Origin of the sequence: Streptomyces sp. NPDC005496 (genome assembly GCF_042872045.1) — a bacterium.
Classification (GTDB): domain Bacteria; phylum Actinomycetota; class Actinomycetes; order Streptomycetales; family Streptomycetaceae; genus Streptomyces.
Genome location: NZ_JBIAJQ010000002.1, coordinates 845,476 through 902,557, shown reverse-complemented (window position 1 = coordinate 902,557; position 57,082 = coordinate 845,476). Strand labels below are relative to the sequence as shown.

Annotated in this window: 49 protein-coding genes, 1 tRNA gene and 1 other RNA gene (2 of these 51 running past the window's edge); 38 read left to right on the top strand and 13 right to left on the bottom strand. The window is 72.1% G+C overall.

What is annotated here, in order from left to right; all coding sequences use genetic code 11:
* Both prfB and ACFYQQ_RS08500 read left to right on the top strand, forming a co-directional pair.
* Positions 1-340, top strand: the end of a protein-coding gene (gene prfB / locus ACFYQQ_RS08505) for a peptide chain release factor 2 (protein ID WP_355784351.1). Its footprint begins 767 nt before the window's first position; the window shows 340 of its 1,107 coding nt (coding positions 768-1,107); the start codon falls outside the window, past its left edge; its stop codon occupies positions 338-340.
* A 304-nt stretch (positions 341-644) separates the two neighbouring features.
* The gene (locus ACFYQQ_RS08500) at positions 645-1,310 is read left to right on the top strand and encodes a hypothetical protein (RefSeq protein ID WP_355784354.1); all 666 of its coding nucleotides are present in this window, start codon (positions 645-647) and stop codon (positions 1,308-1,310) included.
* Between the two features lie 124 nt (positions 1,311-1,434).
* Here ACFYQQ_RS08500 and ACFYQQ_RS08495 read toward each other — a convergent pair whose 3' ends face one another.
* Complete coding sequence (locus ACFYQQ_RS08495; protein ID WP_121402609.1) at positions 1,435-1,617, bottom strand: hypothetical protein; 183 nt, start codon at positions 1,615-1,617, stop codon at positions 1,435-1,437.
* Positions 1,618-1,900: 283 nt separating this feature from the next.
* Between ACFYQQ_RS08495 and ftsE the strand changes: the two genes are divergently transcribed.
* The 7 genes from ftsE to ACFYQQ_RS08460 all read left to right on the top strand — a co-directional run bounded on the left by ftsE (position 1,901) and on the right by ACFYQQ_RS08460 (position 8,440).
* Positions 1,901-2,590 carry a cell division ATP-binding protein FtsE gene (gene ftsE, locus ACFYQQ_RS08490; RefSeq protein WP_355784357.1) on the top strand — a complete coding sequence of 230 codons (690 nt, stop codon included), beginning with the start codon at positions 1,901-1,903 and terminating at the stop codon, positions 2,588-2,590.
* A 29-nt stretch (positions 2,591-2,619) separates the two neighbouring features.
* Positions 2,620-3,537, top strand: a complete 918-nt coding sequence (gene ftsX / locus ACFYQQ_RS08485) for a permease-like cell division protein FtsX (RefSeq protein ID WP_355784359.1) — start codon at positions 2,620-2,622, stop codon at positions 3,535-3,537.
* Between the two features lie 68 nt (positions 3,538-3,605).
* A complete protein-coding gene (locus ACFYQQ_RS08480) occupies positions 3,606-4,772 on the top strand; it encodes a S41 family peptidase (protein ID WP_355784362.1) in 1,167 nt (388 codons plus the stop codon).
* An 80-nt stretch (positions 4,773-4,852) separates the two neighbouring features.
* On the top strand, positions 4,853-5,389 hold the full coding sequence (smpB, locus tag ACFYQQ_RS08475; protein WP_355784365.1) for an SsrA-binding protein SmpB: 537 nt from the start codon (positions 4,853-4,855) through the stop codon (positions 5,387-5,389).
* A 133-nt stretch (positions 5,390-5,522) separates the two neighbouring features.
* Positions 5,523-5,911: a transfer-messenger RNA gene (ssrA, locus tag ACFYQQ_RS08470) on the top strand.
* Between the two features lie 227 nt (positions 5,912-6,138).
* Complete coding sequence (locus ACFYQQ_RS08465; RefSeq protein ID WP_356172878.1) at positions 6,139-7,290, top strand: hypothetical protein; 1,152 nt, start codon at positions 6,139-6,141, stop codon at positions 7,288-7,290.
* A gap of 169 nt (positions 7,291-7,459) precedes the next feature.
* A complete protein-coding gene (locus ACFYQQ_RS08460) occupies positions 7,460-8,440 on the top strand; it encodes a PHB depolymerase family esterase (RefSeq protein WP_388903939.1) in 981 nt (326 codons plus the stop codon).
* A 98-nt stretch (positions 8,441-8,538) separates the two neighbouring features.
* Here the strand turns inward: ACFYQQ_RS08460 and ACFYQQ_RS08455 are convergent, their stop codons facing one another.
* Together ACFYQQ_RS08455 and ACFYQQ_RS08450 are read right to left on the bottom strand one after the other, a co-directional pair.
* A complete protein-coding gene (locus tag ACFYQQ_RS08455) occupies positions 8,539-9,549 on the bottom strand; it encodes a LacI family DNA-binding transcriptional regulator (RefSeq protein ID WP_355793879.1) in 1,011 nt (336 codons plus the stop codon).
* 188 nt (positions 9,550-9,737) lie between these two features.
* Entirely contained in the window at positions 9,738-11,105 is a 1,368-nt protein-coding gene (locus ACFYQQ_RS08450) for an MFS transporter (RefSeq protein WP_356172870.1), read from the bottom strand.
* 84 nt (positions 11,106-11,189) lie between these two features.
* Here ACFYQQ_RS08450 and ACFYQQ_RS08445 point away from each other — a divergent pair, with 84 nt between their 5' ends.
* From ACFYQQ_RS08445 to ACFYQQ_RS08420, 6 genes are all read left to right on the top strand, one after another.
* Positions 11,190-12,173 carry a LysR family transcriptional regulator gene (locus ACFYQQ_RS08445; RefSeq protein WP_355795715.1) on the top strand — a complete coding sequence of 328 codons (984 nt, stop codon included), beginning with the start codon at positions 11,190-11,192 and terminating at the stop codon, positions 12,171-12,173.
* Between the two features lie 317 nt (positions 12,174-12,490).
* Positions 12,491-13,486 carry a hypothetical protein gene (locus ACFYQQ_RS08440; RefSeq protein ID WP_356172864.1) on the top strand — a complete coding sequence of 332 codons (996 nt, stop codon included), beginning with the start codon at positions 12,491-12,493 and terminating at the stop codon, positions 13,484-13,486.
* On the top strand, positions 13,486-15,738 hold the full coding sequence (locus ACFYQQ_RS08435) for a glycosyltransferase (RefSeq protein ID WP_356172862.1): 2,253 nt from the start codon (positions 13,486-13,488) through the stop codon (positions 15,736-15,738). The genes ACFYQQ_RS08440 and ACFYQQ_RS08435 overlap by 1 nt, the downstream gene beginning before the upstream one ends.
* Positions 15,735-17,033 carry an acyltransferase gene (locus ACFYQQ_RS08430; RefSeq protein ID WP_355782137.1) on the top strand — a complete coding sequence of 433 codons (1,299 nt, stop codon included), beginning with the start codon at positions 15,735-15,737 and terminating at the stop codon, positions 17,031-17,033. The genes ACFYQQ_RS08435 and ACFYQQ_RS08430 overlap by 4 nt, the downstream gene beginning before the upstream one ends.
* 243 nt (positions 17,034-17,276) lie before the next feature.
* Positions 17,277-18,659 (top strand): nitrate/nitrite transporter, encoded by a 1,383-nt coding sequence (locus ACFYQQ_RS08425; RefSeq protein WP_355782140.1) that lies wholly within the window; start codon positions 17,277-17,279, stop codon positions 18,657-18,659.
* A 113-nt stretch (positions 18,660-18,772) separates the two neighbouring features.
* Positions 18,773-19,924, top strand: a complete 1,152-nt coding sequence (locus tag ACFYQQ_RS08420; protein WP_355782143.1) for a uroporphyrinogen-III synthase — start codon at positions 18,773-18,775, stop codon at positions 19,922-19,924.
* Here ACFYQQ_RS08420 and ACFYQQ_RS08415 read toward each other — a convergent pair.
* Positions 19,873-20,439 carry an anthrone oxygenase family protein gene (locus ACFYQQ_RS08415; RefSeq protein ID WP_355782146.1) on the bottom strand — a complete coding sequence of 189 codons (567 nt, stop codon included), beginning with the start codon at positions 20,437-20,439 and terminating at the stop codon, positions 19,873-19,875. The genes ACFYQQ_RS08420 and ACFYQQ_RS08415 overlap by 52 nt on opposite strands.
* A 169-nt stretch (positions 20,440-20,608) precedes the next feature.
* Here ACFYQQ_RS08415 and ACFYQQ_RS08410 point away from each other — a divergent pair, with 169 nt between their 5' ends.
* From ACFYQQ_RS08410 to ACFYQQ_RS08385, 6 genes are all read left to right on the top strand, one after another.
* Entirely contained in the window at positions 20,609-21,196 is a 588-nt protein-coding gene (locus ACFYQQ_RS08410; protein WP_355782149.1) for a CGNR zinc finger domain-containing protein, read from the top strand.
* A gap of 131 nt (positions 21,197-21,327) precedes the next feature.
* Positions 21,328-21,903 (top strand): sigma-70 family RNA polymerase sigma factor, encoded by a 576-nt coding sequence (locus ACFYQQ_RS08405; protein WP_121402637.1) that lies wholly within the window; start codon positions 21,328-21,330, stop codon positions 21,901-21,903.
* 38 nt (positions 21,904-21,941) lie between these two features.
* Positions 21,942-22,709: an anti-sigma factor family protein gene (locus tag ACFYQQ_RS08400; RefSeq protein WP_388903933.1), complete on the top strand. Its 768-nt coding sequence runs from the start codon at positions 21,942-21,944 to the stop codon at positions 22,707-22,709.
* A 106-nt stretch (positions 22,710-22,815) separates the two neighbouring features.
* A complete protein-coding gene (locus ACFYQQ_RS08395) occupies positions 22,816-25,245 on the top strand; it encodes a UvrD-helicase domain-containing protein (RefSeq protein ID WP_356172855.1) in 2,430 nt (809 codons plus the stop codon).
* A gap of 454 nt (positions 25,246-25,699) precedes the next feature.
* Positions 25,700-27,145: an NAD-dependent malic enzyme gene (locus ACFYQQ_RS08390; protein WP_356172853.1), complete on the top strand. Its 1,446-nt coding sequence runs from the start codon at positions 25,700-25,702 to the stop codon at positions 27,143-27,145.
* Between the two features lie 381 nt (positions 27,146-27,526).
* A complete protein-coding gene (locus tag ACFYQQ_RS08385) occupies positions 27,527-27,808 on the top strand; it encodes an HU family DNA-binding protein (RefSeq protein WP_007382399.1) in 282 nt (93 codons plus the stop codon).
* Positions 27,809-27,946: 138 nt separating this feature from the next.
* On the opposite strand, the gene murA is transcribed toward ACFYQQ_RS08385, so the two are convergent.
* The gene (gene murA / locus ACFYQQ_RS08380) at positions 27,947-29,293 is read right to left on the bottom strand and encodes a UDP-N-acetylglucosamine 1-carboxyvinyltransferase (protein ID WP_355794412.1); all 1,347 of its coding nucleotides are present in this window, start codon (positions 29,291-29,293) and stop codon (positions 27,947-27,949) included.
* A gap of 252 nt (positions 29,294-29,545) precedes the next feature.
* Here murA and ACFYQQ_RS08375 point away from each other — a divergent pair, with 252 nt between their 5' ends.
* The 11 genes from ACFYQQ_RS08375 to ACFYQQ_RS08325 all read left to right on the top strand — a co-directional run bounded on the left by ACFYQQ_RS08375 (position 29,546) and on the right by ACFYQQ_RS08325 (position 42,529).
* Positions 29,546-30,118 (top strand): YqgE/AlgH family protein, encoded by a 573-nt coding sequence (locus ACFYQQ_RS08375; protein ID WP_356172850.1) that lies wholly within the window; start codon positions 29,546-29,548, stop codon positions 30,116-30,118.
* A gap of 29 nt (positions 30,119-30,147) precedes the next feature.
* Positions 30,148-30,450 carry a DUF3039 domain-containing protein gene (locus ACFYQQ_RS08370; protein WP_356172847.1) on the top strand — a complete coding sequence of 101 codons (303 nt, stop codon included), beginning with the start codon at positions 30,148-30,150 and terminating at the stop codon, positions 30,448-30,450.
* 330 nt (positions 30,451-30,780) lie between these two features.
* Positions 30,781-32,088, top strand: coding sequence for an extracellular solute-binding protein (locus ACFYQQ_RS08365; protein WP_355785732.1), 1,308 nt, complete (start codon positions 30,781-30,783; stop codon positions 32,086-32,088).
* A 4-nt stretch (positions 32,089-32,092) separates the two neighbouring features.
* Positions 32,093-33,091 carry a sugar ABC transporter permease gene (locus ACFYQQ_RS08360; RefSeq protein WP_355785735.1) on the top strand — a complete coding sequence of 333 codons (999 nt, stop codon included), beginning with the start codon at positions 32,093-32,095 and terminating at the stop codon, positions 33,089-33,091.
* Positions 33,088-33,948 (top strand): carbohydrate ABC transporter permease, encoded by an 861-nt coding sequence (locus tag ACFYQQ_RS08355; protein WP_388903929.1) that lies wholly within the window; start codon positions 33,088-33,090, stop codon positions 33,946-33,948. The genes ACFYQQ_RS08360 and ACFYQQ_RS08355 overlap by 4 nt, the downstream gene beginning before the upstream one ends.
* A gap of 4 nt (positions 33,949-33,952) precedes the next feature.
* Entirely contained in the window at positions 33,953-35,581 is a 1,629-nt protein-coding gene (locus tag ACFYQQ_RS08350; RefSeq protein WP_356237600.1) for a beta-N-acetylhexosaminidase, read from the top strand.
* A gap of 279 nt (positions 35,582-35,860) precedes the next feature.
* Positions 35,861-36,757, top strand: a complete 897-nt coding sequence (locus tag ACFYQQ_RS08345) for an FAD binding domain-containing protein (protein WP_355793981.1) — start codon at positions 35,861-35,863, stop codon at positions 36,755-36,757.
* A complete protein-coding gene (locus ACFYQQ_RS08340) occupies positions 36,754-38,625 on the top strand; it encodes a 2Fe-2S iron-sulfur cluster-binding protein (RefSeq protein WP_388903927.1) in 1,872 nt (623 codons plus the stop codon). Before ACFYQQ_RS08345 ends, ACFYQQ_RS08340 begins: the two co-directional genes overlap by 4 nt.
* Positions 38,622-40,925, top strand: a complete 2,304-nt coding sequence (locus ACFYQQ_RS08335) for a molybdopterin cofactor-binding domain-containing protein (RefSeq protein ID WP_355781658.1) — start codon at positions 38,622-38,624, stop codon at positions 40,923-40,925. Before ACFYQQ_RS08340 ends, ACFYQQ_RS08335 begins: the two co-directional genes overlap by 4 nt.
* Positions 40,922-41,044: a hypothetical protein gene (locus ACFYQQ_RS08330; RefSeq protein WP_355781661.1), complete on the top strand. Its 123-nt coding sequence runs from the start codon at positions 40,922-40,924 to the stop codon at positions 41,042-41,044. The genes ACFYQQ_RS08335 and ACFYQQ_RS08330 overlap by 4 nt, the downstream gene beginning before the upstream one ends.
* Before the next feature lie 183 nt (positions 41,045-41,227).
* Positions 41,228-42,529, top strand: coding sequence for an SUKH-4 family immunity protein (locus tag ACFYQQ_RS08325; RefSeq protein WP_355781664.1), 1,302 nt, complete (start codon positions 41,228-41,230; stop codon positions 42,527-42,529).
* A 170-nt stretch (positions 42,530-42,699) separates the two neighbouring features.
* Here the strand turns inward: ACFYQQ_RS08325 and ACFYQQ_RS08320 are convergent, their stop codons facing one another.
* A complete protein-coding gene (locus tag ACFYQQ_RS08320) occupies positions 42,700-43,299 on the bottom strand; it encodes a TetR family transcriptional regulator (protein ID WP_355781666.1) in 600 nt (199 codons plus the stop codon).
* A gap of 198 nt (positions 43,300-43,497) precedes the next feature.
* Here ACFYQQ_RS08320 and ACFYQQ_RS08315 point away from each other — a divergent pair, with 198 nt between their 5' ends.
* The gene (locus tag ACFYQQ_RS08315; RefSeq protein WP_355781669.1) at positions 43,498-44,943 is read left to right on the top strand and encodes an FAD-dependent monooxygenase; all 1,446 of its coding nucleotides are present in this window, start codon (positions 43,498-43,500) and stop codon (positions 44,941-44,943) included.
* 190 nt (positions 44,944-45,133) lie between these two features.
* Here the strand turns inward: ACFYQQ_RS08315 and ACFYQQ_RS08310 are convergent.
* A tRNA-Cys gene (locus ACFYQQ_RS08310) sits at positions 45,134-45,208 on the bottom strand.
* Positions 45,209-45,539: 331 nt separating this feature from the next.
* On the opposite strand from ACFYQQ_RS08310, the gene ACFYQQ_RS08305 reads away from it, so the two are divergent.
* The 4 genes from ACFYQQ_RS08305 (at position 45,540) to ACFYQQ_RS08290 (ending at position 51,396) form a co-directional block, all read left to right on the top strand.
* Positions 45,540-47,069, top strand: coding sequence for an MFS transporter (locus ACFYQQ_RS08305; protein WP_388903924.1), 1,530 nt, complete (start codon positions 45,540-45,542; stop codon positions 47,067-47,069).
* 198 nt (positions 47,070-47,267) lie between these two features.
* Positions 47,268-49,067 (top strand): DEAD/DEAH box helicase, encoded by a 1,800-nt coding sequence (locus tag ACFYQQ_RS08300; protein ID WP_355794005.1) that lies wholly within the window; start codon positions 47,268-47,270, stop codon positions 49,065-49,067.
* Between the two features lie 570 nt (positions 49,068-49,637).
* Entirely contained in the window at positions 49,638-50,276 is a 639-nt protein-coding gene (locus tag ACFYQQ_RS08295; protein WP_355792139.1) for a helix-turn-helix domain-containing protein, read from the top strand.
* Between the two features lie 334 nt (positions 50,277-50,610).
* The gene (locus ACFYQQ_RS08290) at positions 50,611-51,396 is read left to right on the top strand and encodes a S16 family serine protease (RefSeq protein WP_355792142.1); all 786 of its coding nucleotides are present in this window, start codon (positions 50,611-50,613) and stop codon (positions 51,394-51,396) included.
* 40 nt (positions 51,397-51,436) lie between these two features.
* On the opposite strand, the gene ACFYQQ_RS08285 is transcribed toward ACFYQQ_RS08290, so the two are convergent.
* From ACFYQQ_RS08285 to ACFYQQ_RS08265, 5 genes are read right to left on the bottom strand one after another with little or no spacing between them, the layout of a single operon-like run.
* A complete protein-coding gene (locus ACFYQQ_RS08285; RefSeq protein WP_355792145.1) occupies positions 51,437-52,399 on the bottom strand; it encodes a glycine betaine ABC transporter substrate-binding protein in 963 nt (320 codons plus the stop codon).
* On the bottom strand, positions 52,396-53,289 hold the full coding sequence (locus ACFYQQ_RS08280; RefSeq protein WP_356172823.1) for an ABC transporter permease: 894 nt from the start codon (positions 53,287-53,289) through the stop codon (positions 52,396-52,398). Before ACFYQQ_RS08280 ends, ACFYQQ_RS08285 begins: the two co-directional genes overlap by 4 nt.
* On the bottom strand, positions 53,286-54,572 hold the full coding sequence (locus tag ACFYQQ_RS08275; protein WP_355791335.1) for a betaine/proline/choline family ABC transporter ATP-binding protein: 1,287 nt from the start codon (positions 54,570-54,572) through the stop codon (positions 53,286-53,288). Before ACFYQQ_RS08275 ends, ACFYQQ_RS08280 begins: the two co-directional genes overlap by 4 nt.
* Positions 54,565-55,212, bottom strand: a complete 648-nt coding sequence (locus ACFYQQ_RS08270; RefSeq protein WP_355791332.1) for an ABC transporter permease — start codon at positions 55,210-55,212, stop codon at positions 54,565-54,567. The genes ACFYQQ_RS08275 and ACFYQQ_RS08270 overlap by 8 nt, the downstream gene beginning before the upstream one ends.
* 45 nt (positions 55,213-55,257) lie before the next feature.
* The gene (locus ACFYQQ_RS08265) at positions 55,258-55,728 is read right to left on the bottom strand and encodes an Lrp/AsnC family transcriptional regulator (RefSeq protein ID WP_355791329.1); all 471 of its coding nucleotides are present in this window, start codon (positions 55,726-55,728) and stop codon (positions 55,258-55,260) included.
* A 122-nt stretch (positions 55,729-55,850) separates the two neighbouring features.
* Here ACFYQQ_RS08265 and hppD point away from each other — a divergent pair, with 122 nt between their 5' ends.
* Complete coding sequence (gene hppD / locus ACFYQQ_RS08260; protein WP_356172817.1) at positions 55,851-56,996, top strand: 4-hydroxyphenylpyruvate dioxygenase; 1,146 nt, start codon at positions 55,851-55,853, stop codon at positions 56,994-56,996.
* 15 nt (positions 56,997-57,011) lie between these two features.
* Here the strand turns inward: hppD and ACFYQQ_RS08255 are convergent, their stop codons facing one another.
* A protein-coding gene (locus ACFYQQ_RS08255; protein WP_355790561.1) for a tetratricopeptide repeat protein crosses the window boundary here: on the bottom strand, positions 57,012-57,082 show its 3' end. 1,471 nt of this gene lie beyond the right edge of the window; 71 of the gene's 1,542 nt are visible here — the last part of the coding sequence; its start codon lies beyond the right edge, outside the window — the gene reads right to left on this strand; the stop codon is at positions 57,012-57,014.

Below are 57,082 nucleotides of genomic sequence, written 5' to 3'. Positions count from 1 at the left end.
CGACTCCGCGGTCCGCCTGACCCACCTCCCCACCGGGATCGTGGTCTCCTGCCAGAACGAGCGCTCGCAGATCCAGAACAAGGCGTCCGCGATGAACGTCCTGCAGGCCAAGCTCCTGGAGCGGCGCCGCCAGGAGGAGCAGGCCAAGATGGACGCCCTCAAGGGCGACGGCGGCAACTCCTGGGGCAACCAGATGCGTTCGTACGTCCTGCACCCGTACCAGATGGTCAAGGACCTGCGCACCGAGTTCGAAGTCGGCAACCCCGAGGCCGTGTTCAACGGTGAGATCGACGGCTTCCTGGAGGCCGGAATTCGCTGGCGCAAGCAGCAGGAGAAGTAACCGGGTCCCATTCCCGCCGCTTTGTCGACAAGGCAACTGCCGTTCTCCGGACGGCAGTTGCCTTTCGTGTGTGGGTTGTCTGGGTTTTACATCACAGTCACATGTCCTCACGGCAGGCAAATGGCACCCATCAGGACATCGCGTGCGCAACGACCTTGACGTTGCTTTGAAAAGTGGGAAGGGTGACGCGTGGCATGCGTATCTCTGGGGCGCATGTGAACCGGGGGGCTTCGCAACGCCGCCTGTGACGCCGTGGCCCCGGGCGCTGCTCCACTGACGATGAGCTACTGGGGGTAGCAGGCAGATGACCAAGAAGACGCGGATCCGCGCGGCGCGCATAGCCGCCGGCGCGGTGATCGCAGCCGGTGCGTCCCTGACCGCCGCGGGTGCCGCTTCGGCGCTGGACGTCGGCGTGAACGTGGGCGGCCTGAGCGTCGGCGCCAGTGCCGACGAGGACGGTATCGGCGTGAAGGTCGCCGGTCCCGACGACCCGTCGACGCCGCCGGCGCCGACCCCGTCCAACACGGGCCTTCCGACCGACCCGGACCCGACCCCGTCGGCCACTCCTCCGTCGGAGGACCCGCCGGAGCCGTCCGCCGAGCCCTCCGAGCCGGGTGACCCGACCGAGCCGGGCAACGGCAACGGCGGCGGGAACGGCAACGGCGGTGGCAACGGCAACGGCGGCGGTAACGGCAACGGCGGCGGCGACGGCTCCGGCGGCAACGACACCGACCCGGACGGCGGCTCCCAGCCCGTCGAGCAGGGCGAGGGCTCCTCGGCTCTGACCGACACCGGCGCGGACACCGGCTCCGACACCACGGCCCAGGGCGACAACGACGGCGAGCTGGCCGAGACGGGTGCCGGCCAGACCGCGTTCCTGCTGGTCGGCGCGGCCACCATGATCGCCGGCGGTATCGGCTTCCGCCTGCTGCCCCGCCTCGCGGGCGGCCGCGGCGGCGCCGCCGCCTGACGCACGGCCGTGTGACACACCACACGCGAGAAAGGGCCCGGAGCGAGACGCTCCGGGCCCTTTCCCCGTGTCGGACGAGGACTGCCCCGCGGGTCGCGGGGCGGCGGAAAAGGTGGATGAGGCCCTAGCGGGCCAGCAGGGCCACCGCGGCGATCAGCACGGCGAGCAGTGCGATCAGCGCCATCGGGTTCAGTCCGGCGAAGGGGCTCTCCTGCTGGAGGCGCTCCCTGTTCGCGCGGCAGACGTGGCAGCGGCCCTCGCTCACGGGCGAAGCGCAGTTCGCGCACACCAATCGGTCGTACGTCATGCGCCGGCCCTCCTTGCGCTGTCTCTCCGCGTGTATAACGCCGCGGGGAACGAGACCGTTCCCCCTCCACTGTGCCAGGTTCCGCGGATTTCGGCGCGGCTCGCCCCATCCTGCCCGGTCCTGGCGGGAACGAGGCCCGTTCCCGGCCGGAAGACGTCTCTCCCACCCCTCAGATGCGGGACAAAACGCGCAAGCCTCGCGCAACCCCGTACGCCGACTGCGCTCCCGCACCCGGTTCGCGTATGGTCACGCACACCTACCCCCGGCGACCCGTGGTGCATCCGTGATCCGATTCGACAACGTCTCCAAGGTCTACCCCAAGCAGACCCGCCCCGCTCTCAGGGATGTCTCCCTGGAGGTCGAGCGCGGTGAGTTCGTGTTCCTCGTGGGGTCCTCCGGCTCCGGAAAGTCCACCTTCCTCAGGCTGGTCCTCCGTGAGGAACGGGCCAGCCACGGTCAGGTGCACGTCCTGGGCAAGGACCTCGCGCGCCTCTCCAACTGGAAGGTGCCGCAGATGCGCCGCCAGCTGGGGACCGTGTTCCAGGACTTCCGTCTCCTGCCGAACAAGACGGTCGCCGAGAACGTCGCCTTCGCGCAGGAGGTCATCGGCAAGTCGCGCGGCGAGATCCGCAAGTCCGTGCCCCAGGTGCTCGACCTCGTCGGGCTGGGCGGCAAGGAGGACCGGATGCCCGGCGAGCTCTCCGGCGGTGAACAGCAGCGCGTCGCCATCGCGCGCGCCTTCGTCAACCGGCCGAAGCTCCTCATCGCCGACGAGCCGACCGGAAACCTCGACCCGCAGACCTCCGTCGGCATCATGAAGCTGCTCGACCGCATCAACCGCACGGGCACGACCGTGGTGATGGCGACCCACGACCAGAACATCGTGGACCAGATGCGCAAGCGCGTCATCGAGCTGGAGCAGGGCCGTCTCGTCCGCGACCAGGCGCGCGGCGTCTACGGCTACCAGCACTGACGATCCACGGAAAGGCTTAAGCGAACGCCATGCGCGCCCAGTTCGTTCTGTCGGAGATCGGTGTCGGTCTCCGTCGCAATCTCACGATGACCTTCGCCGTCATCGTCTCGGTCGCCCTCTCGCTCGCCCTGTTCGGCGGTTCGCTCCTGATGAGCGACCAGGTGAACACGATGAAGGGCTACTGGTACGACAAGGTCAACGTCTCGATCTTCCTCTGCAACAAGAGCGACGCGGAGTCCGACCCCAACTGCGCCAAGGGGGCGGTCACCACTGAGCAGAAGGCCCAGATCAAGAGCGACCTGAGCAAGATGCCGGCCGTCGAGAAGGTCGAGTACGAGTCGGCGGACCAGGCGTACAAGCACTACAAGGAGCAGTTCGGCGACTCCCCGCTGGCCAGCTCCCTGACCCCGGACCAGATGCAGGAGTCGTACCGGATCAAGCTGGACGACCCGGAGAAGTACCAGGTCATCGCCACCGCCTTCGACGGCCGGGCCGGCGTGCAGTCCGTGCAGGACCAGAAGGGCATCCTGGACAACCTCTTCGGGCTGCTCAACGGCATGAACTGGGCCGCGCGCGCGGTGATGGCGATGATGCTGGTCGTCGCCCTGATGCTGATCGTCAACACGGTGCGCGTCTCCGCGTTCAGCCGCCGCCGCGAGACCGGCATCATGCGGCTGGTGGGCGCCTCCGGGTTCTACATCCAGGCGCCGTTCATCGCGGAGGCCGCGGTCGCCGGACTCATCGGCGGCGGTGTCGCGTGCGGCTTCCTCGTGGTCGCCCGGTACTTCATCATCGACCACGGCCTGGCCCTGTCGGAGAAGCTGAACCTGATCAACTTCATCGGCTGGGACGCCGTGTTGACCAAGCTGCCGCTCATCCTCGCGACGAGTCTGCTGATGCCGGCGCTGGCCGCGTTCTTCGCGTTGCGCAAGTACCTGAAGGTGTGACGCATGCCAAGAGGGCCGTACCGCCAACAGGCGGTGCGGCCCTCCCGCGTTGTCCTAGACTCACCGGCATGTCAGGCCGTGACCTGTTCTGTCAGCCCCGCCGCATCGGCCGCGGGGCCGCCCTGACATTGGTTTTCGCCGGTGTGCTCGCCGCCGGGGCCGCCACCGGTTCCCTTCCCGAGCACGGCCGGAATTCCCCGTCCGGCGCCCAGCGTCCGGTCCCGGCGAGCCACCGCGAGGACGTCACCCGCGCCGCCGCCGAGGCCATGGCCGACGGCAAGTCCCCCATGGAGGCCGCCGAACGGGCCGTCAGCCGCAGCGGAGACCGCTGGAGCGCCGTCTACTCCCAGGGCGAGTACGAGGAGTTCGAGGAGGCGCTCGACGGCGAGTACACCGGCGTCGGGCTGTGGGCCCGGCGCGAGCGGGACGGCCGTATCGAGGTGTCCCGCGTGCAGAGCGGCTCGCCCGCCGCGACCGCCGGGATCCGCAAGGGGGACCGGCTGCGCAGTGTGGACGGCCGGACGGTCGCCGGGCGGCCGGTGACGGAGGTCGTCTCGCTGCTGCGCGGCGACGCCGAGGACGCGTCCGCGGGCACGCGGGTCTCCGTCGGCCTGGAGCGCGGCACGCGCGCGTGGAGCGAGACGCTGCGCCGGGCCCGCCTGTCCACGGACCCCGTGACCGTGCACCGGCTCGCCGGCGGCGTCACCGTGATCAAGGTCGCCGCCTTCACCAAGGGTTCCGGCGAACGGGTGCGCTCCGCCGTCGCCGACGCGCCCCGGCGGGCCGGCGTCGTCCTGGACCTGCGCGGCAACTCCGGCGGGCTGGTCACCGAGGCCGTCACCGCAGCCTCCGCCTTCCTGGACGGCGGCCTGGTCGCCACCTACGACGTGCGCGGCGCCCAGCGCGCCCTGCACGCCGACCCCGGCGGCGACACGGACAGGGCCCTGGTGACCCTCGTCGACGGCGGCACGATGAGCGCCGCCGAACTCCTCACGGGTGCCCTCCAGGACCGCGGCCGGGCGGTCGTCGTCGGTTCCAGGACCTTCGGCAAGGGCTCGGTGCAGATGCCGAGCAGGCTCCCCGACGGCTCCGTCGCCGAGCTCACGGTCGGGCACTACCGGACCCCCGCGGGACGCACCGTCGACGGCCGGGGCATCACCCCCGACCTGGAGGCGGACGAGGAGGCCGTCCGCCGGGCGGTGACGGTACTGAGCGGTCTCGGCAACCCTGCGTAGCGTCCGGGGGCCGGTGCGGAAATCGGGTTCCCCCTCGACCCCCCTGTAGTGCGAAAATGGCCAGCACTATGGCCAAGGGAATGTACGTACCGAAAGAGTCCCAGCAGAAGCAGGGCAGCCAGGCCGCGTCCGGCAGGACCAAGGACGGCAAGAAGAAGATCGTCGCCCAGAACAAGAAGGCGCGGCACGACTACGCGATCATCGACACCTACGAGGCCGGGCTCGTGCTGACCGGCACCGAGGTGAAGTCGCTGCGCCAGGGCCGGGCCTCGCTCACCGACGGCTTCGTCCAGATCGACGGGAACGAGGCGTGGCTGCACAACGCCCACATCCCGGAGTACAGCCAGGGCACCTGGACGAACCACACGGTGCGCCGCAAGCGCAAGCTGCTTCTGCACCGCGAGGAGATCGACAAGCTGGAGGCGAAGTCCCAGGAGACGGGTCACACGATCGTGCCCCTCGCCCTGTACTTCAAGGACGGGCGCGCGAAGGCCGAGATCGCGCTGGCCCGCGGAAAGAAGGAGTACGACAAGCGTCAGACGCTGCGCGAGAAGCAGGACCGGCGCGAGTCGGACCGGGCGATCGCGGCCGTCAAGCGCAGGGAGCGGGCCCAGTAGCCCCGCCGTGCCGCCCCGTGGCGGGCGGGCCGCGGGGAATACGCTGGCATCGCGGCGCGTTGGTCACGTACGATGGCACTGCACCTCACAGCGGGTGCGTGGACCGCGAGGTCCGGCTTTGAAAAATCAACATGGGGATGATCGGTTTCGACAGCGGCTGTCGAAGCAGGGGAAGCGAGCCGAGGAAGCGGCAATGATCTCGTAAACCATATGTCGCAAAAAATAATCGCCAATACCAAGCGCGATTCCCAGTCCTTCGCCCTCGCTGCCTAATAAGCAGTGACTGAAGGACCCTAAATGGGTGTCAGCCCGGGAGTGTTCCCGACCCGGATCCTGGCATAATCTAGGGAACTAAACCATCGGGCCCGGTCACGGGGTCCGATGGGAAATCAAACAGTGACTGAGCCCGTCGGAGACTTGTTCGCGTGATCTCCGGGGCTGAGAAAATCGCAGCGAACTGCGCTCGGAGAAGCCCTGATTCTGCACCGTTGGACGCGGGTTCGATTCCCGCCATCTCCACTCATCCCATGTTTGTGATTCATAGTGACGAAGGCCCCGCAGCTCCGGCTGCGGGGCCTTCGTCCTGTGCGTGCGCGTTCGGGACGGACGCGTACGGCCCCGGTGCGGGTGCTGCCCGGCACCGGCGTACACGGCCCGCCGCGGGCACTCTTGCCGAGTTGGTCTGGACCTGACACGCTCGGCGCGCCGCCCCCCGTGTCCCGCAGGCCGCCCCCTCTCCGGAGGTCCGTATGCGCCACAGACCGTCCCGACCCTCCCTCCGCACGACCGGCGGCCGCCGGTCGTGCGGCATCGGCGGGCTGCGCACCAGCGTGCTCGCCGTCCTCGGGCTGCTCCTCGCCCTGCTGGTCCCGCAGGCCCCCGTGGCCTCGGCCGCCACCGTCACCCCGCCGCAGATCTACGGCGCCTGGCACTGCGGCGACGACGCCTGCACCTGGGGCACCGTGCGCGGCGTCAGCGCCTTCGACTCCATGAACCACTGGCTCGTCGACCGGGGCGACGGGCGCCCCTCCGTCAACCTCGTGGTGCTGAGCTTCGTGGAGCCGCAGCGGCTGCTGCACCGCGCGAACGACGCCACGACCGTCGACGGCGTGCCCCGGGGCATGACCCGGGACATCGTGCAGTACTTCACCTCCCGCGGAATCCGCGTGATGCTCTCCATCGGCGGGATCACCTACACCGACGAGTGGGACGCCGCCCTCGCCGAGGACGCGGCGCGGCTGGGACGGAACGCGGCGGCGGTCGCGAGCGACCTCGGCGTCGGCATCGAGATCGACTACGAGCAGAACACCGCCCCCGACCTCGCCGGACTGCAGTCCTTCATCGACGCCTACCGCGCGGTGCATCCCTACGACGCCTCGGGCGCCGATCCGGCCGCCCGGCTCACCATCGACACCGCGGCCGGCGACCGCTGGCTGATCGGCATCAACCGCAAGGCGACCGCCGACTGGCTGCGTACGGACCGGCCCGTGCTCGACTACGCGAACGCCATGGTGCCCGCGCGCCAGCCCTCCACGAGTTCCGCGATCGCCAACTGGCAGGAGCACGTGGACGGAAAGCCCACCTATTCACCGCCGGTGCCACCGCTCGCCCCCGCCAAGTTCACCGGCGCCGTCTACATCAGCGACCAGACGAAATCCCTGCCCGAATGCGTCGACTTCGCCAACTCGCTTCAGAAATCGACGGGTTCCTACGTGCAGAGCGTCGCCCCGAACGGGGCCGGGGTCAGCTCCGGCATGCTCGGCCACATGTTCTGGGCCGCCGAGCGTCCCTCCACGCGGGGCACGGGCACCCAGCCGCCGGGCACCTGCGAGGGCGGGGTCGGCGCGGGCGCCACCGCCTACGGCATCCCGCTGCCGATGCCCCCGCTGCGGCAGGGCTGAGGCCCCTCACCACCAAGTCACCGGTCCCCGTACGGGGGTTCGCTCCCGTACGGGGACCGGCCGGGCGCCGTCGGCCGCCGGGTACGGGTCGGCACACCAGAGCGGGGCGCGCCGTTGTGGTGTCCCCGGCCATATCGGGGAGTTGTTCAGCCTTCTACGGTCCCTCCCCATGACACCGACCAGAGCCGCGTCACGCCCCGTCGTCCTGGTGGCCCTGCTGGCCGCCCTCCTCTCCGTCCTGCTGGCCCCGGGACGGGCCTCGGCCGCCTCCCCGCAGGAGGTGACCGGATTCGGCACCAACCCCGGAGCGCTGAAGATGTACCGGTACGTGCCCGACGGGCTGCCCGCCGGGCGGCCCGTCGTCGTCGCGATGCACGGGTGCACGCAGAACGCCGCCGGGTACGGCACCGGCAGCGGCTGGCTCCAACTGGCCGACCGCTGGGGCTTCTCCGTCGTCCTGCCGCAGCAGCAGTCCGCCAACAACCTCAACTCCTGCTTCGACTGGTTCCAGAGCGGTGACATCGCGCGCGGCCAGGGCGAGGCCGCGTCCATCGCGCAGATGGTCGACCGGCAGCTCGCCGACGTCTCCGGCGACGCCTCGCGCGTGTACGTCACCGGACTGTCCGCGGGCGGCGGGATGACCACCGTGATGATGGCCGCGTACCCCGAGAAGTTCGCCGCGGGCGGGGTCGTCGCGGGACTGCCGTACGGGTGCGCGCAGGCCGCCGGGTCGCCGTACGTGTGCATGTACGTGGGGGCCACCCAGACCGCGAAGCAGTGGGGCGACCGGGTGCGGGCCGCGAACCCCGGACACACCGGGCCCTGGCCGACGCTGACCGTGTTCCAGGGGACGGCCGACTACACCGTCAAGCCCGTCAACATGACCGACCTGATGAAGCAGTGGACCGACGTGCACGGCGCCGACCAGACGGCGGACGCCGCCGACACCGTGGCCGGATACCCGCACCAGGTCTTCCGCGACGGCACCGGCCGCACGGTCATGGAGACGTACGGCATCACCGGCATGGGACACGGACAGCCCGTCGACCCGGGGACCGGGGCCACGCAGTGCGGGACGGCGGGGGCGTACGTCCTCGACGTGAACCTGTGCGCCGCCCACACGCTCGCTCACGCCTGGGGACTCGGCTGAGCCGGTACCGGTCCACCGCGCGGTCCCGTCCCGCGTCCGGTCGCCGGCCCCGTCCGCCGCGCGCCCGGGCCGGACCGTGAGGGACCCGGCCCGCGGGCTCAGCGTGCGGGCCCGGGAGCCGTGCTGGAACGTTCCGTCAGCCGGGGTTCCAGCACGGTCGCCTCCGGTACGGGCGTGCCGCGCAGCTTCCTCATCACCAGGTCCACGGCGCCCGCGCCCACCTCGGCCGAGGGCAGGGACACGGCGGTGACCGGCACCCGGGCCCGCTCCGCCGACTCGTCCGGGCAGATCGCGGTCACCGAGAGATCGCCGGGCACCCGCACCCCGAGCGCCTCGAAGGCGTCCACGAGGGGCGCCAGCACCGCCTCGTTGTGCACCACGACCCCGGTGAGGGCGGGCCGCTCCCGCAGCAGCCGTTCCGCGAGCGCACGCGCCGCGGCGGGCGTGGCCTCGCACGGGTGCACCGAGGAGGACATCCCGTGCCGGTCGGCCGCGGCGGTGAAGCCCCGCACGACGTGCTGGGCGAACGCCGTCCCGCGCACGTACACCTCGGGCGGCGACCCGACGAGCGCGACGACCCGGTGCCCGAGCCCCGCCAGGTGCCCGACGCACAGGTCCGCGGCCGCCCGGAAGTCCAGATCGACGCAGGTGAGCCCGCCGGGCGCGGCCGGGAACCCGATGAGCACCGAGGGCCGGTCCAGCGCCCGCAGCAGCGGCAGCCGCGGATCGCGGAGCTGGACGTCCATCACGATCAGCGCGTCCGCCAGGGCGGTGTCCGCGACCCGCCGCAGCCCCTCGTGGCCCTCCTCCTGCGTGAGGAGCAGGACGTCGTGGTCGTACCGGCGCGCGGCGGTCACCACCGACACCGCGAACCGCGTCACGACCGGCACGTCTACCCCCGTGCGCAGCGGCACCACGAGGGCCAGCACCTTGGACCTGCTGCCGGCGAGCGCCCGGGCACCGGCGTGCGGGCGGTAGCCGAGCAGGCGGATGGACGCCTCGATGCGCTGCCGGGTCTCCGCGGAGATGGGGCGCTTGCCGCTCAGGGCGTACGAGACGGTGCTCGCGGACACCCCCGCGTGCCGGGCCACATCGGTGATCCTGACCATCGGTCCGCCTCCCCGCTCCCGCTTCGGCTCCGGGACGGGAGGCCGGCCCGGCCCACGCCCGCGTCCACGCCCCGCACGATCGCGTCGAAGCGCTTCGACGGGCGAAGGTATGTGGGGTGCGTGGGCACGTCAATGGGGTGCGCGTGAATCAAGCCGCTCGTCCCAAGGGCCGGACGGCGCGGGGGAGTTCACTTCCCCCGGCCGCGTCGGGCCCGTACCGCTCCCGTCGCCGAGACCGCCAGCGCGAGCGCTCCCGCCGCCACCGGCACCGCGAAACCGGCCGCGGCCGACGCCCGTTCCACCATCCAGCCGCCCGCCGCCGAACCGCAGGCGATACCTCCGAGGAGCCCCGTCACGGCGAGCGTCATGCCTTCGTTCAGCCTCCCCTCGGGGGTGCGTTCCTGGACGACGGTCATGCCGGTGATCATCGTCGGCGCGGTCGCCATCCCGGCCACGAGCAGAGCGCCGGCGAGAACGGCGAGGGACCCGGTCAGGGACGCCGCGAGCAGCGGCAGCGTCATCAGCGCGGTCATGGCGGCCACGCACCAGGGGAACCGGCGCGCGGCCGGCCCGCCCGGCCGGAGCGCCCCGTACAGCAGGCCCGCCGCACAGGACCCGGCCGCCTGGAGGGCGAGGATCGCCCCGGCGGCAGGGCGGTGGCCGCGCGCGTCCGCGAACGCGATGGTGACGATCTCCATCGCCCCGAAGACGGCGCCGACCGCGAGGAAGGCGAGGAGCAGCGGGGCCATGCCCGGCGCGCGGAGCGGCGAGCCGCCGGCCGGCCCCCGGCCGCGCCGCACCGGCGGTTCCGTGGCGCGCTGGGCGGCGAAGACCAGCACCCCGGTGACCAGCAGGACGGCGCCGGTCAGTGTGCCGGCCTCCGGGAAGAGCGCCCCGCACAGGAAGGCGGCGAGCACCGGGCCGAGCATGAAGCACAGCTCGTCCACGGCCTGTTCGAAGGAGTTCGCGGTGTGCAGCGCCTCGGCGTCGCCGGCGAGGAGGTGGGCCCAGCGGGCGCGTGACAGGCCGCCGGTGTTGGGCGTCGTGGCCGTGGCGGCGTACGCGGCGAAGAGCGTCCAGGCCGGGGCGTCGTAGTGGACGCAGAGCAGCAGCGCGAGCGAGCCGAGCGCGGCGGTCACCGTCGCGGGCACGGCGACCCGGGCCTGCCCGTGGCGGTCGACGAGCCGGGCCGTCCACGGCGCGACGACGGCGGTCGCGGCCAGTCCGGTGGCGGTGACGGCACCGGCGAGCGCGTACGAGCCGCGCGACCCGGCGATCATGATGACCGCGCTGACGCTGAACATGCCCATGGGCAGGCGGGCCAGCAGGTTCCCCAGGGTGAAGGCGCGGGCGCCCGGCACGGCGAACAGACGGCGGTAGGGGGCGCGGACGGAGGGTCCGCGGCCGGCGCCGCGGGAGGTTCCGCGCCCGGGGCCGTCCTCGCGCGGCGGCCCGGCGGGGCGCCTGCGGCGGGGGCTGAGATCGGCGACGACCAGGGTGTCCCCGGTGACGGTGGCGAAGGTCGAGGGCGGTTCCCCGGACGGCTGCTGCGGCATGGCTCCACCGTCGCCCGCCCGGCCGCCGACGGTCCAACACCGAACTCGATGGCGATTGACGCACCTCGGTTGTAAGTTCGCCGGATGTCCGCCGACCCGCGCCTGCTGCGCGCCTTCCTCGCCGTCGCCGAGGAACTGCACTTCACCCGTGCCGCCGCCCGTCTCTACGTCGCCCAGCAGGCGCTCAGCCGCGACATCCGCCGCCTGGAGCGCGAGTTGGGGGCCGAGCTGTTCACGCGGACCACCCGGCAGGTGGCGCTGACCTCCGACGGCGTCCGGCTGCTCCCGTACGCGCGCCGGGTGACCGAGGCGCAGGACGCGCTGCTGGCCGCCTTCGGCCGGGCGGGCTCGGGAAGGCGGCACCCGTCCGCGGAGACGCCCCTGCTCGTCGACGTCAACTCCCCGGGGCTGATCTCCGGCCGGGTCCTGGACCGGGCACGCGAACTCGCCCCGGACAGTGAGCTGATGGCCCGTTTCGAGAGCGGACTGACCGGCGCCGCCCAGGCGATGCTCGCCGGCCGCCTGGACGCGTCCTTCGGCAGGTTCGGCGGCCTCGATCCCGCGGTCCGGTCCCGCCTGGAGCACCAGCCCGTGCGGTACGAGCCGATGGCCGTCCTCCTGCCCGAGGACCACCGGCTCGCCGCCCTGGACGCGGTGCCGCTGGACGCGCTCGCCGGGGAGACCGTCTACGCGGGGGCCGGGAACCCCGGCACGCTGGAGTGGACCGACCTCGCCCTGCGGCTCTTCGAGGGGCGCGGGATCGAACTGGCGTCGCCCGCACCCGTGGCCGTCGGGGCCGAGGAGTTCCGGCGCGTCATGGCGAAGACCCGGACCCCGGTCCTCGCCGTGGTGGATTTTCCGGCCATGCCGGAGACGGTGCTGCGTCCGCTCGTCGACCCGGTCCCGCTGTCGCCCGTGTCGCTCGTGTGGCGAAAGGGCCTGGTGCACTCGGGGCTCGACGCGCTGCGCCGGGCGGCCCTCGAACTGGCTGGCGAGAAACAGTGGTTGGAGCGCCCGGCCGACGGATGGATTCCGGCCACCGATGCACTCGTCATGATGAGTCTCTGATGACTTAGCGCAACGGGTGTCACCCGTGTGCGCTACATTCGTGGCCCGGGCGCAGTGTGACAAAAGGGGGCGCTCGGACCGGGTGGGGGCCTGGTCCGGCCGACAAGTACCGACAAAGTGCGTAGTGCCCGGGGTCGTCGCGTGCGCCTCGAACCTGTCCCTGGGGGATGTACGTGCGCGTAAAGAACTGGCGAAAAGACGCCCAACCCGATCAGCAAATTGCAGACTCGGACGGTGTCGGTCAAGCCACTCCTTCGACCCGAAGCCACACCCGGTCCCCGGCACCCGTGCCGGCGCCGGTGTCCATCCCCGAGCAGGTGACCTGGCCGGAAGCCGCCAAGACCTCCTCGTGGCCGACCACCGAGCGGGCGGCCGTCCCGACGGCCCTCCCGCCGAGCGACCTCTTCGCCGAGCCGACGGCCGAACCGGAGCCCGGCGGGCGCGGGTCCGCCGCGACGGCCGACGACCCGGCCCCGGCCGCTCCGTCCGCGGCCGACACGACCGCCGGACCCGCCGGCGAAACGGGCGATCCGGCCGCCGGGCAGGCGGACGACCCGGCCGCACCGCCCCCCTGGGAGCGGACCGGCGAGCCGACCCACACCCACGACCCGCACGAGGTGACGGTCCAACTCGACGGCGCCGGACGGGAGGTGGGCGCCTGGCCGGGCCGGCGCGCCCGGACCGCCCCGGGCGGTGCGGAGGGCTCGGACGGCCCGGTCTTCGTCGACGAGTCGGGCCGCCGCGGCCGCACCTTCCGCCGTCTCGGCGTCCTCGTCGGCCTGGCCTGCGCGGTGTACGCCGTCGTCATCGGCGTCACCCTCCTGTCGGGCAACTCCAACGCGCCCTGGCTGCCGGTGCCCGCACGGCAGGACGACCCTCCGGCCGGCCGGGTCGACACCCCGCCGCGGCCCATCGACGACGCGGACCCGCCGGGCGCGGGCAGCACCGCCCCGGACGCCGGTCCCTCGGCCGGTGGCACCGCGTCGGCGTCCCCCGGCGGCGGTCCGGCGGCCCGTCCCTCGGGCAGCGCCACCGCCCCCGGCGCGACCGCGAACCCGCGGCCCACGGCCGGCACCGCCCGCCCGAAGCCGAGCTCCACCAGCAAGGACCCCGGCCCCGAACCGTCGGCGACCGTGTCCGGCCCGCCGGCCCCGAGCACCTCGGTCGGCGGCCCGCCCAGCGGCTCGTCCTCGCAGCCCCCGGCCGACGAGGGACCCGGCACCACCACCGTGTCCGACACCACCGGGAGCAGGCACTCCGGCACCACCACCGTGGCCGCCGCCGGCACCCCGCGCGGGGAGAACGTCCTCTGATGGCACCCCGCACCCAGCGCGGCGGCCGGGCACCGCGTACCGGCCGCCGCGTCCCCACCCCGCGCACCCCGCGCACCGGGCGGGCCGCCCGGCGGGCGCCCGCGGCACGCGCCCGCCGCCGCCTGCCCATGCGCTACCTGCTGCCCTCGCTCCTGCTCGTCGCCCTGATGGCGATGCTGATGCTGCGCGGCTTCGTGCACAGCGAGATCCTCGCCGACCACCGCGTCCGGTCCGCCGCGCCCAGCGACAGCGTCCCCGAGAAGATCCTCGCGGGCGGCCCGGTCATCGACACCCGCGGCGGCCGCACCGCCACCCTGGACGTCCCGGACCACCGCCTCGTCCTCACCTTCGACGACGGACCGGACCCCACGTGGACGCCAAAGGTCCTCGACGTCCTCGCCAAGCACCGCGCGCACGCCGTCTTCTTCGTCACCGGCACCATGGCCTCGCGCCACCCCGAACTCGTCCGCCGGATGGTGCGGGAAGGCCACGAGATCGGCCTGCACACCTTCAACCACCCCGATCTCTCCTACCAGTCGAAGAAGCGCATCGACTGGGAGCTGTCCCAGAACCAGCTCGCGCTCGCCGGCGCCGCGGGCATCCGCACCTCCCTGTTCCGGCCCCCGTACTCCTCCGCCGCCGACGCGATGGACAACCGCTCCTGGCCGGTCACGCGTTACATCGGCACCCGCGGCTACATCACGGTCGTCAACGACCGCGACAGCGAGGACTGGCGCAAGCCCGGCGCCGCCGAGATCGTCCGCCGCTCCACCCCGCGGGACGGCGAGGGCGCCATCGTGCTGATGCACGACTCGGGCGGGGACCGCCACCAGACCGTCCAGGCGCTCGGCACCCTGCTGCCCGAACTCCGGGAGCGGGGCTACCGGTTCACGAACCTCACCGAGGCCCTCGCCGCGCCCAGCGCGCACACCCGCGTGAGCGGCCCCGACCGGTGGAAGGGCGAGGCCTGGGTCCTCGCGGTCCAGGCGTCCGAGCGGACCACCGGCGTGCTGGTCGCGGGCCTCGCCGTGATCGGTGTCCTCGTCTTCGCCCGCTTCGGCCTGATGCTGCTGCTGTCCGGCCTGCACACCCGCCGGGTCCGCCGCCGCGACTTCCGCTGGGGCCCGGCCCCGGTCACCGAACCGGTGTCGGTGCTGGTCCCCGCGTACAACGAGGCCAAGTGCATCGAGAGCACCGTCCGTTCCCTGATGGCGAGCGAGCACCCCATCGAGGTGGTCGTCGTCGACGACGGCTCCAGCGACGGCACCGCCCGGATCGTCGAGGGACTGCGGCTGCCCGACGTCCGCGTCGTGCGCCAGCTGAACGCGGGCAAGCCCGCCGCCCTCAACCGCGGCCTGGCCAACGCCCGTCACGACCTCGTCGTGATGATGGACGGCGACACGGTCTTCGAACCGGCCACCGTCCGCGAGCTGGTGCAGCCCTTCGCGGACCCGAGGGTCGGCGCCGTCGCGGGCAACGCCAAGGTCGGCAACCGCGATTCGCTGATCGGCGCGTGGCAGCACATCGAGTACGTGATGGGCTTCAACCTCGACCGCCGCATGTACGACATCCTGCGCTGCATGCCGACCATCCCGGGCGCGGTCGGCGCGTTCCGCCGCTCCGCCCTGGAGCGCGTCGGCGGCATGAGCGACGACACGCTCGCCGAGGACACCGACATCACGATGGCCCTGCACCGGGACGGCTGGCGGGTGGTGTACGCGGAGAACGCGCGCGCCTGGACCGAGGCCCCGGCCTCCGTGCAGCAGCTGTGGTCCCAGCGCTACCGCTGGTCCTACGGCACCATGCAGGCGATCTGGAAGCACCGCCGGGCGATCGTCGAGCGGGGCCCCTCGGGCCGGTTCGGACGCGTCGGCCTGCCGCTGGTGTCGCTGTTCATGGTCGTCGCCCCCCTCCTGGCCCCCCTGATCGACGTCTTCCTCCTGTACGGAGTGGTGTTCGGGCCGACCGAGAAGACCGTCCTCGCCTGGCTGGCCGTGGCGGCCGTGCAGGGCGTCTGCGCCGCCTACGCCTTCGCACTCGACCGGGAGAACATGAGCCCCCTCGTCTCACTGCCCCTCCAGCAGATCCTCTACCGCCAGCTCATGTACGTGGTGCTGCTGCAGTCCTGGATCACCGCCCTCACCGGCGGCCGGCTGCGCTGGCAGAAACTCCGGCGCACCGGAGACGTACGCCTGCCCGACGCGCTGCCCGAGGAACGGCAGCCCGCGATGGACGGGGGGCCGGTCGCATGAGCACCTCGTCACAGGGCGCCGCCCGGCCGGACGCGGACGCGGACACCGGCCCCGGCCGGGCGGCGGCACCGGAGGCGCCGTACCCGACGGCCACCGTCCCGCGGCAGGCCACCGGCCCGGAAACGGCCGCACCTCCCGGCGGCGCGTCCGCGGCGGCTCCGAGCTCCGGCAGGGACCGCTACTTCGACCTGCTGCGCGCCGTCGCGCTGTTCCGGGTCGTCTTCTACCACCTCATGGGGTGGGCCTGGCTCCCGCTGGTGTTCCCCTCCATGGGCGTGATGTTCGCCCTCGCCGGCAGCCTCATGGCCCGCTCGCTCAAACGCCCGGCACTCCAGGTCGTCAAGGGTCGGCTGCGCAGGCTGCTGCCCCCGATGTGGCTGCTCGGCGTCGTCGGCGTCTCCGGCATGGTCCTCCAGGGGTGGGGCCCGGACGCCGAGGGCCACCCCGGCTGGTGGTGGCTCCACCTGGGCTTCTGGATCCTCCCGCTGAGCGACCCGCCCTACGCCGAGGGCCTCCCCGGCTGGCACGGCTTCGTCGGCGAGGACTGGGCCACGGAGTTCGCCGGACCCCTGTGGTACCTGCGGGCGTACATCTGGTTCGTGCTGCTGTCGCCCTTCCTGCTGAAGGCGCTGCGCGCGCTCCCGTGGGCGACGATCCTGTCGCCGATCGCCCTGGCCCTGGCGCTCGACCTGGGCTGGATCACCCTCCCAGGCGAGCGCGTCCCCTCGACGCTCACGGACTTCAGCACCTTCGGCGCCTGCTGGATCCTCGGCATGGCCCACCAGGAGGGGATCCTCGCGCGCATCCCGCGCTACGTGGTCCCGTCCGTGGCGCCCGCGGTCGCCTGCCTCGGCCTCTGGTACGCGATGAGACACAACCTCACCGAGGGGCACGACCTCGACGACATCCCGGTCGGCCAGGCCCTCTGGTCGTTCGCGACGGTGCTGCTGCTCCTGCACTTCAGCCCCTCGTGGTCCGAGTGGCCCCGGCTGCTGCGCCGCTGGGACCGGCTGATCACGCTCTTCAACTCCCGCGCGGTGACGATCTACCTCTGGCACAACGTGTGCATCCTGGTCGCAGCCACGCTCTGGGACCGGCTGTGGGGCATCGACGTGATGTGGCGCCACTACGCCTGGCTGCTGGAGAGCCCCTGGCCGGTGCTGGCCGCCACCTGGCTGCTCGTCGGCGGCTGCGTCGTCTGCTTCGGATGGATGGAGGACCTCGCGGCCAAGCGCTCGCCCCGGCTGTGGCCGGACGGTTCCCGGCCGAAGCGGGCGGGCACCCACCGGGGCTGAACCACCGGAGACCCGCACACCGGCAGGCCCGGGCACACCGTACGCGGCGGGCCCGGGCCGTGTCGTACGCCCGCCGCCGACGATGACGGGCCGCCGTCCGGAGCCTCACCGCCGCCCCCGGCCGCACGTGAGAGCAACGTTCCCTTCCGGTCACCCACAGCCACAGGGCGGAAACGCGCTCTCCCTACCTTCAGGAGTCGTCACCCGTACGACACCTGAGCACCGGAGAACCGTGGAGGCGTCATGACAGCCCCGAACACAGCCCCCGCACAGAGCAGGGGAGGCCGCTGGATCGACGAGTGGGACCCCGAGGACGAGACCTTCTGGAAAGAGACGGGTGAGAAGGTCGCCCGGCGGAACCTGTTCTTCTCCGTGCTGTCCGAGCACATCGGGTTCTCGATCTGGACCCTGTGGTCCGTGCTCGTGCTGTTCATGGGACCGGAGTACGGCCTGACCCCGGCCGACAAGTTCATGCTCACCTCGATGGTGACGCTGGTCGGCGCCGTCGTGCGCGTGCCGTACACCTTCGCGGTGGCCGTCTTCGGCGGGCGGAACTGGACGATCGTCTCGGCGAGCCTGCTGCTCATCCCCTCGGTGGCCGCGTTCACCGTGATGGAGCCGGGGACCTCCTTCTCCACCTTCCTGCTGGTCGGCCTGCTCGCCGGCATCGGCGGCGGCAACTTCGCCTCCAGCATGACCAACATCAACGCGTTCTTCCCGCTGCGCAAGAAGGGCTGGGCGCTCGGACTCAACGCGGGCGGCGGCAACATCGGCGTGCCGGTGATCCAGCTCGTCGCCCTCGCGATCATCGGCGCGAGCGGCGGACCGCGGGTGCTGCTCGGCATCTACATCCCGCTCATCGTCGTCGCCGCCGTGCTCGCCGCCGTCTACATGGACAACATCTCGTCCGTGAAGAACGACACCGGCGCCGCCAAGGACGCCGCGCGGGACGGACACACCTGGATCATGGCGTTCCTCTACATCGGGACGTTCGGGTCGTTCATCGGATACAGCTTCGCCTTCGGCCAGGTGCTGCAGAACCAGTTCGGGCGCACCCCGCTGGAGGCCGCCTACGTCACCTTCATCGGACCGCTGCTCGGCTCGCTGATCCGGCCCGTCGGCGGCTGGCTCGCCGACCGGTACGGCGGCTCCAGGATCACCCTGTGGAACTTCGTCGCCATGGCCGCGGCCACCTCGGTGATCATCGCGGCCTCGATGCGGAAGTCGCTGCCGCTGTTCACCGTCGCCTTCATCGCGCTGTTCGTGCTCAGCGGCCTCGGCAACGGGTCGACCTACAAGATGATCCCCGGCATCTTCCAGAACAAGGCCCTCGCCAAGGGGCTGACCGGAGAGGCGGCCGCCGTGTACGGGCGCCGGCTGTCCGGGGCCTCCATGGGGCTCATCGGCGCGGTGGGCGCGCTCGGCGGCGTCGCCATCAACCTCGCCTTCCGGCAGTCGTTCCTCTCCTACGGCTCCGGCACCGGAGCCTTCGTCTCCTTCCTGGCCTTCTACGGGGTGTGCTTCGCGGTCACCTGGGCCGTATACCTTCGTCGTCCGGCGGCCTCCGCGAGCTCCACGACGGCGGCCTCGGAGACGAACCCGCAGCTCAGCTACGCCGAAGTGTGACGTTACACGCGCGACACGCGGCTGAACCGAGCCTGTCACGGGGCGTTGACAGGCTCGGGCCAGCCGCGACCGCACGACGACTCGAGCGCACGACGAGAGCCGGGACGAAAGCCATGTACGACGAACAGCAGCGACCAGACCACGGCCCCCTCGCGGGGTTCACCGTGGGCGTGACGGCCGCGCGTCGGGCCGACGAACTCGGAGCCCTGCTCCAGCGGCGCGGCGCCCTCGTGGTGCACGCCCCCGCCCTGCGCATCGTGCCGCTCGCCGACGACAGCGAACTGCTCGCCGCCACCAAGGAACTGATCGACCAGGCCCCGGACGTCGTCATCGCCACCACCGCCATCGGCTTCCGGGGCTGGGTCGAGGCCGCCGACGGCTGGGGCCTCGGCGAGGACCTGCTGGCACGGCTGCGCGGGGTCGAACTGCTCGCCCGCGGCCCCAAGGTCAAGGGCGCGATCCGGGCCCAGGGCCTGACCGAGGCGTGGTCGCCGTCCTCCGAGTCCATGGCGGAGGTGCTGGACCGGCTGCTGGACGAGGGGGTCGAGGGCCGCCGCGTCGCCATCCAGCTGCACGGCGAACCGCTGCCCGGATTCGTCGAGTCGCTGCGGGAGGCGGGCGCCGAGGTCGTGGGCGTACCGGTCTACCGGTGGATGCCGCCGGAGGACATCGGCCCCGTCGACCGGCTGCTCGACGCGGCCGTCACCCGCGGTGTGGACGCGCTCACCTTCACCAGCGCCCCCGCCGCGGCCTCCCTGCTCTCCCGCGCCGAGGACCGGGGCCTGCTGCCCGAACTGCTCGCCGCGCTCCACCACGACGTGCTGCCCGCCTGCGTGGGCCCCGTCACCGCGCTGCCCTTGCAGGCCCACGGCATCGACACCGTCCAGCCCGAGCGCTTCCGGCTCGGCCCCCTCGTCCAGCTGCTGTGCCAGGAACTGCCCGGCCGCGCCCGGACGCTGCCGATCGCGGGCCACCGGGTGGAGATCCGCGGGCACGCGGTGCTGGTCGACGAGCGGCTGCGGCCGGTGCCGCCCGCCGGGATGTCGCTGCTGCGGGCCCTGGCCAGGCGGCCGGGCTGGGTGGTCTCCCGGTCCGACCTGCTGCGGGCGCTGCCCGGGGCGGGCCGCGACGAGCACGCCGTGGAGACGGCGATGGCGCGGCTGCGGACCGCCCTCGGCGCGCCCAAGCTGATCCAGACCGTGGTCAAGCGCGGCTACCGGCTGGCGCTCGACCCGGCCGCCGACGCCAAGTACGCCGATTCCTGAGCCCGGTTGATCCTCCCGTACCCGACGAGGGCCCGGGCGAGGCAGCCCAGCGCGACGGTGGACAGCAGGGCCCGTACGACGTTCCACGCCACCCACGGGTCCTCGAACTCCTCGCGCACGGCGGCCGGATCGGCGATCTTCGCCGGGTCTCCGGCGTCCGCGAGGGCGTCGTTGAGCGGGATGTTCACGGCGACGGTGACGAGGAAGGCGAGCGCGTAGGCGAGCAGCGCCGCCCCCACCCAGCCCCGGAGCCCCGGCTCGCCGCGCGACTGCCAGGCGGAGACCGCCGTGAGCAGCAGCGCCCCCAGGAAGCTCAGGAGGAACACCGGGTTCTGGATCACCTCGTTGACGTTCTGCACGACCTCGACGTACACGCGGTCCTCGCTACGGGCCAGCGCCGGCATCACGGCGCACGCGAACACGTAGAAGACCCCGGCGACCAGGCCCGTCGCGACCGCGGCCGCGCCCAGCACACCTCCGGCGGCCGTACGCCGCCCCCTGCTGTTCTGTGTCATGCCGTCCAGTCAACCGGCGTGATCGCCATGGGGACATGGCCGAGGCGCGCGGTCGCATAAGCGGACGTCCAGCGCGGGGGTTCCCGCGACGGCCGGGGAAAGGCACTGTAGGAGTACGGACCCCGCACGGACCCCTCGCGGAGCGGTAACCCAAGGCGGTGACAGGCGCATGGCATCGGGCACGGCCACGGCCTCGTACGACATGCGGTTCGACTCCGGGCGGATCTGCCTGGACCTGGTGGCGACCACCCATCCCGAGGAACGGCTCGGCTCCGCCGAGCGGTTGCGGGCCTGGATCGCCGGCTCCGGCCTGGTGCCCGAGGGGACCCCGCTGGGCGCGGTGGACGAGGCCTGGCTCGTCGCCTGCCACGAACTGCGCGGCCACATCGAGCGGTTGGTGAGCGGTGAGCTGGACGGACGGCCCGCCGACGCGGATCTGGCCCGCGTCAACGCGCTCGCCCTGCACGCGCCGCCCGCGCCCCGCGCCGTGCGCACCGAGGACGGGTCGCTGCTGCGGCGCCTGCACGGGCCGCTGCTCCGTGCCCCGCTGCTCGCGGCGGTGGCACGCGACGCCCTTGAGCTGCTCACCGACCCCGTCGCCCGGGCCTGCCTGCGGCGTTGCGAGGGGGACAACTGCCCGATCGTGTACCTGGACACCTCGCGCGGGCGCCGGCGCCGCTGGTGCTCCAGCGAGGTGTGCGGGAACCGCGAGCGGGTGGCCAGACACAGGCGGCGTGCGGCACTCGCCCGGGCGTGAACTACCCTCCTGTCACACCCCGCTCAAGAAATTTGTGCGACCACTTTGAACACGGGCGCATCCGGGTCCGTACCCGGTGGTGAGCGACCGACTGGGGGACCCCGGTCGAATCGGGGACACCGGAGGTAGGCGTGCGCAAGGATTCCGCCGTGGCTGATGAACGCCCGCCAAGGGCACGACATCGAGCGTCCCAGCCCTCGGAACCTGACGAGGAGCTGATGCGGGCGCTGTACCGCGAGCACGCCGGACCCCTGCTCGCCTACGTGCTCCGGCTGGTCGCGGGTGACCGGCAGCGGGCCGAGGACGTCGTGCAGGAGACGCTCATCCGTGCCTGGAAGAACGCCGGTCAGCTCAATCGGGCCACCGGTTCGGTACGCCCCTGGCTGGTGACGGTCGCCCGGCGCATCGTCATCGACGGCCACCGCAGCCGGCAGGCCCGGCCGCAGGAGGTCGACCCGTCGCCGCTGGAGGTCATCCCCGCGGAGGACGAGATCGACAAGGCGTTGTGGCTGATGACACTGTCTGACGCGCTGGACGACCTGACCCCTGCCCACCGGGAGGTTCTGGTCGAGACGTACTTCAAGGGGCGTACGGTCAATGAGGCGGCCGAGACGCTCGGAATCCCCAGTGGCACCGTGCGCTCGAGAGTTTTCTACGCACTGAGGTCGATGAAGCTGGCACTGGAGGAGCGGGGGGTGACGGCATGAGCATTTACGGGGGATTCGGAACGGGTAGTCCTGGATCCATGCAGGGATCACAGGGCCCTAATGAGCACGAGACCGTCGGCGCCTACGCCCTCGGCATCCTCGACGACGCCGAGGCGACCGCCTTCGAGGCGCACCTCGCCACCTGCGAATGGTGCGCCCAGCAGCTCGACGAGCTCGCCGGGATGGAACCGATGCTGGCGGCCCTCGCGGACCTCCCCGGCTCCCAGGGCACCCCGGCCATCGGCGAGTCCCTGTCGGCCCGCCCCGCTCCGCGGCTCGCGGAACGGCTGGTCGACGAGGTCGCCGAGCGGCGCGCCCGCAAGCGCCGGCGCGGCATGTACCTGGTGGCGGCCGCGGCCGCGCTGATCATCGGCGGCCCGCTGACGGTGATGGCGGTCAGCGGCGGCGGCACGACCGACGAGGCCGGGATGCCGCATCCCACAAGCCCCGCCAAGGCCGCCTTCGACGTGATGTCCGACAAGGTCCACGCCACGGACCCGGGCACCAAGGTCAACGCCGTGGTCGCGACGGAGCCGAAGCCCTGGGGCACGCACGCGGTCCTGGAGCTGAAGAACGTCAAGGGCCCGCTCAAGTGCTCCCTCATCGCCGTCGGCAAGAACGGCGAGCGTGAGACCGTGACCTCCTGGGCGGTCCCGAAATGGGGCTACGGCATCGAGAACGCCAAGACGGAGCAGGCCAAGCAGCCGCTCTACGTCCACGGCGGCGCCGCCTTCACCCCGAACGAGATCGACCACTTCGAGGTCATGACCTTCGACGGGAAGCGGCTCGTGGAGGTGGACGCGTGAGCGTGCCTCCGCGGGACGCGTGAGCGGTCCCGGAGCGCACACGTAGCCTGGCGGGCCCCCCTTCGCGTACGGTTGACGGCTGCCCAGCACGTCAGAAGGGGGCCCGGTGGCCGCTCAGGTTCAACAGCAGGCCGCGCTCGGTCCGGTCGAGGGTTCCGCCGCGCTCGACTCGGCCGGAGATTCCGTACGCGACCGGGAGATCGGCGTCGAACAGGAACACCTGGACCGGGTGTACCAGCGCCTTGAGGAGAAGATCCACGAGGCCGAGTTCCTGATGAACGACGCCGCCAAGCGCGGTCAGGTCGGTACGCCGGGGGCGCTCGCGGAGCGCGACGCCCAGGTGTTCCGCGCGGGAATTCACCTCAACCGCCTCAACAACGAGTTCGAGGACTTCCTCTTCGGCCGGATCGACCTGCTCCTCGGGAAGGACGGCAAGAAGGGCCCGGACGGCGCGTACACCGCGGTCGACCCGGCCGAGGGCGCCGTCCGCGAGGACAACACCGCGGAGATCGCGGAGACGCTCCACATCGGCCGTATCGGCGTCCTGGACGCCGACTACGCGCCGCTCGTCATCGACTGGCGCGCCCCCGCGGCGGCGCCCTTCTACCGGTCGACGCCCGTCGAGCCGGGCCGGGTGGTCCGCCGCCGGGTCATCCGCTCCAAGGGCCGCCGCGTCCTCGGGGTCGAGGACGACCTGATGCGGCCGGAGCTGACGGCGACCCTGGACGGCGAGAAACTCGCCGTGATCGGCGACGGCGCCCTCATGGCCGCCCTCGGCCAGGCCCGCAGCCACACCATGCGCGACATCGTGGCGTCCATCCAGGCCGAGCAGGACCTGGTGATCCGGGCGCCCGCCGCCTCGGTGACCTACGTCGAGGGCGGCCCCGGCACGGGTAAGACGGCGGTGGCCCTGCACCGCGCCGCCTACCTCCTCTACCAGGACCGCCGCAGATACGCCGGCGGCATCCTGATCGTCTCCCCGACCCCGCTGCTCGTCGCGTACACCGAGGGCGTGCTGCCCTCGCTCGGCGAGGAGGGCCAGGTCGCCATCCGCGCCATCGGCTCCCTGGTGGACGGCGCGGAGGCCACCCAGTACGACTCCCCGGCGGTGGCCCGCGCCAAGGGCTCGTACCGCATGCTCAAGGTGCTGCGGAAGGCCGCCCGCGGGGCCCTGGAGACACCGTGGGGCGCCGGGCGCGGCCCGTCCTCCCGGGGCGGCTCCGGCCGTCCCGCGGGCGGCGAGCAGCTCGCCCTCGGCGAGGACGCCGAGCAGGCCGGGGCACCCGCCGGCACGCCCGGCCGGCTGCGGGTGGTCGCCTTCGGCCGGCGGATCGAGCTGGAGGCCGACGAGCTGGACCGGATCCGGCAGAGCGCGTTCAGCGGGACCGCGCCGGTCAACCTGCTGCGCCCGCGTGCCCGCAAGCTGCTGCTGGACGCCCTGTGGTCCCGCTCGGGCGCCGGTACGCGGCACACGGACCCCGAGCTGGCCGCCGAGCTGCGGTCGTCCTTCGACGAGGACGTCACCTCCGAGGACGGCTTCATCGAGTTCCTGGACGCCTGGTGGCCCGAGCTGACCCCGCGGGGCGTGCTGTCCGCCATGGCCGACGAGAAGCGGCTCGGCCGGTGGGCGCGGCGGATCCTGAACCCCGGCGAGGTCCGCAAGGTGGCCCGCTCGCTGCGGCGGGAGGGGCTCTCGGTGCACGACGTCGCCATGCTGGACGAGCTCCAGGCGATCCTCGGGACGCCCGCCCGGCCCCGGAAGCGGCGCGACCTCGACCCGCTGGACCAGCTCACCGGCCTGGAGGAGCTGATGCCGGTGCGCGAGGAGTCGCAGCGCGAGCGGGCCGAGCGGCTCGCCCAGGAGCGGGTGGAGTACGCGCACGTCATCGTCGACGAGGCGCAGGACCTCACGCCCATGCAGTGGCGCATGGTCGGGCGCCGGGGCCGGCACGCCACGTGGACGGTCGTCGGCGACCCGGCCCAGTCCTCGTGGTCCGACCCCGAGGAGGCCGCGCAGGCCCGTGACGAGGCCCTGGGGTCCCGTCCACGGCGCCGTTTCACCCTGACGGTGAACTACCGCAACCCGGCCGAGATCGCCGAGCTGGCCGCCAAGGTCCTCGCCCTCGCCATGCCCGGCTCGCAGTCCCCCTCGGCCGTACGGTCCACGGGCGTCGAGCCGCGCTTCGCCGTCGTGCGGGACTCGCTCGCCCAGAGCGTCCGGGCGGAGGCCGAGCGGCTGCTGGAGCGCGTGGACGGCACGGTGGGCGTCGTGGTGGCCATGAACCGGCGCGAGGAGGCCGTCCGCTGGCTCGCCGGCCTCGGGGACCGCGTGGTGGCGCTGGGCAGCCTGGAGGCCAAGGGGCTGGAGTACGACGCCACGATCGTCGTGTCGCCCGCGGAGATCGCCGACGAGTCGCCCGCCGGCCTGCGCGTGCTGTACGTCGCCCTGACCCGCGCGACCCAGCAGCTGACGATCGTCTCGGCGGACCGGGACGAGCCGGACGCCCAGGGGGTGCCCGATCTGCTGAGGGACTGAGGGGGTTTCCGTGGCCCGCCGACAGGGCGACCCGGAAATGAACTTTCGGGACGGGAATTGCCTTGCGGGGATCGTTTGTTACCTTGGACGTGGCACCGGCCCGATCCAAGCCCCCGGGCCCAACCTTCGTCGCTACGAGCGACCACTTGCCGCGAGGCGAGCATGGCGGGTCGGTGTCATTGACTTCGCGAAAGGCCCACGTCACCCCGTGACGTGGGCCTTTTCGTCGTTCCCGGGCACCGTGCGTCCCGGCGGGCTCTTCCCTCCCGTCCATCACTTCTCGTATGGTGGAAGTAGTTTTCCGAAAGTGCTCGGTCGTTGCGAACAAAACGTTCGCAACCCGGGGTGGCTACCACGTACTCCGCGGTAGGTGCGACGATCGGACGACGCCGCCGGAACGACCCCGTTCCCGCGGCGTACGCAGCGAACACGGTGAAAGCAGAGGAAGTCGGCCATGGCAACGGCGCCCAGCGTCTCCTACTCGATGACGGTCCGGCTGGAGGTGCCCGCCAGCGGAACGGCGGTCTCCCAGCTCACCGGAGCCGTCGAGTCCCACGGAGGCTCGGTGACCGGCCTCGACGTCACGGCGTCCGGTCACGAGAAACTCCGCATCGACGTCACCATCGCGGCCACCTCCACGTCCCACGCCGACGAGATCGTCGAGCAGCTGCGCGCCATCGAGGGCGTCACCCTGGGCAAGGTCTCCGACCGTACGTTCCTCATGCACCTCGGCGGCAAGATCGAGATGCAGTCCAAGCACCCCATCCGCAACCGCGACGACCTCTCGATGATCTACACGCCGGGCGTGGCCCGCGTGTGCATGGCGATCGCCGAGAACCCCGAGGACGCCCGCCGCCTCACCATCAAGCGCAACTCCGTTGCGGTCGTGACGGACGGCTCGGCCGTGCTCGGCCTCGGCAACATCGGCCCCAAGGCCGCCCTGCCGGTCATGGAGGGCAAGGCCGCCCTCTTCAAGCGCTTCGCCGGCATCGACGCCTGGCCGCTGTGCCTGGACACCCAGGACACCGACGCGATCGTCGAGATCGTCAAGGCCATCGCCCCCGGCTTCGCGGGCATCAACCTGGAGGACATCTCCGCTCCCCGCTGCTTCGAGATCGAGGCGCGGCTGCGCGAGGCCCTCGACATCCCCGTCTTCCACGACGACCAGCACGGCACGGCGATCGTCGTCCTCGCCGCCCTGACGAACGCCCTGCGGGTGGCCGGCAAGGCGATCGGCGACATCCGCGTGGTCATGTCCGGCGCAGGCGCCGCCGGTACCGCCATCCTCAAGCTGCTGCTCGCCGCGGGCGTCAAGAACGCCGTCGTGGCCGACATCCACGGAGTCGTGCACGCGGACCGGACGGACCTCGTCGACGCCGCCGCCGACTCGCCGCTGCGCTGGATCGCCGACAACACCAACCCCGAGGGCCTCACGGGCACCCTCAAGGAGGCCGTGCGCGGCGCCGACGTCTTCATCGGCGTCTCCGCCCCGAACGTGATCGACGGCGACGACGTGGCCGCCATGGCGGACGGCGCCATCGTGTTCGCGCTCGCGAACCCCGACCCCGAGGTCGACCCGGCAATCGCCCGCCTGACGGCCGCAGTTGTGGCCACCGGCCGCTCCGACTTCCCCAACCAGATCAACAACGTCCTGGTGTTCCCGGGCGTCTTCCGCGGCCTGCTGGACGCCCAGTCGCGTACGGTCAACACGGAGATGATGCTGGCCGCCGCGACCGCCCTCGCGGACGTGGTGACCGAGGACGAGCTGAACCCGAACTACATCATCCCGAGCGTCTTCAACGACAAGGTCGCGGGCGCCGTCGCCGGTGCGGTGCGCAACGCCGCGAAGGCGGCCGGGGTGACCGTGACGGACAGCACGTCCGCCAACACATCGGTGTGAGACCGGCTGTGACGGGTACCACGACCGCTTGAGGCCCGGCGCGTCGCGGAACGCACGGCCTCCGGCCGCCTTTAGGGTGGCGGCCAGGCTCAGGTCCCCAGGTCCTGCGGTCCGCTGCCGGGAGCAGACGGAGCGTCACCACTCCGAGGCAGTGGCGCTCTTCGTGTGACTCCCAAGGGTGTTCGTGTGACTCCCAGGGGTACCGGATTGGCTTTCCCGCCGCAGGTGGGGGCAGGATGCGTCTTCGGGCGCGAGGGTCTGGCGACGGACCCGGGTCCGGGGACCGACCGAGGACCCTGGCAGCATCGGCTACGCCGCATCAAACATGCGGCTCTGCCGCGTGGCACGCCTCAACGGCAAGAAGAACACGGGAGTAACAACATGAACCGCAGTGAGCTGGTGGCCGCGCTGGCCGACCGCGCCGAGGTGACCCGCAAGGACGCCGACGCCGTTCTGGCCGCGTTCGCCGAGACCGTCGGCGAGATCGTCGCCAAGGGCGACGAGAAGGTCACCATCCCCGGCTTCCTGACCTTCGAGCGCACCCACCGTGCCGCTCGCACCGCGCGCAACCCGCAGACCGGCGACCCGATCCAGATCCCCGCCGGGTACAGCGTGAAGGTCTCCGCGGGCAGCAAGCTCAAGGAAGCCGCCAAGGGTAAGTAGTAACCGCCTGCGCCACGGGACGGCGCGGCAACGAGCAGTACGCGAATGGGGCGGCGCCCGGACTTCCGGGCGCCGCCCCATCGTGGTGTCTGCCGTGGCCCGGGCCGGCGGTCGCGCCGCCGGCCCGGGCCGGTCCCGCTAGCCGAGCGCCTTGCCGGGCAGCTCGACCTTCGCACCGAGCTCCACGAGCTTCTCCATGAAGTTCTCGTAGCCGCGGTTGATGAGGTCGATGCCGTGCACCCGGGAGGTGCCCTGGGCCGCGAGAGCGGCGATCAGGTACGAGAACCCGCCGCGCAGGTCCGGGATCACCAGATCGGCGCCCTGGAGCCGCGTGGGGCCCGAAACGACGGCGGAGTGCAGGAAGTTGCGCTGGCCGAAGCGGCAGTTCGAGCCGCCGAGGCACTCGCGGTACAGCTGGATGTGCGCGCCCATCTGGTTCAGCGCCGAGGTGAAGCCGAGCCGGGACTCGTACACCGTCTCGTGGATGATCGACAGGCCCGTGGCCTGCGTGAGGGCGACGACCAGCGGCTGCTGCCAGTCGGTCTGGAAGCCCGGGTGGACGTCCGTCTCCAGCGCGATCGACTTCAGCTGGCCGCCCGGGTGCCAGAAGCGGATGCCCTCGTCGTCGATCTCGAAGGCACCGCCCACCTTCCGGTAGGTGTTCAGGAACGTCATCATCGAGCGCTGCTGGGCGCCGCGGACGTAGATGTTGCCTTCGGTCGCCAGGGCCGCGGAAGCCCAGGAGGCGGCCTCCAGGCGGTCCGGGAGGGCCGCGTGCGTGTAGCCGCCCAGGGTGTCGACACCGGTGATCCGGATGGTCCGGTCGGTGTCCATGGCGATGATCGCGCCCATCTTCTGCAGCACGCAGATGAGGTCCTCGATCTCGGGCTCCACGGCCGCGTTGGCCAGCTCCGTGACGCCCTCGGCGAGCACCGCGGTCAGCAGCACCTGCTCGGTCGCGCCCACGGACGGGTACGGCAGCTTGATCTTGGTGCCGCGCAGCCGCTGCGGGGCCTCCAGGTACTGGCCGTCCGCCCGCTTCTCGATCTTCGCGCCGAACTGCCGCAGCACCTCGAAGTGGAAGTCGATCGGCCGGCCGCCGATGTCGCAGCCGCCCAGACCGGGGATGAACGCGTGCCCCAGGCGGTGCAGCAGCGGACCGCAGAAGAGGATCGGAATGCGCGAGGAGCCCGCGTGGGCGTCGATGTCGGCGACGTTCGCGCTCTCCACGTGCGACGGGTCGAGCACCAGCTCGCCCGGTTCCTCGCCCGGACGGACCGTCACGCCGTGCAGCTGCAGCAGCCCGCGCACGACCCGCACGTCGCGGATGTCCGGGACGTTGCGCAGTCGGCTCGGAGCGCTGCCCAGCAGGGCCGCGACCATGGCCTTGGGTACGAGGTTCTTCGCACCGCGGACACGGATTTCGCCCTCGAGCGGGGTGCCGCCGTGGACAAGCAATACGTCATCAGAGCCGTTGACGGTCATGAATCTCGCGTTCCGGTGAGGTGGGCAGGGGTTGAAGAGGCAAGCGTAATGGCCGCCCACCCCCCTTCTGTAAGCCCGAGGACCTCCCAGCTACGTCATAGCTTTGCCACAACACGAACCGTTCCTAATCGGGCACACCGGGTCACCGGCCACGCCGTGCGCCGGTCCCGCTCCTCTACGCCCTGAGCTGCATTCACTCGCGTACCCGCATTGGCTCCCCACGTGACGGGAAGATGCGAGATCATGTCTGGCATGACCGAGGTGTCCTCGCTCACAGGGCGGCTGCTCGTGGCCACGCCCGCCCTGGCGGACCCGAACTTCGACCGCGCGGTGGTGCTGCTCCTCGACCACGACGAGGAGGGCTCCCTGGGCGTCGTCCTCAACCGGCCCACGCCCGTGGACGTCAGCGACATCCTGGAGGCCTGGGCGGACCTGGCGGGCGAGCCGGGCGTGGTGTTCCAGGGCGGGCCGGTCTCGCTCGACTCGGCTCTGGGCGTCGCGGTGATCCCCGGCGACGCGTCGGGGGAGCAGTCGCCGCTGGGCTGGCGCCGGGTGCACGGCGCGATCGGGCTCGTCGACCTGGAGGCGCCGCCCGAGCTGCTCGCCGCGGCCCTCGGCTCGCTGCGGATCTTCGCCGGCTACGCGGGCTGGGGCCCGGGACAGCTGGAGGACGAGCTCTCCGAGGGCGCCTGGTACGTGGTCGAGTCCGAGCCGGGAGACGTCTCCTCGCCCTCCCCGGAGCGGCTGTGGCGCGAGGTCCTGCGCCGCCAGCGCAGCGACCTGGCGATGGTGGCCACCTATCCGGACGACCCTTCGCTCAACTGATGGCTGTGACCTTCAGTACCCTTGCGGACATGAGCACTCTTGAGCCTGAGACCCAGCCCCAGCGAGGTACTGGGACGGGGACCCTCGTAGAGCCGACGCCGCAGACGTCGCACGGCGACGGCGACCACGAGCGCTTCGCCCACTACGTCCAGAAGGACAAGATCATGGCGAGCGCCCTCGACGGCACGCCCGTCGTGGCCCTCTGCGGCAAGGTGTGGGTCCCGGGCCGCGACCCGAAGAAGTACCCCGTGTGCCCCATGTGCAAGGAGATCTACGAGTCCATGGGCGCCGGCGGCGACAAGGACGGCGGCAAGGGCGGCGACAAGAAGTAGGGCGCGGGCGGTCCCGCCCTCCCTCGGCGCGTCAGCCGCGTGGATCCAGCACGGACGCGGCACCCCGGACCGGGGTGCCGCGGCCTTGTCGTGCCCTGAGGCGTGCGCGGCTCCCGTCCCGGGGGCGTCCGGTGAAGTCGGCCGGGTCCGGGCAGTGCGGTTCCGGATGAGCCGTCGCGGTCCGCCCGTTGCACGGAGTGCGTCCCGGGGTCACAGAGTGGTTGAGACCTCTTGTGGGCGCCTTCCTCTACTCCATAGCCTCCGGTGTGTTGTGCAGTGCGAAACCGCCATTGCGTATGTTGCAACGCACTCCCCCCCGGAGGATGCTCGATGAAGCTCTCTGTCCGCCTGACCGCGTCGCTGGCCGCCCTGGTGGCGGCCACGCTGACCGCCACCGCCTGCGCCCCACAGACGTCCGACGACTCCTCCTCCGGCAAGGACGAGAAGAAGGGCACCCTGCGCGTGTGGCTCTTCCAGGAGGTCGCCAACGCGCCCAAGGAGAAGGTCGTCGGCGCCGCCGTGGCCGGCTTCGAGAAGGCGCACCCGGGCGCGGAGGTGAAGGTCGAGTACATCCCCGTCGAGACGCGCGCCCAGCGCATCAAGGCCGCCTTCAACGACCCGAAGAGCGCGCCCGACGTGATCGAGTACGGCAACACCGACACCGCCGGTTACGTCAAGGACGGTGGACTGGCCGACATCACACGGGAGTTCACCGACTGGAAGGAGGCCAAGGACTCCGATCCGACCGCCCGCCAGTCCGTGACGGTGGACGGGAAGGTCTACGGCGCCCCCCTCTTCGTCGGCGTGCGCGCCCTGTACTACCGCACCGACGTCTTCGAGGACCTCGGCCTCGACGTGCCGCGCACGCAGGCCGAACTGATCGACACCGCACGGCGCATCCGGGCCGCGAAGCCCGACCTGTACGGCCTCGCGGTCGGCGGCGCCTACACCTACGGCGCGATGCCCTTCATCTGGGCCAACGGCGGTGAACTCGCCCGGGGCAAGGGCGGTTCGTACGCCTCCGCCATCGACAGCGCCGCCGCGCAGAAGGGCATCAAGGCCTACACCTCGCTCTTCGGCGACACCAACTGCCCGGCCGCCAAGTGCGCGGGCATGGGCGGCAACGACACCGTCACCGCCTTCGCCGCGGGCAAGGCCGGCATGGCCATCGGCGGCGACTTCAGCCACGCGGCCGTGGAAGCCGGAAAGGTTCGGGGCAAGTACGCCGTCGTCCCGCTGCCCGGCCTGAAGAAGGGGGAGATAGCCCCGGCCTTCGCAGGCGGCAACAACCTCGGCGTCCTGAAGAGCACCTCGCACCGCTCCCTCGCCGTGGACCTGCTGAAGCGGCTCGCGTCCAAGAAGACGCAGGGCGAACTCTTCGACGCCATGGGCTTCCTGCCGACGTACACCGACGTGCGGGCCGACGTCGCGAAGAAGGAGCCGTTCGTCGAGCCCTTCGTCAAGACCCTCGCCGCGGGCGCCAAGTTCGTCCCCGCCTCGCCGGCCTGGGCCCAGATCGACGCCTCGCTCGTCCTGCCGACCATGTTCCAGGAGGTCGTCAGCGGCAAGAAGGACGTGCCGCGGGCCTCGAAGGACGCGGCGAAGAAGATGGACGACGCCTTCAGCTCCGTCGGCTGAACCGATGACGGCGCACGAAACCCTCCGCGTCGCCGGGCGGCCCGGCCCGGACGGACCCGCCGGACCGCCCGGCGAACGGCCCCGACCGGCCCCCGTCGCGAAGACGAAGCCCGTGAAGTCGCGGCGCGGGCGCGGTGGTTGGACCCCCTGGCTCTACCTCGCCCCCGCCCTCGTCGTCCTCGCCGGCCTGCTCGTCTACCCCCTCTACCAGCTCGGCCTGATCTCGTTCCTGGAGTACACCCAGGCCCAGGTCAGCGGCGGTGAACCGACCACCTTCCAGGGCGTCGGCAACTACGCGACGCTCTTCGCCGACGACGAGTTCTGGCGGGTGCTCCTCGCCACCGTGGTGTTCGCGGCGGCGTGCGTCGTCTCGACCCTCGCGACCGGCTGCGCGCTGGCCGTCCTGCTGACCCGGGTCCGGGCACTGCCCCGGCTCGCGCTGATGCTGGCGGCGCTCGGTGCCTGGGCGACCCCGGCCGTCACCGGCTCCACGGTGTGGCTGTTCCTCTTCGACCCCGACTTCGGCCCGGTCAACCGCGTCCTCGGGCTCGGCGACCACTCATGGACGTACGGGCGTTACAGCGCCTTCGCGCTCGTCCTGCTCGAAGTCGTCTGGTGCTCCTTCCCGTTCGTGATGGTGACGGTGTACGCGGGCATCCGCGCCGTGCCGTCCGAGGTGCTGGAGGCGGCCTCCCTGGACGGCGCCTCGCAGTGGCGTGTGTGGCGCTCGGTGCTCGCGCCGATGCTCCGGCCGATCCTGGTCGTCGTCATGATCCAGTCCGTCATCTGGGACTTCAAGGTCTTCACGCAGATCTACGTCATGACCAACGGCGGCGGCATCGCCGGGCAGAACCTCGTGCTGAACGTGTACGCCTACCAGAAGGCGTTCGCCTCGTCCCAGTACAGCCTCGGCTCCGCGATCGGCGTCGTGATGCTGCTGTTGCTGATGGCCGTCACGCTGGTGTACCTGCGGCTGCTGCGCCGGCAGGGGGAGGAACTGTGAGTGCTCTGGACACCGTGCGAGGAGCCTTGCGCCCCCGGCGTCCCTGGCGGCTGGCGGCGGAGGCGTCCGCGCTGCTGATCGCGGTGGCCGTCGCCTTCCCGCTCTACTGGATGGTGCTGGGCGCCTTCAAGCCGGCGGGGGAGATCGAGTCCAGCGAACCCCGGCCCTGGACCAACTCGCCGTCGCTGGACTCCTTCCGGCGCGTCCTCGGGCAACAGGAATTCGGCCGGTACTTCGTCAACAGCCTCGTGGTCGCCTGCTCGGTGGTCGTCGTCTCGGCGCTCGTCGCCTTTCTCGCCGCGACCGCGGTGACACGATTCCGCTTCCGTTTCCGCACCACCCTGCTGATCATGTTCCTCATCGCGCAGATGGTGCCGGTGGAGGCGCTGGCGATCCCGCTCTTCTTCGTCATGCGCGACCTCGGCCAACTCAACACCCTGGGCTCGCTGATCCTGCCCCACATCGCCTTCTCGCTGCCCTTCGCGATCTGGATGCTGAGGGGTTTCGTCAAGGCGGTTCCCGAGGCGCTGGAGGAGGCGGCGTTCATCGACGGAGCGAGCCGGACGCGATTCCTCTGGCAGATTCTGTTCCCGCTCGTCTTCCCGGGACTGGTGGCCACGAGCGTCTTCTCGTTCATCTCCGCCTGGAACGACTTCCTGTTCGCCAAGTCGTTCATCATCAGCGACACCTCCCAGTCCACCCTGCCGATGGCCCTGCTCGTCTTCTACAAACCCGACGAGCCGGACTGGGGCGGCGTGATGGCGGCTTCCACGCTCATGACGATTCCCGTACTCATCTTCTTCGTACTCGTACAGCGGAGGCTCGTCTCGGGCCTCGGCGGAGCGGTAAAGGACTGACGTGATGGATCTGATTCCGGCGCCGCGCGCCGTGACGGGCCCGGCAGCGGGCGACACGGTGCTCGACGAGGCGACCGCCCTGTGGGGCGCGCCCGGCACGGAGGGCACGCAGAGGTGGCTGCGCTCCGTCCTCGGCGCGGCGCTCGGTCTGCCGTTGCCGCCGGGGGAGGAGGACGGCGCGAACGGCGCGAACACGGTACGGCTGCGTCTCGACGCCGGTCTGGAACCGGAGGCGTACCGGCTGGTCACGAGCGCGGACCGGGGTGTCGAGATCACCGGCGGCGGCGCGGCCGGCGTCTTCTGGGGCGCCCAGACGCTGCGTCAGCTGCTCGGCCCCGACGCCTTCCGGCGTGCCCCCGTCCGCCCGGGCGGACGCCACACGGTGCCGCGGCTGTCCGTCGAGGACGGCCCGCGGTTCCCCTGGCGCGGCCTGATGCTCGACGTGGCCCGCCACTTCACGCCCAAGGAAGGGGTCCTGCGTTATCTGGACCTGCTGGCCGCACACAAACTCAACGTCTTCCACTTCCATCTGACGGACGACCAAGGATGGCGTGTCCAGATCAAGGAGTACCCGAAACTCACGGAGGTCGGCGCCTGGCGGTCCCGCACGAAATTCGGCCACCGCGCCTCACCCCTGTGGGAGGAGAAACCGCACGGCGGCTTCTACACCCAGGACGACATCCGCGAGATCGTCGCCTACGCGGCCGAGCGGCATATCTCCGTCGTCCCGGAGATCGACATCCCCGGGCACTCGCAGGCCGCCATCGCCGCGTATCCGGAACTCGGCAACTCCGACGTCGTCGACACGGCCTCCCTCTCCGTCTGGGACAACTGGGGCATCTCCGAGAACGTACTCGCCCCCACCGACAACACCCTCCGCTTCTACGAAGGGGTCTTCGAGGAACTCCTCGAACTCTTTCCCTCGACGTTCTTCCACGTCGGCGGCGACGAGTGCCTCAAAGACCAGTGGAAGCGCTCACCGGCCGCGCAGGCACGTATCGAGGAACTCGGAGTCGGGGACGAGGACGGGCTCCAGGCGTGGTTCATCGGACACTTCGACAACTGGCTCTCCGCGCGCGGGCGTCGGCTGATCGGCTGGGACGAGATCCTGGAGGGCGGACTCGCGGCGGGCGCCGCCGTGTCCTCCTGGCGCGGCTACCAGGGCGGCATCACCGCCGCGCGCGCGGGCCACGACGTCGTCATGTGCCCCGAGCAGCAGGTGTACCTGGACCACCGTCAGCACGGCGGCGAGGACGAGCCGGTGCCCATCGGCTACGTCCGCACCCTGGAGGACGTCTACCGCTTCGAGCCCGTGCCGCCGGAGCTGACCCCCGAGGAGGCGCGGCACGTGCTGGGCACCCAGGCGAACGTGTGGACCGAGGTGATGGAGGACCAGGCGCGCGTGGACTACCAGGTGTTCCCGCGGCTCGCGGCGTTCGCCGAGGTCGCCTGGAGCGCCCTGCCGGCCCCCGCCGAACGGGACTTCGCCGGGTTCGAGCGGCGGATGGGCGCCCACTACGCGCGGCTCGACGCGCTCGGTGTCGCCTACCGGCCGCCCACGGGACCCCGGCCGTGGCAGCGGCGGCCCGGGGTGCTCGGACGCCCGATCGAGGGGGCGCCGCCGAACGCCTGAGGAGCCGCCTTGAGGGCCGCCCCGGGGGAGTGCGCACCCCGGGAGCGCGGCCGGCCGGAGGAAAGCCCCGGGAGTCACCGAAGAGTGCCAATTCGCCCGGACCGGCGATGCCGTGCGAAAACGGACCATCTCGCAGGTGAGAGGGGCGAATGCCTCCTAGCGGACCCCCGCGTCGAGGGCCGGGGAAGATGTGCCAGAGTTGCCACGTCCGCCCTGTCAGCACGTACCGTACGGCAACACAGGTGGGACCAGGTGGGGCAGCGGGAAGGGGCAGCCGGTTTGACCACGCAAGCACCGCAGGCGGCGCAGGCAGCCGTCACGCTGCCCGGCTCGCTGGACGAGGCCGTGGCAGCCCTCACCGCCATGCCGGCCGCCGTACCCGTGGCGGGCGGCACCGACCTCATGGCGGCCGTCAACTCCGGGCAGCTCAGGCCCGCCGCCCTCGTCGGCCTCGGACGCATCAGCGAGATCCGCGGCTGGCAGTACCAGGACGGCCACGCCCTGCTGGGCGCGGGCCTCACCCACGCGCGGATGGGCCGCCCCGACTTCGCCGCCCTCATCCCCGCGCTCGCCGCCGCCGCCCGCGCCGCCGGACCGCCGCAGATCCGCAACGCCGGCACCCTGGGCGGCAACATCGCCTCCGCCTCGCCCACCGGGGACGCGCTGCCCGTACTGGCCGCCCTGGAAGCCACGTTGATCATCGCGGGCCCCGCCGGCGGCCGCCGCGAGATCCCGGTCTCGCACCTCCTCGCGGGCGTCGACATGCTCCGCGGCGGCGAACTCATCGGCTACGTGCGCGTGCCGCTGCTGCACGCCCCGCAGGTCTTCGTCAAGGCGACCGGACGCACCGGACCCGGCCGGGCGATCGCCTCCGTGGCGCTCGTCCTCGACCCCGCCCGGCGCGGGGTGCGGTGCGCCGTCGGAGCCATAGCGCCGATGCCGCTGCGCCCCCTGGACGCCGAGCAGTGGGTCGCCTCGCTGATCGACTGGGACAACAACCGCGCCCTGGTGCCCGAGGCGCTGGGAGCCTTCGGGGACTACGTCGCCGCGGCCTGCATCCCGGACCCCGTCCCGGCGGAGGACGGCTCCCTGCCGCAGCTTCCGCCCGCCGTACTGCACCTGCGGCGCACCGTCGCCGCGCTGGCCCGACGAGCACTGGGGAGGGCGCTGTCGTGACCGACGACCAGCACGGAGAGGACGCCCCCCGAGGCGGCACCCACGGAGCCTGGGAGCGGCTGCCGCAGGGGGACTACGACGACGGCGCCACCGCCTTCGTCAAGCTCCCCGAGGGGGGCATGGACGCCCTCCTGGCGGAACGGGACAGCCCGCTCGCGGCCCCCGGGCACGGCTACGTGCCCCCGCAGATAACGGTCACCCCCGCCACCACCGCGGGCACCGACCCGGCGGCCACCGGCAGCTGGGCCGTGCCGGCCGAGGGCGTCCAGTGGCCGGACCCGAACGCGGTGCCCCAGGAGGGCGCCCACGACGGCTTCTCGTACCGGCCGGGAGCCACCGGGCAGTGGACCTTCGCGGACGCCGAGGGCTCGCACGCCGCCGAGGGGCAGCAGCCCTCCGACGGCGCGTCCTACGGGCACGAGCCCGCCGGGCACGACGTCACCGGGCAGTGGTCGATCCCGGTGGCCGGCGGTGATCTTCCGGACGAGTCGGGCGAGTTCACCACGTCGTCGCTCGTCGAGCAGTGGGGCGGTACGCCGCCCGCCACGCTCCCCGGCGGCGCCGCTGCGCCCTGGGCGACCGAGACCGTGGGCGAGCCGTGGTTCGCCGGCCCCCGCGAGCACGCTCCGGACGCGAGTGCCGGAACGGCCGCTGAGGCGCCGGGAGAGGCGCCGGGCGGTTCCTACCCCGGCGCGACCGCGCAGGCCGCCCAGGAGGCGTCCGAGCGCGTCCACGAGGCCGCTGAGGCCGCTGAGGCGGTGGCCCGCGAGGGCTACGGACGTGACGGCCACGAGGACGCCCGGCGCGGAGCCGAGGCGGACGCGCACCCGTACGAGACGGCCAAGGACGGACCGGCGACGGCTCCGCACGGCCACGACACGGGCGCGCCCGGACCCGGGGCGGCCGCGGACGGCCACGCGACGGGCGCGCACGCACACACGACGGCCCCGCAGGACCACGAGACGGTCCCGCACGGCCACGAGACGCAGGGGCGCGGGTTCGAGGCGGCCGGGCCGGAGTTCGAGGCCGGCGGCCGCACCCGGGAGACGGCGGAGTTCGCGCCGGACACCGGCCCCGAGTCCGCCGGACCCGAGACCACCGGCACCGCCTACGAGACGTCCCCGTCGGCCCCGGTGACGTCCGAAACCCCGGACGCCGCCGGACCCGACGCGGCCCCGGCGGAACGGTCCGCCTCCGAGGACACCGACACCACCGACACCACCGAAGCCCCCGCCCCCGCGCACGACGAGCACCCCATGTCGTCGTACGTCCTGCGGGTCAACGGCGCCGACCGCCCCGTCACCGACGCCTGGATCGGCGAATCGCTGCTCTACGTCCTGCGCGAGCGCCTCGGCCTCGCCGGCGCCAAGGACGGCTGCTCGCAGGGCGAGTGCGGCGCCTGCAACGTCCAGGTGGACGGCCGGCTCGTGGCGTCCTGCCTGGTGCCCGCGGTCACCGCCGCGAGCAGCGAGGTGCGCACCGTCGAGGGCCTCGCCGCCGACGGACAGCCCTCCGACGTGCAGCGGGCGCTCGCCAAGTGCGGTGCGGTCCAGTGCGGTTTCTGCATTCCGGGCATGGCCATGACCGTGCACGACCTGCTGGAGGGCAACCCGGCGCCGACCGAGCTGGAGGCCCGCCAGGCCCTCTGCGGAAACCTGTGCCGCTGCTCCGGTTACCGCGGCGTCCTGGACGCCGTGCGCGAGGTCGTCGCCGAACGCGAGGCGCACTCCGCCAACGGGGACCAGGACGGCGACGAGGCCCGCATCCCGCACCAGGCGGGCCCGGGCGACGGCGGCGTCAACAGGTCGGCGTTCGAACCGGCCACCCCGCACGACCAGCCGTACGGCCAGGACGGAGGCCAGGCGTGAGCAACGAAGCCGCCACGGAGACCACCGCGGCACCGCCCGCCCCCGAACCGCTGCCGCACGGCCTCGGCGCGTCACTGCCGTCCGCCGAGGCCCGCGCCAAGACCGAGGGCACCTTCCCGTACGCCGCGGACCTGTGGGCCGAGGGCCTGCTCTGGGCCGCCGTGCTGAGATCGCCGCACCCCCACGCGCGCATCGTGTCCATCGACACCACCCACGCGCGTGAGATGCCCGGCGTCCACGCCGTCGTCACCCACGAGGACGTGCCCGGCACCGCGCTGCACGGCCGCGGCAAGGCCGACCGGCCGGTGTTCGCCTCCGAGGTCGTACGCCACCACGGGGAGCCCATCGCGGCCGTCGCCGCCGACCACCCCGACACCGCGCGGATGGCCGCCGCCGCCGTCATCGTCGAGTACGAGGTGCTCGACCCGGTCACCGACCCGGAAGCGGCCTTCGAGGCCGAACCCCTGCACCCCGACGGCAACCTGATCCGCCACATCCCGCTGCGCCACGGCGACCCGGACGCGGCCGGCGAACTCGTCGTCGAGGGCCTGTACCGCATCGGCCGCCAGGACCCGGCGCCCGTCGGCGCCGAGGCCGGCCTCGCCGTGCCCCGCCCGGACGGCGGCGTCGAGCTGTACGTGGCGTCGACCGACCCGCACACCGACCGCGACGCGGCCGCCGCCTGCTACGGACTGGAACCCGACCGCGTCAAGGTCGTCGTCACCGGCGTCCCCGGGGCCACCGCCGACCGCGAGGACCAGGGCATCCAGCTCCCGCTCGGCCTGCTCGCGCTGAAGACCGGCTGCCCGGTCAAACTCACCGCTACGCGCGAGGAGTCCTTCCTCGGGCACGCCCACCGCCACCCCACCCTGCTGCGCTACCGCCACCACGCGGACGCCGACGGCAGGCTGGTCAAGGTCGAGGCACAGATCCTCCTGGACGCGGGCGCGTACGCCGACACGTCCTCCGAGGCGCTCGCCGCCGCCGTCTCCTTCGCCTGCGGCCCCTACGTCGTCCCGAACGCCTTCATCGAGGGCTGGGCCGTACGCACCAACAACCCGCCCTCCGGCCACGTACGCGGCGAGGGCGCCATGCAGGTCTGCGCCGCCTACGAGGCGCAGATGGACAAGCTGGCGAAGAAGCTCGGCATGGACCCCGCGGAGCTGCGCCTGCGCAACGCGATGGCCACCGGCGATGTCCTGCCCACCGGACAGACGGTGACCTGCCCGGCGCCGGTCGCCGAACTGCTCCAGGCGGTGCGGGACTTCCCGCTGCCCGCGCTGCCCAAGGACACCCCCGAGGACGAGTGGCTGCTGCCCGGCGGTCCCGAGGGCGCGGGCGAACCGGGCGCGGTGCGCCGGGGCGTCGGCTACGGCGTCGGCATGGTGCACATGCTCGGCGCCGAGGGCGCGGACGAGGTCTCGACGGCCACCGTCAAGGTCCACGACGGCGTCGCCACGGTGCTGTGCGCGGCCGTGGAGACCGGGCAGGGCTTCACCACGCTCGCCCGCCAGATCGTCCAGGAGACCCTCGGTATCGACGAGGTCTACGTGGCCCCCGTCGACACCGACCAGCCGCCGGCCGGCCCGAGCTGCCGGGGCCGCCACACCTGGGTGTCGGGCGGGGCGGTGGAGCGCGCCGCCAAGATGGTCCGCACGCAGCTCCTCCAGCCGCTCGCGCACAAGTTCGGGATGTCCACGGAGCTGCTCCAGATCACCGACGGCAAGATCACGTCGTACGACGGCGTGCTCTCGACGACCGTCACGGAGGCGCTGGACGGCAAGGAGCTGTGGGCCACCGCCCAGTGCCGGCCCCACCCGACGGAGCCGCTGGACGCCGCGGGCCAGGGCGACGCGTTCGTCGGCCTCGCGTTCTGCGCGATCCGCGCGGTGGTGGACGTCGACATCGAACTCGGCTCGGTCCGCGTCGTCGAACTGGCCCTGGCCCAGGACGTCGGCCGCATCCTCAACCCGGCCCAGGTCACGGCCCGGATCGAGGCCGGCGTCACGCAGGGGGTCGGCGCGGCCCTCACCGAGAACCTGCGCACCGCCCGCGGTCTGGTCCGCCACCCCGACCTCACCGGCTACGCGCTGCCGACCTCGCTGGACGCGCCCGACATCCGCATCGTCAAGCTGGTCGAGGAGCGGGACGTCGTCGCCCCCTTCGGAGCGAAGGCGGTCAGCGCGGTGCCGGTCGTGACGTCCCCGGCGGCGATCGCGTCGGCCGTCCGCGCGGCGACCGGCCGCCCCGTCAACCGGCTGCCGATCCGGCCGCAGGCCGCGGTGGTGACCGGCGCGTGACGGCCCCGGAGCCACCGCGCTACGAGCCCGCTCCCGCGGTGGGCCGGCTGCTGCTGTGGGTCCTGGTGTTCGTGGCGGCGGCCGTGGTGGTCGTCCTCGGCGGCGTGTACTTCGCCTGAGCCCCGAAGCAGCCTTTTCCGCGTTCCTGACGTCTTACGTGGTGCGTCGTGCGTGATGCCCCTGGAGTTCCCGGCGTTGTCAGTGGTGCCGCGTAGGGTTCTGGGCAGTGGGAGAACTGCCGCCGGGTGGCGGGAGGTTCCGCACGGGGGAAGCACGAATGCGTTCACATGCGCGGGGGAGCCATGATCACGACTGACACCGTTGTCGGCGGTGCGATCGGACCGGCCGACGAGGAGCTCGACCGGTACGCCGCGCGCGTGCCGTCCTGGCTCCCGCTGACCGTCGGCCTGCCGCCGTCCGGGGCGACGCAGCGGGGACCGAAGACGCCCAGCGCCCGGAAGCCCCGCCAGGCAACGGACCTGACCGACCCGCTCGACACCCTCGACGCTCTCGGCACCCTCGACAGGCTCGCGGCCGAACTGCGGAACGACCTGGTCACGGACCCCGCCCACGCCTACGCCTACGACAGAGAGCTGGAGTCGATCGTCCTGGAGGGGCCGACGGGGGCTGGGGGGATGGCCGGGGTGACGGGCGGCACGGGGCTCACGGGGATGACGGAGATCCCGGGGGAGCTTTCCGTCGCGGACTTCACGGACTTCACGGACTCCCGCAGGGATGCGGCCCTCACCGGCCCTCCTCTGTCAGCGCCCTCGCTGGAGGCGGTCCTGCGTTTCACTGCGGCGACGGAGGAACTGGCCTCGGTGCGCGGGCGGTCCGCGTCCCTGGCGGGCCGGTTCGGGCCCGAGGCGGTGGAGCGGGCGTCGGCGCAGCTGACCGCGGTGTTCGAGCGGAGCGTGGGTGCCGGGGCGCTTCCGCCGTTCTGGACGGCGGCGGCTGTGGTGCGCCCGCTGGCCCGGATCGGGGGCTCCGAGGGCGGCTTGGTCCTGGAGCTGCCGCGCAGGTTGCTGGACGAGGAGTTCGGCACAGGCGGGATCATGCGCTTCGAGGAGGTCGACTTCCCGCCGACGCTGACGCACGAACCGACCCGCCGCTTCCTGCGCGAGACGGGACTGCCGGAGAACGGCGGCGTGTTCCAGCTCGATACGGAGGCGCCGCTGCGGACGCTGGCCGAGTACTGCGCGGACCAGTGGCCGGGGGACTTCCCCGACGAGGAACTCCCATCGGGCGCGGACCGGCTGATCCGCCTGGGTCACCTGACCGGGGCCGCCGACTTGGTCGTGGACGGGACGACGGGAGTGGTCCTCGCCTGGAGCGACCGCGACGGCGCCCTAGGCCCGCTGAACACAGACGTCTCCACCCTCGCGTTCGCCCTCTGGCTGCTTCACCGCGTGAGGTCACTCGCCCCGACGCAGAGCCTTACGGACTCCTACGCCCACCTGACGACCACCGCGACGCCGGCCCTGACGGGGGCTGATGCTGTCGCCGGCGACCGGACGCCGACGGACTCCGGGGACGACGACCGAGGGCACTGGCCCCACATCTGGCAGGAGGGAATAGGCGGAGGCCTCTGGATGTGGTCGTGAGGCGGCGTGATCGTGACGCGTTGTCCGACGCGGGGGAGTCCACGGGAGCGCCGGGCGCCTGGTCTCATGGGCGGCGTTGCGTTGCCGGACATCGCCGTCGCCGAGGCGGGTCCGGGTGGCGGGCTTCGCGGGCGCCCGTGGATCCGCCGGGCACGAGCGTCCGGCAGGCTTCAGGGACTTGGCGCGGTCAGATAGCGCTGGATCGTCGGCGCCAGCCATGCCACGATCTCCGCCCGCGCCAGCTCCACCGCCGGCGGCATGCGCAGTACGTAGCGTGTGAGCGCCAGTCCGAGCAGCTGTGACGCCATGAGTGCCGCCCGTGCCGGGGCCTGCTCGGGGTCGGGGCACACCTGCCGGGCGACGGGCAGCAGCTGGTCGCGCAGGATGCCCTGCATCCGCTCCGCTCCGGCCTGGTTGGTCACGCCGACCCTCAGCAGGGCAGTGAGGACCTCGTCGTTCTCCCACATGTCGAGGAAGTGTTCGACGAGGGTCCGCCCGGCGTCCTGCCGGCGGTCCGCCCCGTCCACGTCCGGCAGTCGAAGGTCGATGGCGACGGCCGCCGCGAAGAGGCCCTCCTTGTTGCCGTAGTACCGCATCACCATCGACGGATCGATGTTCGCGTCCCTCGCGATGGCGCGGATGGTGGCTCGCTCGTAGCCGTCGGTCGCGAAGCGTTCGCGGGCTGCCGCGAGGATCGCGCCGCGGGTGGCGTCGGAGCGGCGTGGGGTGCGGGAGCCGGTAACCGTCGAGGTGCTGTCACTGCCGTTCATGCCAACAAGCGTAGGCCAACGAACGTGGGTTAACGAGTATGGGTCAACAGCTGGAGGCCCACAACCGTTTGCCAACACGTGTTGACGCCCATGCCGACGCCTCGGTACGGTCGTCAACGGACGTTGGCCAACAAGTGTTGGTGTGTCCGAGATGGCAGGCAAGAGACGGCAACCCGGCGCTGGCAACAGGAGGCCACCATGAACGGCACCGCCACCCACCGCACCGTGATCGTCGTCGGCTCCGGACCCACCGGCCTCCTCCTCGCAGGTGACCTCGCCGCAGCCGGCGTCGCCGTTACCCTTGTCGAGAAGCGGCCGCGCAAGACCAGCAACCTCTCCCGAGCCTTCGGGGTGCACGCCCGCACGCTGGAGCAGCTCGACGCCCGGGGCCTCGCCGACGAACTACTCACCACCGGCGACACCATCACCGGCCTGCGCTTGTTCCGCCGGCTCTCCCTCGATCTGAGCACACTGCCCTCGCGTTTCCCGTTCCTGCTCATCACCCCCCAGTACGAGGTCGAGCGGCTCCTGGAGCGGCGGGCACGGGAGGCCGGTGTCGACTTCGCGTACGAGAGCGAGGTCGTGGGACTGCGCCAGGACGACGAGGGCGTCGACCTCGACGTGCGCGGCGCGGACGGAGCGGTCGTCACCCGCCGGGCGGCCTACGTCGTCGGCGCCGACGGTCACCGGAGCGCCGTCCGGGAGGCGATCGGCCTCGACTTCCCCGGGGTCTCCGTCATCAAGTCGCTGATCCTGGCCGATGTCCGGCTGGCGGAGAAGCCCGAGGACGTCCTCACGGTCAACGGACGCGACGACGCCTTCGCGATGATCGCCTCCTTCGGCGACGGCTGGTATCGGGTCATGGGCTGGAACCGCCGCAACGAGGTCTTCGACGACGCCCCGCTCGACCTCGACGAGGTCAAGGAGATCACCCGCCGTGCGCTGGGTTCCGACTACGGGATGCACGACGCCCGCTGGCTCTCCCGTTTCCACAGTGACGAGCGCCAGGCACCGCACTACCGCGTCGGACGGGTCTTCCTCGCCGGGGACGCCGCGCACATCCACTCCCCGGCGGGTGGGCAGGGCATGAACACCGGCCTCCAGGACGCCGCCAACCTCAGCTGGAAACTCGCCGCAGCCGTCCAAGGCCGGGCGCCCGAAGGGCTCCTCGACAGCTACGAGGCCGAGCGCCACCCGGTCGGCAGAGCGGTGCTGCGCAGCAGCGGGGGACTGGTCCGGCTGGGCCGCGCGCGCCATCCGCTGCTGCGTACCGCCCGTGCCATGGTCTCCGCGATCGTCGACGTCGCCCCGTCCGTCCAGCGCAAGGCGCTGGGGCAGGTCACCGGGATCGGCTACGCCTACCCCGCGCCTCGCGGCACCCACCGCCTCACCGGCACCCGCGCCCCCGACGTCGCCCTGAAGAGCGGCCGGCTCTACGAGGCGCTGCGCGGCGGCCGGTTCGTACTGATCACGCCCGGGACGTACGAGGACCCCGGTCCGCACGAGGGACGGCTGACCGTGGAGCGCTGGGCGGGCGACCGCCGGACGACCGTCCTGGTACGGCCCGACGGATACGTGGCCTGGGCGGCGGAGGGCGCGGACGGGGCGGAGATCGAGGCGGCCGTGGCCCGGCACCTGGGTTAGTGCCCGGCACCGGCACATGCCCCCGGCCCCCGGGCCTCGCCCCGGTTGGCCGGCGGTGGCTCACGACCCTGCCGGAGATCGAGTTCCCCCGTGGGCGGATCGGTCGACCGAGAGGCGAAGCGAGACGGACGGCCGAAAGGGCGGCACCCCGCCAGGGGGGGGCCGCCCTTTCCTCCGCCCGTTCAGGCGCTGGAGGCCGTGGCGGGAATCGAACCCACGTAACTCGCTTTGCAGGCGAGTCCCTAAACCACTCGGGCACACGGCCGGGCGGGGAGCGAAGTGCTTGCTCCCGACTTCGTGTGATGACCGTAGGGCGGGCCGGGGCGGGCCCTCAAGGGGAACGCGGGTCGTGCAACGCGACTGCCATACGGCGTTCATGAACGGAGCCTTGGGGCGCAGGCGCGCGGCGCCCGAGCCGTGCGTGAGTCGGCTCTGCAGGCGTCGACGGTTCCCCGGAGTTCCCGGAGTTCCCGGAGTTCCCCAAGTTTCTCGGGCCGTGCCGCGTGCCCGTTGCGCGGGGCGTAGGACCAGCGGACCAGGAGGGCAGCGACCTCCGACAGGGGTTAAACCCGGGCGTGCCCCTTACTCTGAGGTCCATGACCGCCCTGGAACCCGGCGACACCGGCGTCGCCCACATACCCGTACCCGTCGTGCTCCCGGAGGCCGAACCGAGCGAGGCCGCAGCCGGGGTGAAGGACGGGACAGGCGGCGTCGCCGATACCGGGGGCGTGCTGAGCCGTGATCACCGGGCGCTCAGCATCGGCATCGTCTCCGTCGTGCTGCTCATCGCCTTCGAGGCGACGGCCGTCGGCACCGCCATGCCGGTCGCCGCCCGTGAGCTCGACGGCCTGTCGCTCTACGCCTTCGCGTTCTCGGCGTACTTCACGACGAGCCTGTTCGGCATGGTGCTCGCCGGACAGTGGTCCGACCGGGCCGGCCCGATGACCTCGCTGGCCACCGGCATCGGCGCCTTCGCGGCCGGCCTGCTGCTGGCCGGCACGGCGGGAGCCATGTGGCTGTTCGTGCTGGGCCGGGCGGTGCAGGGGCTCGGCGGCGGCCTCGTGATCGTCGCGCTCTACGTGGTCGTCGGCCGTGCCTACCCGGAACGGCTGCGGCCGGCCATCATGGCGGCGTTCGCGGCGAGCTGGGTGATCCCCTCCGTCGTCGGCCCGCTCGCCTCCGGAGCGGTGACCGAACACCTCGGCTGGCGCTGGGTCTTCGTCGGCATCCCGGTCCTGGTCGTCTTCCCGCTCGCGCTCGCCCTGCCGCAGATACGGCGCCGCGCGTCGGGCCCGGCCGGGGGCGGCGCGCCCGCCCCCTTCGACCGGCGCCGCATCCGGCTCGCCCTCGGCATCTCCCTGGGCGCCGGGCTGCTCCAGTACGCCGCCCAGGCCGCGACCGGCGCGCACACCCGGTGGTTCGCTCTCGTCCCCGCGGTGGCCGGAACCGCGCTGCTCGTCCCCGCCGTCCTCGGTCTCCTGCCGCCCGGCACCTACCGGGCGGCCCGCGGACTCCCCTCCGTCGTGCTGCTCCGCGGCGTCGCGGCCGGCTCCTTCATCGCCGCCGAGTCCTTCGTACCGCTGATGCTGGTCACCCAGCGGGGGCTCTCGCCGACGCTCGCCGGGTTCTCGCTCGCCGCGGGCGGGGCCACCTGGGCGCTGGGCTCCTTCGTCCAGTCCAGGCCCCGCGTGGAGCCGTACCGGGAGCGGCTGATGTTCTCCGGAATGGTGCTGGTGGCCGCCGCGATCGCCGCCGCGCCGAGCGTGCTGATTCCGGCGGTCCCGGTTTGGACCGTCGCCGTGGCCTGGGGGTTCGGCTGCTTCGGGATGGGCCTGGTGATCTCCTCCAGCAGCGTGCTGCTGCTCAAGCTCTCCGCCCCCGAGGAGGCCGGCGCCAACTCCGCCGCCCTCCAGATCTCCGACGGCCTCTCCAACGTGATCCTGCTCGCCGCGGGCGGCGCCGCCTTCGCCGCGCTCGGCGGCGGCACGGTCACGCACACCGCCGGCGAGGTCACCGGCTCCCACCCCGCCGCCTTCGCCGCCGTCTTCCTGCCCATGGCCGCGGTCGCCCTCGCGGGCGCCTGGGTGACCACGCGGCTGAAGGAGGAACGGAGCCCGCGGACGTGAACCGGGACGCCCGCTGTGACGGCTGTGACGTGAGTCCCATCCACCCGTGACCCCGCGTCGTCCGCGCCTCGGCCCGCCCGGGGCGCCGGTAGGGTGGCCCGGTTGTCATACGTAGCCGAGTCGTCCGCCCGCCGTCACCCCCAGCCCCACCCGGCGCGCGTCGCGGACGGCCCCCGGATCGACCCACCCACGGAGACCGTGACTACCACCGCCGCCTCGACCTCCACCTCCCACCACCTCTCACCCGCGTTTCCCGGCCGCGCCCCCTGGGGCACCGCCAACAAACTGCGGGCCTGGCAGCAGGGGGCGATGGAGAGGTACATCCAGGAGCAGCCGCGCGACTTCCTGGCCGTCGCCACGCCGGGGGCCGGCAAGACGACGTTCGCGCTGACGCTCGCGTCCTGGCTGCTGCACCACCATGTCGTGCAGCAGGTGACCGTGGTCGCGCCGACCGAGCATCTGAAGAAGCAGTGGGCTGAGGCGGCGGCGCGGATAGGGATCAAGCTGGACCCCGAGTACAGCGCGGGTCCGCTCGGCAAGGACTACCAGGGCGTCGCCGTCACGTACGCCGGTGTCGGCGTGCGGCCCATGCTGCACCGCAACCGCGTCGAGCAGCGCAAGACCCTCGTGATCCTCGACGAGATCCACCACGCGGGAGACAGCAAGTCGTGGGGTGAGGCCTGCCTGGAGGCGTTCGAGCCGGCCACCCGCCGCCTCGCGCTCACCGGTACGCCCTTCCGCTCGGACACCAACCCCATCCCGTTCGTGACCTACGAGGAGGGGAACGACGGGATCCGGCGGTCCTCGGCCGACTACACGTACGGGTACGGCAGCGCCCTCGGCGACGGGGTCGTGCGGCCGGTCATCTTCCTCTCCTACAGCGGCAACATGCGTTGGCGCACCAAGGCCGGCGACGAGATCGCCGCCCGCCTCGGCGAGCCGATGACCAAGGACGCGATCAGCCAGGCCTGGCGCACCGCGCTCGACCCGCGCGGCGAGTGGATGCCGAGCGTCCTGCGCGCCGCCGACCAGCGGCTGACCGAGGTCCGCAAGGGCATCCCGGACGCCGGCGGGCTCGTCATCGCCTCCGACCAGGACTCGGCGCGCTCCTACGCCAAGCTGATCCGGGAGATCACCGGGAACAAGGCCACGCTCGTGCTGTCCGACGACACGGGTGCCTCGAACCGCATCGACGAGTTCAGCCAGAGCGACGACCGCTGGATGGTCGCGGTCCGCATGGTGTCCGAGGGCGTCGACGTCCCGCGCCTCGCGGTCGGGGTGTACGCCACCACGATCTCGACGCCGCTGTTCTTCGCGCAGGCCGTGGGCCGTTTCGTACGGTCCCGGCGGCGCGGCGAGACCGCCTCCGTCTTCCTGCCCACCATCCCCGACCTCCTCGGCTTCGCCAACGAGATGGAGGTCGAGCGCGACCACGTCCTCGACAAGCCCAAGAAGGAGGGCGAGGAGGACCCGTACGCCGAGTCCGAGAAGGAGATGGAGGAGGCGAACCGGGAGGAGGACGAGGACACCGGCGAGCAGGACATGCTGCCCTTCGAGGCGCTGGAGTCCGACGCCGTCTTCGACCGGGTCCTCTACGACGGCGCCGAGTTCGGCATGCAGGCGCACCCCGGGAGCGAGGAGGAGCAGGACTACCTCGGCATCCCGGGTCTGCTCGAACCCGACCAGGTGCAGATGCTGCTCCAGAAGCGGCAGGCCCGGCAGATCGCGCACAGCCGCAAGAAGCCGGACGAGGAGGCCGACCTCCTGGAACTCCCGGCGGAGCGGCGGCCGGTCGTCTCCCACAAGGAGATGATGGAGCTCCGCAAGCAGCTCAACACCATGGTCGGCGCGTACGTCCACCAGAGCGGCAAGCCGCACGGGGTGATCCACACGGAGCTGCGGCGCGTGTGCGGCGGCCCGCCGAGCGCCGAGGCCACCGCCGGCCAGCTGCGCCAGCGCATCGCCAAGGTCCAGGAGTGGGCCACCCGCATGCGCTGACGCCGCCCGGGGCGCCCTCCTGCTTCCGGCTCCCCCCCGGTCCCGGCGTCCCCGTGCGTCCGCGCGCGTTCCCACGTCCGCGCGCGTCCCGGCGTTCCCCCGTCCCCCGTCCCCGTGTCCGCACAGTGGACGGTCGGCAGTCGTCGCGGCGTGGCCGTGGGCCCGCGGCGCCGGGCACCGGGTGCAGGGCCCCGAAGGCCCGTATGTGCGCTGCCCAGGACGCCCGGCGCGCGAATCCCGTACCCCCGGCACGACCGTGCGCCCGGGGTGCGGGGCGGGCGGACCGGCCCGGGTACGCGCCCGTGCGTAACGGGACAAAGAACGTCACCTTACGATCATCGGTGCCCGGATTCTGGACGGAGCCTTCCGCTGAGCGGACCGGCTCGCTACTGTCCCGCTACGCACACGCCCCGTGGCAGCGCCGCCGCGGAGCGCAGCCGTGAAGCGCCTCCGCCCGGGACACCCCGGGTCGCTTGCCGACCGGCGGCCTCTGTAGCGCGTCGCCGACGGGACCGGCGACGCACCGCCGCGCAGGAGGCCGCCGACCCTCACCACGAAGGAGTGGGCGTCGTGACCGCGGAGACCTCCCAGACGCTCGACCGGGGACTGCGTGTCCTCAAGCTGCTCGCCGACACGGACCACGGACTGACCGTCACCGAACTCTCGAACAAGCTCGGCGTGAACCGCACCGTCGTGTACCGGTTGCTCGCCACCCTGGAGCAGCACGCTCTCGTCCGCCGGGACCTCGGCGGCCGCGCCCGGGTCGGACTGGGGGTGCTGCGCCTCGGCCGCCAGGTGCACCCCCTGGTGCGCGAGGCCGCGCTCCCCGCGCTGCGGGCGCTCGCGGAGGACATAGGAGCGACCGCCCACCTCACCCTCGTCGACGGGGCCGAGGCCCTGGCCGTCGCCGTCGTCGAGCCGACGTGGACGGACTACCACGTCGCCTACCGCGCAGGTTTCCGGCATCCGCTGGACCGAGGGGCCGCGGGCCGCGCCATCCTCGCCGCCCGGCAGGCGCTCGCCGAGCCCGGTTACACCCTGACCCACGGGGAGCTGGAGGCGGGGGCGAGCGGAGCCGCGGCGCCCCTGATCGGCGTGACCGGGGTCGAGGGCAGTGTCGGCGTCGTCATGCTCGCGGACTCCGTACCGGAGCGGGTCGGGCCCCGCGTGGTCGACGCGGCCCGGGAGGTCGCCGACGCCCTGCGCTGACCGGCGCACACCGGCAGGCGTCCCGCCCGGCGGGCCCGGTCCCACCGGCGGGCCCTCTTCACGCCTGTGCTCCGCGTTCCGGCGGCCCCTTCACCACTGTGCTCCCCGCTCCGGGCGGCGCAGCGCAGCGCACCAGCCCGGAACCGAACCGCGGTGAGGCTGCCGACGACGCGGTGGGCGGTCAGCACGGCCTCCTCCCAGGGCCCCTCTGTCCAGGCGCCCCTCCCGAGGACGCCCTCCCCTCGGACGGCGCCCTCCCTTCCGAGCGGCGCCCTCCCTCCAGGGAGCGCCCACCGCCCCGGGCCGAAACGTGCCTTCACGTTAGATTGACCCCGTGCTCTCTCGCCTCACGCGCCCCCAGGCCCTCGCCGTCTGCGCCGTACCCGTCGTGGCCCTGCTCGCCACGGCGGCGTTCGCGCCGCTGCCGTTCTCCCTGGCGCAGCCGGGCATGACGGCGGACGTCCTAGGTGAGAACAAGGGCGACCCCGTGATCACGATCAGCGGGGCGGCGACGCGCAGGACGGACGGCGAACTCCGTATGACGACGATCGAGGCGACCGGCCCGGACACGGACGTGAGCCTCGGTGACGTCGTCGACAGCTGGTTCCGCACGGACCGGGCGGTCATGCCGCGGGACTCGGTCTATCCGAGCGGCGACAGCACCAAGGAGATCGAGCGGCACAACGCCGAGCAGATGCGGCAGTCCCAGGACACGGCGACCGAGGCCGCGCTCGGCTACCTCGGCGAGAAGGACGTGAAGGTCACGCTGAAGCTGGCCGACGTCGGCGGCCCGAGCGCGGGCCTGCTCTTCTCGCTCGGCATCGTCGACAAGCTCGACGGCGACGGCAGCGGCGGCGACCTGACCGGCGGCCGCACGGTCGCGGGTACGGGGACGATCGACGCCGACGGCAAGGTGGGCGCGGTCGGCGGCGTCGCCCTCAAGACGCAGGCCGCCCGGCGGGACGGCGCGAGCGTCTTCCTGGTGCCGAAGGCCGAGTGCGCGGACGCACAGACCGAGCTGCCGAAAGGGCTGCGGCTGATCCCGGTCACCACGCTGAAGGGCGCGGTGGACTCCCTCGTCGCGCTGGAGAAGGGCAAGGGCGGGGTCCCCAGCTGCTGACCCGGCGAGCGCCGCGGTCGGCCCGGGGCCGAATCGGTCCTCAGTCCTCCTTCACGAACCCCTCCCGCACGAGCCAGTCCAAGGCGACCTGGTGCGGGTCCTGACCGTCCACGTCCACCTTGGCGTTGAGGGTCCGGGCCATGTCGTTGTTCAGCTTCTTCGTGATGGGGTCGAGGATCCCGGCGATCTCCGGATGCTTGTCCAGGGTCTTCGTATTGATCATGGGCGCCGCGTTGTAGTGGGGGAAGAAGCCCTTGTCGTCCTTCATCACCACGAGGTTCATCGACTTGATGCGCCCGTCGGTCGTGAACACCTCGCCGTAGGTGCAGCTCCCCTTGGCGACCTGGGTGTAGATGATGCCGGTGTCCATCTGGGTGATGTTCCCGGCGGGCACGCTCATGCCGTACGCCTTCTCCATCCCCGGCAGTCCGTCGGCGCGGTTGGCGAACTCGCTCTCCACGCACAGCGTCACCGCCTTCGCGTCCTTCTTGCTGAGCGCCGCGACCTGGGAGAGCGTGGTCGTCCGGTACTTCTCGAAGTTCTTCCGGTTCATGGCCAGCGCGTAGGTGTTGTCGAGCGCGGAGGGCGGCAGCCAGGTGACGCCGTTCTTCGCGTCGGCGGAACGGACCGCCTCCCACTGCTTCTGCGGGTCGGCGATCGGGTCGCTGTTGCCGAGATACGTGATCCAGGCGGTCCCTGTGTACTCGTACGCGGCGTCCGCGTCGCCGTTCTTGACGGCCTCCCGCGAGCCGATGGAGCCCTGGATGCCGGTGCGGTCCAGGACCTCGGCGCCGGCCGCCTCGAAGGCGATGCCCATGATCGCGCCGAGGATCAGCTGCTCCGTGAACTCCTTGGAGGTGACGGTGAGATCGACTCCCCGCAGCGGTTCGCCCTGGCCGATCGAGCCGGGCCGCACGTCGTCGACCATGGGGGAGCCGCTGGTCAGTCCGCACGCGGAGACCAGCACCAGGAGCCCGGCCGACAGCGGCCACCGGCGCCTCATGATCCCGCCTCCAGTCCGCGCGGCCGCAGCAGCAGTTCGGCCAGCGACGCCAGCCAGTCCACGAGGAGCGCGAGCGTGACCGTCAGGATCGAGCCGAGCACCAGCACCGGCATCCGCTGGGTCGTGATCCCGGTGGTGATCAGCACGCCGAGCCCGCCGCCCCCGCCGAAGGTGGCGAGGGTCGCCGTGCCGACGTTCAGGACGAGGGCGGTGCGCACCCCGGCGAGGATCAGCGGGACGGCCAGCGGGAGTTCGATGCGGGTGAGCACCCCCAGCGGGGACATCCCGATGCCGCGGGCGGCCTCCAGGAGCGTCGGGTCGTTGGCCTTGAGGCCCGCGATCGTGTTGGAGAGGACCGGCAGGATCGCGTAGATCGTGATGCCGATCAGGGCCGACCTCTCGCCGGTGCCGAGCCAGATGACGAGCAGCGCCAGCAGGCCGATCGCCGGGGTGGCCTGCCCCATGTTGGCGAAGGTCATCGCGATCGGGGTCGCCTTGCGGAACGCCTTGCGGGTCAGCAGGATGCCCAGCGGGATCGCGATGATCAGCACGAAGAACGTGGAGATCACGGTCAGCTGGATGTGCTGACGCAGGGCTTTCCAGACGAGACTGCTCGCCAGCGCGTTCTCGGAGATCGGGTCGAGGTCGGCCTGCCGGAACCAGAGCCAGGTGGCGAGCAGCAGTGCCACCATCACGGCGGGCAGGAACGTCAGCTTCTGCCAGCTGATCCGGCGGCGGGTGAGGGCCGGTGGCGGGGGAGCGGCCGCGGTGCCGCCGTCGTACCCGGCGCCGCCCGGCTCCTCGTCCCCGGCGTCGTCGCGGAAGGCGAGGCCCTTGACGTCGTGCTCGCCCTCGGGGCGGCGGCCCCCGGGCGTCCTCGAACCGTTCACGCCCTCGACTCCCCGCCCTCGGCGCCCTCCTGGTCGTGGCGGGTCTGCTGGGCGCGTGCCTCCTCCAGCTCGTGCTGGTGCTCCATCGCGTCCAGCCGGTCCGCCTCCAGGAGTTCGTGCACGGAGTTCATCAGCGTCTCCATGTCGACGACGCCGGTGTACTCCCCGCGCCGCCCGGTGACCGCGACCCGGCCCGCGTTGTCGGTGAGGACGGCCTCCAGGGCGTCCCGCAGCGTGGCGTCCCGGGTCACCGTGTCGTGCACCAGCGTGCCCGCCCGCGCCAGCGATCCGCGTGCCCGCATGAGGTCGCCGCGCCGCAGCCACTTGTAGGGCCGGCCGCGCTTGTCGAGGAGCAGGATCTCGTTGGTGCCGCTGGAGCGCAGCCTGTTGAAGATGTCCTGGAGGGGATCGTCGACGGTGACCGTCGGATAGTCGGTGATCTCGACGTCCCGTACGCGGGTGAGGTTGAGCCGCTTCAGCGCGGCGCCGGCGCCCACGAACCCGGAGACGAAGTCGTCCGCCGGGTTGGTCAGGATCGCCTCCGGGGTGTCGAACTGCGCGATGTGCGAGCGCTCGCGCAGGACCGCGATCCGGTCGCCCAGTTTGATCGCCTCGTCGAAGTCGTGGGTGACGAAGACGATCGTCTTGTGCAGTTCGTGCTGGAGCCTGATCAGCTCGTCCTGGAGGTGGTCGCGGGTGATCGGGTCCACCGCTCCGAACGGCTCGTCCATCAGGAGCACCGGGGGATCCGCCGCCAGTGCCCGCGCCACGCCCACGCGCTGCTGCTGGCCCCCGGACAGCTGACGGGGATAGCGGCCGTGGAACTCGCCCGGGTCGAGGCCGACCAGGTCGAGCATCCCCTCCACCCGCGCCCTGATCCGCTGCTTCGACCAGCCGATCATCCGCGGCACCAGCGCGATGTTCTGGGCGACGGTCATGTGGGGGAAGAGGCCGGACGCCTGGATCGCGTAGCCGACCTTGCGGCGCAGCTTCACCGGGTCCATGTGGGTGACGTCCTCGCCGCCGATGCGGATGCGGCCGCCGGTCGGCTCGATCAGCCGGTTGATCATCTTGAGCGTGGTGGACTTCCCGCACCCCGAGGGGCCCACGAAGACGACCAGTTCACCCGCCTTGATCTCCATGTTGACGCTGTCGACCGCGGGCTCCCGGCTGCCCGGGTAGTGCTTGGTGAGGTTCTCCAGCTCGATGGTGGCGCCCGTCGTCGGCGCGTCCTGGGCCGCGGCGGGGGCGTGCCCGGTGTCGAGGCCGGTGGTCTCAGGCACGGATCCCCCTCGGGATGGTCAGCCGTCCGACGAGGACGTACGCGGCGTCGAACAGGAGCGCCAGGACGATGATGCCGAGCGTGCCCGCGAGCACCTGGTTGAGCGCGTTCTTGCTGCCCAGGGAGGCGATGCCGCGGAAGATCTCGTTGCCGAGGCCCGGTCCCGAGGCGTACGCCGCGATGGCCGCGATGCCCATGAGCATCTGGGTGGAGACCCGGATGCCGGTGAGGATCGGCGGCCACGCCAGCGGCAGCTCCACCCGCAGCAGCCGGGTGACCCGGGACATCCCGATGCCCTTCGCCGCGTCCACCAGCGACGGGTCGACTCCGCGCAGGCCCACGATCGCGTTGCGCACGATCGGCAGCAGCCCGTAGAGGGTCAGTGCGATGACCGTCGGCGGGACGCCGAGACCCACGACCGGGATCAGCAGACCGATCATGGCGAGCGAGGGGATCGTCAGGATGGTGGACGTGGTCGTGGTGGCGAGGTTGCCCGCCCAGTCGCTGCGGTAGGTGACGACGCCGATGACGACGCCGATGAGTGTCGCGACGACCATGCACTGGAAGACGGCGCTGGCGTGCTGGTACGCGTCGGTGAGCAGCTGCTGGTGGCGGCTGCTCAGGTACTCCCAGAAGTTCACGGGCCTCACCTCGGGACGGGCGTACCGCCGGGCTCGGCCCCCGCGTCAGGAGTCTCCCGACGCCTGCTCCACCAGCGGGATGATCCGCAGCGGAACGGGGTTCTCCATGACGATCGCCGTGGAGGCCCGGACGATGCCATCAAAACCGACAACCCGGTCGATCACCCGCTGGAGATCGGCGTTCGAGCGGGCGACCAGCCGGCAGAGCATGTCCCCGCTGCCGGTCGTGGTGTGCAGCTCCAGCACCTCGGGGACCGTCGCCAAGTGGGCCCGTACGTCCGCCCCTTGCCCCTGCCTGATCTGCAGGGTGGCGAACGCCGTCACCGGATAGCCGAGGGCCGCCGGGTCCACCTGCGGACCGAAGCCCCGGATGACTCCATTCGACTGAAGCCGGTCCAGGCGGGCCTGCACGGTGCCGCGCGCGACGCCGAGGCGCCGGGACATCTCCAGCACCCCGATACGCGGCTCCCGTGCCAGCAGCACGATGAGCCGGCCGTCCAGATGATCGATCGCCACGCCGGCCTCCGTGATGGTCATCCTGTACAGAACGCCCGATCCTACGGGCCTCACGTTGGGCAGAATGCCCAGTCGAAACGCAAACTATTGCGCACGTTGCGGAACGGGGCGACGCTGCCGCCATGACTCAGACAACCCACCACACCCCCAGCACCGCGCGCGAGGCAGACCCCTTCCCGGTGAAGGGGATGGACGCGGTCGTCTTCGCCGTGGGCAACGCCAAGCAGGCGGCGCACTACTACTCCAGCGCCTTCGGCATGCAGCTGGTCGCCTACTCCGGACCGGAGACGGGCAGCCGCGAGACGGCGTCCTACGTCCTCACCAACGGCTCGGCGCGCTTCGTCCTCACCTCCGTCGTCAAGCCCGCCACCGACTGGGGCCGCTTCCTCGACGAGCACGTGGCCGCGCACGGCGACGGCGTGGTCGACCTCGCCATCGAGGTCCCGGACGCGCGCGCCGCCTTCGCATACGCCGTCGAGCACGGCGCCCGCCCCGTCACCGAGCCGTACGAGCTGAAGGACGAGCACGGCACGGTCGTCCTCGCGGCCATCGCCACCTACGGCAAGACCCGCCACACGCTGGTCGACCGGTCCGGCTACGACGGCCCCTACCTGCCCGGCTACGTGGCCGCCGACCCGATCGTCGCGCCGCCCGCCCGCCGCACCTTCCAGGCCATCGACCACTGCGTCGGCAACGTCGAGCTCGGCCGCATGAACGAGTGGGTCGAGTTCTACAACAAGGTCATGGGCTTCACGAACATGAAGGAGTTCGTGGGCGACGACATCGCGACCGAGTACTCGGCGCTGATGTCCAAGGTCGTCGCCGACGGCACCCTCAAGGTCAAGTTCCCGATCAACGAGCCCGCCGTCGCCAAGAAGAAGTCCCAGATCGACGAGTACCTGGAGTTCTACGGCGGCGCGGGCGTCCAGCACATCGCGCTGAACACGAACGACATCGTCGAGACCGTCCGCACGATGAAGGCCGGCGGCGTCCAGTTCCTCGACACCCCCGACTCGTACTACGACACGCTCGGCGAGTGGGCCGGCGAGACCCGCGTGCCGGTGGAGACGCTGCGCGAGCTGAAGATCCTCGTCGACCGCGACGAGGACGGCTACCTGCTGCAGATCTTCACCAAGCCGGTCCAGGACCGTCCGACCGTCTTCTTCGAACTCATCGAGCGCCACGGCTCGATGGGCTTCGGCAAGGGCAACTTCAAGGCCCTGTTCGAGGCGATCGAGCGGGAGCAGGCGAAGCGCGGCAACCTGTAGCGGCCGGCCCGGCCCTCAGCGCGAGCCCGAACGGACCGGAGCGGGTGACACCCCGCCCCGGTCCGTCGGCCGCGCCGCCGACGGCT

What these genes read in the sequence shown, in the direction of transcription:
- ACFYQQ_RS08420 (WP_355782143.1), top strand. Translation starts at nt 18,773, where the DNA reads ATGTACGACGAACAGCAGCGACCAGACCACGGCCCCCTCGCGGGGTTC.
- ACFYQQ_RS08400 (WP_388903933.1), top strand. Translation starts at nt 21,942, where the DNA reads ATGCAGGGATCACAGGGCCCTAATGAGCACGAGACCGTCGGCGCCTAC.
- murA (WP_355794412.1), bottom strand. Translation starts at nt 29,293, where the DNA reads ATGACCGTCAACGGCTCTGATGACGTATTGCTTGTCCACGGCGGCACC.
- ACFYQQ_RS08480 (WP_355784362.1), top strand. Translation starts at nt 3,606, where the DNA reads ATGTCAGGCCGTGACCTGTTCTGTCAGCCCCGCCGCATCGGCCGCGGG.
- ACFYQQ_RS08450 (WP_356172870.1), bottom strand. Translation starts at nt 11,105, where the DNA reads ATGCCGCAGCAGCCGTCCGGGGAACCGCCCTCGACCTTCGCCACCGTC.
- ACFYQQ_RS08360 (WP_355785735.1), top strand. Translation starts at nt 32,093, where the DNA reads ATGACGGCGCACGAAACCCTCCGCGTCGCCGGGCGGCCCGGCCCGGAC.
- ACFYQQ_RS08415 (WP_355782146.1), bottom strand. Translation starts at nt 20,439, where the DNA reads ATGACACAGAACAGCAGGGGGCGGCGTACGGCCGCCGGAGGTGTGCTG.
- ACFYQQ_RS08445 (WP_355795715.1), top strand. Translation starts at nt 11,190, where the DNA reads ATGTCCGCCGACCCGCGCCTGCTGCGCGCCTTCCTCGCCGTCGCCGAG.
- ACFYQQ_RS08320 (WP_355781666.1), bottom strand. Translation starts at nt 43,299, where the DNA reads ATGAACGGCAGTGACAGCACCTCGACGGTTACCGGCTCCCGCACCCCA.
- ACFYQQ_RS08455 (WP_355793879.1), bottom strand. Translation starts at nt 9,549, where the DNA reads ATGGTCAGGATCACCGATGTGGCCCGGCACGCGGGGGTGTCCGCGAGC.
- ACFYQQ_RS08410 (WP_355782149.1), top strand. Translation starts at nt 20,609, where the DNA reads ATGGCATCGGGCACGGCCACGGCCTCGTACGACATGCGGTTCGACTCC.
- ACFYQQ_RS08465 (WP_356172878.1), top strand. Translation starts at nt 6,139, where the DNA reads ATGCGCCACAGACCGTCCCGACCCTCCCTCCGCACGACCGGCGGCCGC.
- ACFYQQ_RS08315 (WP_355781669.1), top strand. Translation starts at nt 43,498, where the DNA reads ATGAACGGCACCGCCACCCACCGCACCGTGATCGTCGTCGGCTCCGGA.
- ACFYQQ_RS08365 (WP_355785732.1), top strand. Translation starts at nt 30,781, where the DNA reads ATGAAGCTCTCTGTCCGCCTGACCGCGTCGCTGGCCGCCCTGGTGGCG.
- ACFYQQ_RS08305 (WP_388903924.1), top strand. Translation starts at nt 45,540, where the DNA reads ATGACCGCCCTGGAACCCGGCGACACCGGCGTCGCCCACATACCCGTA.
- ACFYQQ_RS08500 (WP_355784354.1), top strand. Translation starts at nt 645, where the DNA reads ATGACCAAGAAGACGCGGATCCGCGCGGCGCGCATAGCCGCCGGCGCG.
- ACFYQQ_RS08435 (WP_356172862.1), top strand. Translation starts at nt 13,486, where the DNA reads ATGGCACCCCGCACCCAGCGCGGCGGCCGGGCACCGCGTACCGGCCGC.
- ACFYQQ_RS08325 (WP_355781664.1), top strand. Translation starts at nt 41,228, where the DNA reads ATGATCACGACTGACACCGTTGTCGGCGGTGCGATCGGACCGGCCGAC.
- ACFYQQ_RS08375 (WP_356172850.1), top strand. Translation starts at nt 29,546, where the DNA reads ATGACCGAGGTGTCCTCGCTCACAGGGCGGCTGCTCGTGGCCACGCCC.
- ACFYQQ_RS08350 (WP_356237600.1), top strand. Translation starts at nt 33,953, where the DNA reads ATGGATCTGATTCCGGCGCCGCGCGCCGTGACGGGCCCGGCAGCGGGC.
- ACFYQQ_RS08385 (WP_007382399.1), top strand. Translation starts at nt 27,527, where the DNA reads ATGAACCGCAGTGAGCTGGTGGCCGCGCTGGCCGACCGCGCCGAGGTG.
- ACFYQQ_RS08430 (WP_355782137.1), top strand. Translation starts at nt 15,735, where the DNA reads ATGAGCACCTCGTCACAGGGCGCCGCCCGGCCGGACGCGGACGCGGAC.
- ACFYQQ_RS08425 (WP_355782140.1), top strand. Translation starts at nt 17,277, where the DNA reads ATGACAGCCCCGAACACAGCCCCCGCACAGAGCAGGGGAGGCCGCTGG.
- ACFYQQ_RS08460 (WP_388903939.1), top strand. Translation starts at nt 7,460, where the DNA reads ATGACACCGACCAGAGCCGCGTCACGCCCCGTCGTCCTGGTGGCCCTG.
- hppD (WP_356172817.1), top strand. Translation starts at nt 55,851, where the DNA reads ATGACTCAGACAACCCACCACACCCCCAGCACCGCGCGCGAGGCAGAC.
- ACFYQQ_RS08390 (WP_356172853.1), top strand. Translation starts at nt 25,700, where the DNA reads ATGGCAACGGCGCCCAGCGTCTCCTACTCGATGACGGTCCGGCTGGAG.
- smpB (WP_355784365.1), top strand. Translation starts at nt 4,853, where the DNA reads ATGTACGTACCGAAAGAGTCCCAGCAGAAGCAGGGCAGCCAGGCCGCG.
- ACFYQQ_RS08285 (WP_355792145.1), bottom strand. Translation starts at nt 52,399, where the DNA reads ATGAGGCGCCGGTGGCCGCTGTCGGCCGGGCTCCTGGTGCTGGTCTCC.
- ACFYQQ_RS08370 (WP_356172847.1), top strand. Translation starts at nt 30,148, where the DNA reads ATGAGCACTCTTGAGCCTGAGACCCAGCCCCAGCGAGGTACTGGGACG.
- ftsX (WP_355784359.1), top strand. Translation starts at nt 2,620, where the DNA reads ATGCGCGCCCAGTTCGTTCTGTCGGAGATCGGTGTCGGTCTCCGTCGC.
- ACFYQQ_RS08495 (WP_121402609.1), bottom strand. Translation starts at nt 1,617, where the DNA reads ATGACGTACGACCGATTGGTGTGCGCGAACTGCGCTTCGCCCGTGAGC.